Raw genomic sequence first — 56,291 nt, 5'->3', positions numbered from 1 at the left:
TCGTCGATATCAGCCTCTTCGATCACCAGACTTGGAGCGAAACGCACCACGTCAGGACCGGCTTGCAGAATCATCACGCCTTCATGCTCGGCGGCATTGAAGAAGTCCTTGGCCTTGCCCTTCCAGGCGTCGGTCAGTACGCATCCGATCAACAGGCCCATGCCACGCACCTGAGTGAAAACACCATACTTCTCGCCGATCTGCTCGAGACGCGCTCTGAACTTCGCGTGTTTGGCCGTGACGCCGTCGCGGACTTCCTGGGTGTGAACGACGTCCATCACAGCGTTGCCCACCGCACACGCCAAAGCGTTGCCGCCATAGGTCGTGCCGTGAACGCCGACAGCGAAGTGCCTGGCGAGCTTTTCGGTGGTCAGCATGGCCGCCATCGGGAAACCGCCACCAATGCTCTTGGCGCTGGAGAGGATGTCCGGCGTGACGCCGTAATTCATGTAGGCAAACAGACGACCGCTGCGGCCCATGCCACTTTGCACTTCATCGAAAATCAGCAGCGCTTTGTGCTCGTCGCACAATGCGCGGGCACCTTGCAGGTATTCGAGTTCGGCAGGCAGTACGCCGCCTTCACCCTGAATAGGTTCCAGCACCACGGCGCAGGTCTTGTCGGAGATCGCGGCCTTGAGCGCTGCCAGATCGTTGAACGGCACATGGGTGATGCCGGTGATCTTCGGCCCGAAGCCGTCGGAGTACTTAGACTGACCACCTACGGTCACGGTGAACAGCGTGCGACCGTGGAAGCTGTTCAGCGCAGCAATGATTTCGTACTTGTCCGGACCATACAGATCATGGGAAACACGACGCGCCAGCTTGAAAGCGGCTTCGTTGGCTTCAGCACCGGAGTTACAGAAGAACACACGCTCGGCGAACGTGGCATCCACCAGCTTCTTCGCCAGACGCAGGGCCGGCTCGTTGGTGAACACGTTGGAAACATGCCAGAGATTGTTGGCCTGCTCAGTCAAGGCACCCACCAGCGCCGGATGGCAGTGGCCCAGTACGTTGACGGCAATCCCGCCGGAGAGATCCACCAGCTCACGGCCCGCCTGGTCCCAGACTCGGGAACCCGCACCGCGCACAGGGATGAACCCGGCTGGAGCGTAATTGGGGACCATTACCTGGTCGAAATCGGCGCGTTGCACCGCAGCTTGCTCAACGGACATCGGAGTCTCCTGAAGAGGAACGCCTGCCTGAAACTGGCGAGCGATGGGAAGATTGTAAGGACTGGTTTCACTCCGGCCTTGCCGCCAGGCGACAACTTGTTACAGCACAAAACCGGGTTTTTCGGTGACTTTCGGCAATGCGACATTAAGCATCGCAAAGGCGCAGTTTAAACGTTGCGGGCGGATTGTTGCAGATGCAGATGATTTGATTTGGCTAGATACATTCACCCCTGTAGGAGTGAGCTTGCTCGCGATAGCGTTTTGTGAGAATTCATATGGGTGACTAAAAGGACGCTATCGCGGCCTCGCGGTGCTCGTGCGCTCCTACAGGTCCACTGTTTGCCACGCGACAGCGCGGTGTCAGCGGCAAATGATCAGCTCAATCGCCAAAACCAGCAGGACTTACCCCCGCTCTGCAGGCACCGACGATAATTCAAACGGGCTGCTACTGCGGCGCTGGTTGCGGTCTTCACGGGGGGTGGCGCCGAAGAAGTTGCGATAGGCGCTGGAGAAGTGTGGCCCGGAGGAGAAGCCACAGGACAAGCCGATCTGAATAATCGATTTGCTGGTCTGCATCAGCATCTGCCGCGCCTTGTTGAGGCGCAGCTCCAGGTAATACTGGCTTGGCACGCGATTGAGGTATTGCTTGAAAATCCGCTCCAGTTGACGCCGCGAAACACAGACGTGCTGGGCGATTTCGTCAGTGGTCAGTGGTTCTTCGATATTGGCCTCCATCAACAGCACCGCCTGGGTCAGCTTGGGATGGCTGGAGCCGAGACGATTCTGCAACGGAATACGCTGACGCTCGCCGCCTTCACGAATGCGCTCAACCACCAGTTCTTCAGACACGGCCCCCGCCAGTTCAGCACCATGATCACGAGCCAGCACGGCCAGCAAGAGATCCAGCACCGACATACCGCCGCATGCCGTCAAGCGATCACGATCCCAGTCAAACAGATGGCTGGTGGCAATCACCTTGGGGAAACGCTCGGTGAAATCATCCTGCCAGCGCCAGTGCACGGCAGCCCGGTAACCATCCAGCAGTCCCAACTGAGCGAGTGGATAAACCCCCGCTGACAACCCGCCAATCACGCAACCGGAACGCACCAACTGCTTGAGCGCCGAGGCCAGCGTGGAGTTGACTGCCGCAGGCGGTTCATCAGCCAGCAAAAACAGCTTCTGACAACCTTCCAGCCGCCCCGCCCAAGGTTCGCCGGGCAACTGCCAAGCGCCCTCGGCAGGCGCTTCGGCTTGTAGAAACGACAGTTCGTAAAGCACTTCCGGGTGGACGCGCTGGGCGACACGCAAGGCTTCCTCAGCCAGCGCCAGAGTCAGGGCTTTGGTGCTGGGCCAGATAAGAAAACCAATTCGTTGAGCGGTCATGGCGTGCAATCCGAAACGTATCGCGGTAATTAAAACTGTGTACACAGCTTATGGGGCGGGCATCGCAACGCCCAGACTGAATCTCTAACAATCAGCTCATGCTGCTTGCCGCGCAGCATGAACTGTTACGCCTCGAAAGGCATTGTCAAAACGTAGCTTTTCGTTACTTCAAGCTACCTGACAGGAACTGCTGCAAACGTTCGGACTGCGGGTTGACCAGCACTTCACGGGGATCACCGCGCTCTTCGACCACGCCTTTGTGGAGAAAGATCAACTGATTGGACACTTCACGGGCAAAGCCCATTTCGTGCGTCACCACGACCATGGTCCGACCCTCCTGAGCAAGGGCCTGCATGACTTTGAGCACATCGCCCACCAGTTCAGGGTCCAGCGCGGAAGTTGGCTCATCGAACAGCATGACCTCCGGCTCCATCGCCAAGGCACGGGCAATGGCCACGCGCTGCTGTTCACCACCGGACATATGCCCCGGATAGGCGTCTTTACGATGAGCAACGCCTACTTTGGCCAAGTAATGCTCGGCTTTTTCCAGCGCTTCTTTTTTCGACACGCCCAGAACATGCACTGGCGCTTCAATGATGTTTTCCAGCGCGGTCATGTGCGCCCACAAGTTGAAATGCTGGAACACCATGGACAGGCGCGAACGCATGCGTTGCAGCTGTTTCGGGTCCGCAGCGCGCATGCTGCCGTCTTTGTTGGCGACCAGCTGAAGCTCTTCGTTATTGAGCAGAATCTTGCCCGCATGGGGCTGTTCAAGAAGATTGATGCAACGCAGGAAGGTACTTTTGCCCGAACCACTGGAGCCGATGATGCTGATCACATCGCCCGCTTTGGCGGTCAGGGAAACACCCTTGAGCACTTCATGGCTGCCGTAGCGTTTGTGCAGATCCTGGACTTCCAGTTTGTTCATGCTTTCAGTTCTCACAAATGGGTCAGTCATTGAGCAAGCGACCCTGACGTCGGGCAGTACGACCTGCCACCTTGGCCAGCCAGAAACCCGGCTGGGCGTAACGCAACCGCTCGATGGCAAACAACACCCCGGCGGTATTCGAGCAAACGGTGCTGACCCGGTCAGACAGCGGATCAATCACCTCAAACAGCGGATCCCCCACTTCGACCCAGGCTCCCGCTTCGCGCAGGAAACTCACAACACCCGGGTGCGGTGCAAACAACAACTCTGTGCCTTCGAACGGCATGCCTTCGCATTCTTCGTGGGCAGCCTGCGGCCAGTCACCACTGATGAAGCCTTGCTCGGCAAGGAATGCCAGGATGCCCTCGGCATGTGCTTCAGCCTGAGGTTTGCCGGTATCGGCCTGGCCGCCCAACTCAATGGTGGTTGCCAGACACGCCAGAGGGATCTGCGCGTCAGGGAAAATCCGTGACAGACGCAACCACGGCAATGAGCAGGCTTCGTCGAAAGAGCTGCCGCCGGAGTCTTCTGCCAACAAGGCCACTTGCACATTCAAATGCGCCGTCAGCGAGCGCCATTGCGGCCAGTGCTGCGGCAAGGCGTACAGGTGCAATGCAGCGTCAGCATCGCAATGCAGGTCGAGCACCACATCGGCAACGCACGCGTGACTCAGCAGAATCCGCTGCATGCCGCGCAGCTCACTCTCTGCTGGAGGCAGATTTGCCAGCACCGTGGTCATCGCCTTGCGGATCAACTGCACATTGCTGTGCGGATCATCGCCCAACTGCCCCTCAAGCAACTCGGCCACCGGCTCGCTCAGTTCGGAGAAATCGCGATTGAAGTTTTTGCCACTGCCGAACTCGAAGCGCCCTTGATGCGCGCCTTGCAGCAATTGGCCCAAACCAATCGGGTTAGCGACCGGAACCAGTTCGATAACACCCTTGAGTGCGCCCTGCTCCTCCAGCTCAGCCAAACGTTTCTTCAGCTCCCAGGCGGTGCGCATCCCCGGCAACTCATCAGCGTGGAGGCTGGCCTGGATGTAGGCTTTGCGCTCGCCGCTGCCGAAGCGAAACACGCTCAGTTGGCGCTCGGTGCCGAGGGTACTCCACGGCAATACATGATCGGTTCTTTGCATGTCAGGCCTTCCGGGGTGCGAGGTAGCCCAGCCAGCGGCGTTCAGCCAGCTTGAACAGGCGCACCAGGATGAATGTCAGGCACAGGTAGAACACGCCTGCGGTGATAAACGCCTCGAAGGGCAAAAAGCTTTCGGAGTTGACCGCGCGGGCCGCACCGGTGATGTCGACCAGGGTCACGCTGGAGGCGAGACTGGTAGTCTGCAACATCATGATCACTTCGTTGCTGTACTGCGGCAACGCCCGACGCAAGGCCGAGGGCAGCAGGATACGACGATACATTTTGGTCCTGGACATGCCCATGGCACGCGCCGCTTCAATCTCGCCCGCAGGCGTAGCCTTGAGGCTGCCAGCAATGATTTCGGCGGTGTAAGCGCTGGTATTGATCGCAAACGCCAGGCAGGCGCAAAAGGTCGCACTGGATAGCCACGGCCACATGAAGCTCTCGCGCACAACGGCAAATTGCGCGAGCCCGTAGTAGATCAGATAGAGCTGCACGAGCATCGGCGTGCCACGGATCACATAGGTATAGAGCCAGGCAGGCAGGTTCACCCAAGGCTTTTTCGACACCCGCATCAGGCCCAATGGCAACGCCGCCAACAGGCCGAACGCCAGGGCGATGCCGAGCAACTCAAGGGTAGTCAACAGGCCGGAGAAATACAGCGGCAGACTGTCCCAGATGACGTTGTAATCAAAAATCACAGGTCAGCCGCCCTTACTCCAACGGAGTAACGCTTTTCAATAAGACGCAGGGCCAACAGCGAGACGCTGGTAATCAGCAGATAAATCGCGGCCACTGCGAGGAAGAACGTGAAAGGCTGACTGGTAGCGTCGCCTGCCTGCTTGGCCAGAAACATCATGTCCTGCAGACCGACCAGCGAAATCAGCGCAGTCGCCTTGGTCAGTACCAGCCAGTTGTTGGTGAAGCCAGGGATCGCCAGGCGAACCATCTGCGGCACCAGAATTCTGAAAAACACTTTGGAATGGCTCATCCCGTAAGCAAGGCCTGCTTCGGCCTGCCCTTTTGGAATGGCCATGAATGCCCCGCGAAAGGTTTCCGACAGATACGCACCGAAGATGAAACCCAAGGTACCAATACCGGCAGCCAACGGGCTCAGGTCGATGTAATCATCATGACCGAGCATTGGCGCAATGGTGTTCAGCGCACCCTGACCGCCATAGAAAATCAGCAGAATCAGGACCAGATCGGGAATCCCGCGAATCACGGTGGAATACACATCACCCAGCCAGGCCAGCCAGCGCACCGGCGACAAACGCAACGACACACCAATCAGGCCCAGGACGATTGCCAGTGCCATCGACGACAGGGCCAGTTGCAGCGTCAGCCCTGCGCCCTCGAGGATGACAGCCCCGTAGCCATTCAACATGTTATGCGGTCCTCATGGGTGTAAAAAATGGCGCTAGCCGCGAACCCTATAACGGCTTCTGGCTGCGCCATTCAGACGACAGGTTTACTTGCCGTAAACGTCGAAATCGAAGTACTTGTCCTGAATTTTCTTGTATTCGCCGTTAGCGCGAATTGCAGCGATGGCGGCGTTGATACGATCAACGTTGGCCTTGTCGCCTTTGCGAACAGCGATACCGATGCCGTCACCGAAATAGGTCGGATCGGTGAACGCCGGACCGGCAAAAGCATAGCCCTTGCCCGAATCGGTTTTCAGGAAACCATCCTGCAACAGGGTCGCGTCCGCAACGGTGCCGTCCAGACGACCCGCCTTGATGTCCAGGTAGATTTCGTTCTGCGAGCTGTAGGACTTGATCTCGGCGCCCTTCGGCTCAAATACTTTTTTGGCGAAAGTATCGTGGATCGTTCCACGTTGCACGCCGATCTTCTTGCCTTTGAGTTCATCCAGGCTGTCGCTGATGGTCGTGCCTTCCTTCATGACCAGACGCGCCTGAGTGCTGTAGTAGCGATCAGTGAAGTCGACAGACTTCTTGCGGTCTTCGGTGATGGACATGGAAGACAGGATTGCGTCGATCTTGCGTACTTTCAGCGCAGGGATCAGGCCATCGAACTCTTGCTCGACCCACGTGCACTTGACCTTCATCTCAGCACACAGCGCGTTGCCGATATCGTAGTCGAAACCAACGATGCTGCCGTCCGGCGCCTTGGAAGCAAACGGAGGGTACGCCGCTTCGATACCGATTTTCAGAGGCTTTTCGTCTGCGAACACTGGCTGCGCCAGAACGGTCAGCGCCATCGCGCCAAGCAGCATGAGCTTTTTCATTGTCAGGACTCCGTCGGTAAAACACGACAAATGGCAGCGTGAGCGAAAGCCCAGGATGCGAAGAGGACTATTGGAGGTAGACGCCTGGCGGCTGGGACCGGTATCCGGACCTGCAAGCCTGCGGCGAGTGAGCGGCATTTTAACGGGACACACGAAGTCGATATTTCTTCAATGCGACAACTAGTTACAGATGCGCTGAAAATCGCGACATTCACATTGACAACCAAAACCGGTTATGCCAAGGCATCGAAAAGAACAACCAGTGATTACAGCAAAATGCGCGCCCATTATTGGCAAAGCCTTGTAATACGGCAAGGGTGGCATTGCCGCATGTTTAACTGCCAGGCATTTGTGTAGTGAGTTCCTACAGAAATGAGGCGCAATGCCTCATAAGCGAGAGTGGCGTTACCGGAGCAGTGGGATGGGTAACAGATCGATATATATCCTGGTTGGATGAAGCTGAGATTTCGTGGAGCCTGAGGTTTTTGTGCTGCCCTTATCGCGAGCAAGCTCGGCTCTCACATGAAATCGCACTCTCACGTGGGAGCCGAGCTTGCTCGCGATATGAGCGCTGCGGTTTTGATTTGGTAAAAAAGCCCCACCCGGCTCACACCGGATGGGGCTCTTTCAAGCGCTGACTATCAAGCCACGCTCATGGTCTTGTGCGTGTCGATCAAATGCTGCACAACGCTTGGATCTGCGAGGGTCGAAATATCACCCAGCGAATCGTATTCACCGGTGGCGATCTTGCGCAGGATGCGGCGCATGATTTTCCCGGAGCGGGTCTTGGGCAGACCCGGCGCCCACTGGATGACGTCCGGTGAAGCAATCGGGCCGATCTCTTTACGGACCCAGTTACGCAGCTCGATCCGCAGCGCCTCGTCCGGGACTTCGCCACCATTGAGCGTCACATAGACGTAGATGCCCTGCCCTTTCAAATCATGCGGCACACCGACCACTGCGGCTTCGGCGACTTTCGGGTGAGCGACCATCGCGCTTTCGATTTCAGCCGTGCCCATGCGGTGGCCGGAAACGTTAAGCACGTCATCCACGCGACCGGTGATCCAGTAGTAACCATCTTCGTCACGACGCGCACCGTCACCCGTGAAGTACATGCCGCGGAAGGTCTTGAAGTAGGTGTCGACGAACCGGTCGTGATCGCCGTACAGCGAGCGCGATTGCCCAGGCCATGAATCGAGGATCACCAGGTTACCTTCGGCAGCCCCCTCGATCAGGTTGCCAAGGTTATCCACCAAGGCCGGGATCACGCCGAAGAACGGACGCGTTGCCGAGCCCGGCTTGAGGGCAGTGGCACCCGGCAGCGGGCTGATCAGGATGCCGCCCGTCTCGGTCTGCCACCAGGTATCAACAATCGGGCAGTTTTTATTACCGATAGTGTTGTAGTACCAGTTCCAGGCTTCCGGGTTGATCGGCTCGCCCACCGAACCCAGCAGGCGCAGGCTTGAGCCGTCAGCGCCTTCAACCGACTTGGTGCCTTCGGCCATCATTGCGCGAATCGCAGTCGGTGCTGTGTAGAGGATGTTGACCTTGTGTTTGTCGATGATCTTCGACAGGCGAGTGATGTCCGGATAGTTCGGTACGCCTTCGAACAACAGCGTGGTCGCGCCGTTGGCCAGCGGGCCGTAGACGATATAGCTGTGGCCTGTCACCCAGCCGACGTCGGCGGTGCACCAGTAGATTTCACCCGGCTTGTAGTCGAACACACGCTCGTGGGTCAGCGCGGCATACAGCAGATAACCGCCTGTGGTGTGCAGCACGCCTTTCGGCTTGCCGGTCGAGCCAGAGGTGTAAAGAATGAACAGCGACTCTTCAGCACCCATTTCTTTCGGTGCGCAGGTCTCGGAAGCCACTTCCAGCAGCGAGTGGTACCAGATGTCGCGGTGACGGTTCCATTCGATGTCGCCACCGGTGCGTTTGCAGACGATGACTTTCTGTACGCTGGCGGTTTCCGGGTTGGTCAGTGCCCGGTCAACGTTGGCTTTCATGGCAGTTTTTTTGCCGCCGCGCAGACCTTCGTCAGCGGTGATCACCACTTTGGATTTGCAGTCGATGATGCGGCCAGCCAGCGCTTCGGGAGAGAAACCGCCGAACACCACCGAGTGAATCGCACCGATGCGGGCACAGGCCAGCATGGCGACCACGGCCTCGGGGATCATCGGCATATAGATAGTCACCACGTCGCCACGGTGTACATCCTGACCGCGCAAGGCGTTGGCGAACTTGCAGACTTCGGCATGCAGCTCGCGGTAAGTAATATTGCGGCTTTCGGAAGGATCGTCACCTTCCCAGATGATTGCGAGGGTGTCGCCGCGCTCTTCAAGATGGCGATCCAGGCAGTTATAGGCAACGTTCAAAGTGCCATCGGCAAACCATTTGATATCGACACGGTGGTCATCGAAAGAGGTCTGCTTGACCGAGGTAAAAGGTTTGATCCAGTCCAGACGCTGAGCTTGTTCACGCCAGAAGCCATCGGGATTGACCACCGACTGCTGGTACATGGCCTTGTAGGTCGCCTCATCGGTCAGCGTGCTCGCTGCGACTTCTGGGCGGACGGGGTACAGGGAAGCTGCACTCATCTTGGTTACCTCGGTGGATAGTTGTTGTTTTATGCCCCTGTTGTATCCGCCTGTCGGCGCCGGGACCATTCGACGATGGTCTTACCGTTTACCGGTCGCGAGCCGTAGAGGCGATTGAAAATGCACCCATCTTCAAGCCTGCACACGGTCAAAAGGCTCTGGCCCGGACCGCTCAGGGATTGTTGCCAATTCGCTCAACAGTGTTTATCAAAACTGTTTCTATATGAAGTTAGGTGACGAGCATAGAATCGACTTCGCCCAACAAGGCACATGATTAATAACTGACAGCCCCCCACGGCGAGTTAATTATCCTCTGATACAAGCTTCACACATCGCTCTAAAAGGGCGATGTGCCCCCTTTCGAACTCAAGAAGGTAAAGCAGAAATGAAAGTTTCACTGTTGGTTCTGGCACTCTGTGGTTTCAGCACATTTGCAATGGCTGAAGAATCCGGAGCAAAAGTTGCTGCCCAACAAGCTCGCGTCGAGCAATACACCTACGGCAGCCACCCTGACATCGCCAAAGTCATCTCCATCACCGCCATTCCTGATGTCTGCAAGGTAGTGCCAATGCGCATGACCTATGAAGACTCCAAAGGCCAGCAGCATGTGATGGGCTATCAGGTCATGGGTAACGGCTGCAGTAATAGTTGAGTGACATCCGTCAGGCAATTATGGGTAGGAGGCAACTTGTTGGCGAGACGGCGTATCAGGTAAACATTTGCTGATATGCCAATATCTCGCGAACAAGTTCGCTCCTACCGACATTTATCATCCGGTTTGCTGGAACTGCTTAACCCATAGTCCCGCAACTTGTTAGCCACCGTTGTATGGGAAACACCCAAGCGCTTTCCAAGTTGCCGACTGCTGGGATACTCAGAATAAAGGCGCTGCAATACCGCCTTTTCAAAACGTCCGACTATCTCTTCCAACCCACCTTCGATGGAAAACTCTGCCAATGGATCGCGCACCCCGTAATCCGGCAAGCGAATGTGTTCGGCTTTTACCGTCCCGCCCTCGCACAACGAAACAGCCTGGAACAGCACATTTTCCAACTGCCGAACGTTGCCGGGCCATTGGTAATGACTCAGACGCTCCAGAGCGGCAGTTGCAATGTTGGGTAATGGGCAACCGATCTGACGGCTGGCCTGATCCAGAAAATGCTCCACCAGCGGCCCGAGACCATCCAGGCATTCACGCAACGGCGGGATGTGCAGGGTCAGGACGTTGAGGCGATGGTAGAGGTCCTCGCGAAACTCACCTTTCGCGCAAAGCTCAGACAAATCATTCTGGGTTGAACACATGACTCGCACATCGAGAAAAACATCCTCGTCACTGCCAACGCGTCGGAAGCACCCGTCCTGCAGAAACCGCAGCAGCCGGGCCTGCATGCGCAAACTGAGTTCACCCACACTGTCGAGAAACAGCGTGCCGCCAGCTGTCAGCTCCAACAGACCCAGCTTGCCCTCAGCTCGCGCCCCGTCGAACGCGCCGGGGCCATAACCGAACAACTCGGTCTCGGCCATGGCATCAGACAGACCCGAGCAGTTCATCGCCATCAACGGCGACTGCCCACGCGGGCTGGCGAGGTGGCAGGCTCGGGCCAGCAGTTCCTTGCCGGTGCCCGTCTCACCTTCAATCAATAAGGGTGCATCCAGCGGCGCCATGCGTCGGGCTTCACGCACCACCGCGACCATGACTCGGGAGCTTTGGAAAATACTGTCGAAACCGCGCAGTTCTTCCTTGCGCACTTGATAGATCTGCTCACCGACCCGATCAGCACGATGCAGGGTCAATACCGCCCCGGCCATTGCTTCACTGTCGTCATGGAGGGACTGCAAGGGCGCGATGTCCGCAAGAAACGCATCACCACGAATGGTCACTCGCAGGCCATTGATCCGAGACTTGTTACTGCGGATCAGTTCGGGCACATCGAGGTCTTGTGCATAACGTGACAACGCAATACCCGGCACTTCATCCACGCGCACGCCCAGTAACTGAGCGGCGGCCCTGTTAGCCGCAACAATCGAGCCGCCCATGTCGATGGATAACACCGGAAACTCCAGCGCGCCAAGCAATGCGTCCAACTCCATATGCCGCCGCTCACTGGGCATTAGCCCCACACGCTTGACGCCAAATACGCCGGCAATGGCTTCGAAGCGCGGGCGCAAAGACTGGAATTGCAGATTGATCAGGTTCGGGCAGTGCAGATAGATCGCGTCGCCGTGCTCCCCGCCCACCTCGCCCCTGGCGACGTTGACGCCATAAGACGCCAGCAGTTCGAGAATATCGCGAGTCATACCGATGCGGTTCTGGCAGTGCACTTTGATGCGCATGGCGGATGAATCCTGTGGCTGTTGTTATTTTTGTGATGAGCCGAAGTTTCGCGTCAAGAATTCGTGACAGCGCTGAAGCTAAAAACCCCCGGCTGACGACAAGATAATCAGGGTTTCTGCCATCTCGTAAAGATTTCTTTACGAGATGGCAGCTTTATCCACCTACTCGAAGCGAAGCGCTGGCATTCAGAAAGCCTGAAACGCGCTATTCATGACTCTGGGCGTTCGCAACAAACCCAATAAAAAGAACCCCAAGGAGAGCTGCATGAGCCATACGAAATACGTGGCACGCGAACCCGACGCCCATGGGGTCATCGACTACCCCGACGCCGAGCATGAGGTCTGGAACACCTTGATCACTCGCCAGATGAAGGTGATTGAGGGACGCGCCTGTCAGGAATACCTGGACGGCATCGAGCAACTGTCCCTACCCCATGAGCGCATCCCGCAACTGGCGGACATCAACCGCGTTCTGGGCACGGCCACCGGCTGGCAAGTGGCACGAGTTCCGGCACTGATCCCGTTCCAGACTTTTTTCGAGCTGCTGGCAAACAAGCAGTTTCCCGTGGCGACGTTTATTCGCAGCCAGGAAGAACTGGACTACCTGCAAGAGCCGGACATCTTTCACGAAATCTTCGGTCACTGCCCGCTGCTGACCAACCCCTGGTTTGCCGAATTCACTCACACCTATGGCAAGCTCGGCCTCAGCGCCAGCAAAGAACAGCGCGTCTACCTGGCCCGCCTCTACTGGATGACCATTGAATTCGGGCTGGTTGATACGCCGCAAGGGCGCAAAATCTATGGCGGAGGGATTCTCTCCTCGCCTAAAGAAGCGGTCTACAGCCTCTCGACGGCGCCGGAGCATCAAGCGTTCAGTCCAGTGGAGGCGATGCGCACGCCTTACCGGATCGATATTCTGCAACCCTTGTATTTTGTGTTGCCCGACTTGAAGCGGCTGTTCGATCTCGCTCAGGAAGACATCATGGGTATGGTCGAGCAAGCCATGCAGCTAGGGCTGCATGCACCGAAATTCCCACCTAAAAATCCATCCGCTACCCAAGCGGCCTGAACAGGAAACCTATTTATGACCCAACTATCCCAAGCCAGCTGCGAGGCCTGCAGCGCCAACGCTCCGCAGGTCAGCGAGGCCGAACTGCCAGAGTTGTTGATGCAGATTCCGGACTGGAACATCGAGGTCCGCGACGGCGTGATGCAGCTGGAAAAAATCTACCTGTTCAAAAATTTCAAATTCGCCCTGGCGTTTACCAATGCGGTGGGTGAAATAGCCGAAGCAGAGGGGCATCACCCAGGCCTGCTGACCGAATGGGGCAAAGTGACCGTGACTTGGTGGAGCCACTCGATCAAAGGCCTGCACCGCAACGACTTCATCATGGCGGCGCGTACTGATGAGGTGGCGAAAAGCGCTGAGGGGCGTAAATAAAATTTCTCAGGCTGACATCAATACCTGTGGGAACTGGGCTGGGTCTGGGCGGCATTCCGACGATAAACAATAACGCGGTATGTCGTCTGCCTGCATCTCATGCATCGCGGGCAAGCTCTGCTCCCACAAGATTGCATTGCAAATCAAGTCGGCGAGTTGATGACCTGTCGGCCTGAAATACTCGCCATGACGCAGGACAATAAAATCCGGTTTTTGTTTCCGCACATGACCAACGGTCGAGATAAAAGTCTGTTTGTCATTATCTCTGCTGTATCCTGCCCAAGCTTTTTAGAAGCACTGGTTCTGCCCAGCAACTAAAAAACTTGTGCAAGGAGCATTGAAATGCATGAAATTCCTAACTTTCCCCCTGGCCAGAAAGAGCCTGAGCAATCGACACTGGCTCAGCTGGAACTCGGTCAACCGGTCGACATGAAAGCCGGTCTACAGGCCGAACAAGGCCAGCAAGCCTCCAGCGAAGACTGAGGGTGATTTTTCAGACGTATCGGAAACCAGCCTTGCTGTGTTTTCATACGTCTGATTGCCGATGACCACAGGCTGCACATGAAAGACTTCAACGAAGCACAAGCCAATACCCTGATCGGCACTGCCGAACTGATGATCAAAATCTGGGCACAGTTGAGCCCGGAAAAGAAGCAGGCCCTGCTCGACCGTTTCGGTAATCAGGAAAACGCTCTCGCCGCGCTGGTAACGACCCAACTGGTTGCACCTGAACAGCCTAAGTAAGCCTCTGCCCCCTCTTGACCGCATACCCTCGCGGTAAATTTTTTTAACCAGGCCTCCAGTCCAGCGTCCGTTCGCCGCTATCATTGAGCACTTGGTTAGCTTGCTAAGGTTCGACTCGACCTGCAGCCCCGTTTGATTCCCCCGCCGTTACAGTGGACCGCTTACCCATGCCTGATACACCACGCAGTGATTCGCAACGCCCAATGGCAGTCACTCTGCAAGTCGTCTCCATCGTCATGTTCACCTTCATCGGTTACCTGAACGTCGGTATCCCGCTGGCGGTATTGCCGGGGTACGTTCACACCGACCTGGGTTTTGGCGCGGTGACTGCGGGGCTGGTGATCAGCGTGCAATACCTGGCAACCCTGCTCAGCCGCCCGTATGCCGGACGCATCATTGATAATCTCGGGCCCAAGAAAGCGGTGCTGTTTGGCCTGGCCGGTTGCGGATTGAGTGGTGTGTTCATGCTGCTGTCGAGCTGGCTGCAGGCGTGGCCCGTGATCAGCCTGGTCAGCCTGTTCTTCGGTCGACTGGTGCTGGGCAGTGCAGAGAGTCTGGTGGGTTCCGGGTCGATAGGCTGGGGCATTGGCCGCGTTGGCTCGCAGAACACCGCCAAAGTGATTTCCTGGAATGGCATCGCCAGTTACGGCGCGCTGGCCATCGGCGCACCGCTGGGGGTAATGCTGGTCAGCACGCTTGGGCTATGGAGCATGGGCGTGAGCATAATCCTGCTCGCCCTGCTCGGGTTGAAACTGGCCTGGAATAAAGAAGCCGTGCCGATCGTCCATGGCGAGCGCATGCCGTTCATTCATGTGCTCGGTAAAGTCTTCCCGCATGGCATGGGCCTGGCGCTGGGTTCTATCGGTTTCGGCACCATCGCAACGTTCATTACCCTTTATTACAACAGCCATAACTGGCCAAACGCAGTGTTGTGCCTGAGCCTGTTCGGTGCGTCGTTCATCGGGGCGCGGCTGTTGTTCGGCAACATGATCAACCGGATTGGCGGTTTCAAAGTGGCGATCGGCTGCCTGAGCGTCGAAAGTCTCGGCTTGCTGTTGCTGTGGATGGCGCCGTCCCCAGAGCTGGCCTTGGCTGGCGCGGCGTTGACCGGTTTTGGTTTCTCGCTGGTGTTCCCGGCACTGGGCGTCGAAGCGGTGAATCTGGTGCCTGCCTCCAGCCGCGGTGCAGCAGTGGGCGCTTACTCGCTATTCATCGACTTGTCGCTGGGGATCACCGGTCCGGTGGCCGGTGCGGTTGCGGCAGGCTTCGGCTTTGCCTCGATCTTCCTGTTTGCGGCCCTCGCCTCGCTCAGCGGTTTGGCGCTGAGCGTCTGGCTGTACAAGCAGGCCAAAGCGGCGCGCCTACAGAACGCCTGATCAGAAGTCGACTTTGCCGCGACCTGCCTTGATCGAACCGCGCTTGGTCTTGGACTCAAGGCGGCGGGTCTTTGAGCCCAACGTCGGCTTGGTCGGGCGACGCTTCTTCTCGACCTTGGCAGCGTTGACGATCAGCTCGGTCAAACGCTCCAGCGCGTCAGCACGGTTCTGTTCCTGAGTGCGATACTGCTGCGCCTTGAGCACGAGCACGCCTTCACTGGTGATCCGGCTGTCACGCAACGCCAGCAACCGCTCCTTGTAAAAAGGCGGCAGCGATGAAGCGTTGATGTCGAAACGCAGGTGCACCGCACTGGAAACCTTATTGACGTTCTGCCCACCCGCACCCTGGGCACGGATGGCAGTCAATTCGATTTCTGCATCGGGGAGATGCACGTTATTGGAGATTACCAGCATGGTGTTTTCACATTACCTTGGAACAGTGCATACCCTGTGGGAGCAGAACTTGGTCTGCTCCCACAAAAAAAATGCTTCAATCCCGAGTCTATTAAGAGCGCATCCCGCGCCCACTCACCAGCAACCGCGCACAACCGACATACAGCACGATGGTCGCAATCACCATGAATGCCAGGGCAATACTGATACGGATATCAGAAACCCCCAGAATGCCGTAACGGAAGGCGTTGACCATGTGCAGAACCGGGTTGGCCAGCGACACGGTTTGCCAGAACGGTGGCAGCAAGCTGATGGAATAGAACACACCGCCCAGGTACGTCAGCGGAGTCAGTACGAAGGTCGGGATGATCGAGATATCGTCGAAGTTACGTGCAAATACTGCGTTGATAAAGCCCAGCAGCGAGAAGATCGTTGCAGTCAGCAACACCACCACAATGGTCACGCCCAAGTGGTGAACCTGCAGATCAGTGAAGAACATCGACAAGATCGTCACGATAACGCCCACCGCCAGACCACGCAGCACACCGCCCAGCACGTAGCCGATCAATATGGTGTGAGGCGAGACCGGCGAAACCATCAGTTCTTCCACCGAACGCTGGAACTTGGCACCAAAGAAACTCGATACCACGTTGCCGTACGAGTTGGTGATCACCGACATCATGATCAGACCCGGCACGATGTATTGCATGTAGGTGAAGCCGCCCATGTCGCCGATCTGCCGACCGATCAGGTTACCGAAGATCACGAAATACAGGACCATGGTAATCGCTGGCGGCAGCAAGGTTTGCGGCCAGATGCGCATGAACCTGCGCACCTCGCGATAGACAATGGTATTCAAGGCAATAAGGTTGGGGCGTAGCTCGGAACTCGTTTCGTGGCTCATACCGCTACCTTCGCCAGATTTTTTTCCACCAGAGACACGAACAACTCCTCAAGGCGATTGGTTTTGTTGCGCAGGCTCAGCACTTCGATATTCTGCGCGGCCAATTGGCTGAACAGCGCGGTGATGCCAACGGTCTTGTCGACCTGGACTTCCAGGGTATGGCTGTCAATCAGCGTATTTGGATAGCCTGTCAACTGCGGCGCAACCTTGTGTTCATGCTTGAGGTCCAGCAAAAAGGTTTCCACCGTCATCTTGTTGAGCAGTTGCTTCATGCCCGTGTTTTCCACGATCACACCGTGGTCGATGATGCCGATGTTACGGCACAGCTGCTCGGCCTCTTCCAGGTAGTGCGTGGTCAGAATGATGGTAGTGCCCTGCTCGTTCAGCTCAGTGAGGAATGACCACATGGAGCGACGCAGCTCGATATCAACACCTGCAGTCGGCTCGTCGAGGATCAGCAGACGAGGCTGATGGATCAACGCGCGGGCGATCATCAGACGTCGCTTCATACCACCGGACAATGATCGTGAAGGCACATCGCGCTTGTCCCACAATCCCAACTGGGTCAGGTACTGCTCGGCGCGTTCTTTGGCGATCTTCGGTGGGATGCCGTAGTAACCCGCCTGGGTCACGACGATGTCGAAGGCCTTTTCGAACTGATTGAAATTGAATTCCTGAGGCACCACGCCAATGCAGCGCTTGAGCGCCGCGGGCTCGCGGTCCAGGTCATGGCCAAAGATATTCACCGTGCCACTGGTCTTGTTGACCAGGGTCGAGATGATGCCGATGGTGGTGGATTTGCCCGCGCCGTTAGGGCCAAGCAAGGCAAAAAAATCACCTTCAGCGACGTCCAGATCGATACCACTCAGGGCCTGGAAACCGTTGCCGTAGGTTTTGGTTAGCTGCCGGATGGATAGAGCAGAACTCATATCGAAAAAATTACCAGTGAAGAAATAGAGAATAGAGATGAGGGCTGACACACCTGATTACAACTCTGGCCAGCACCGCAATGGTGCTTGGCCGAGCCGCTCAAGTACAGCGTGATCTATTGATAGTGCCTATCAACGGCACGCATCAAGTCAGCGCGGTCATGACCGCTGCCTGATACGCCGGCCGTGCTTTCAACCGTGCGTACCAGCTTTCGAGGTGTGGCATGGCGGGTCGTTCAATCGGCATTTCGAACCAGGCGTAAATAAAGCTGCCCAGCGGGATGTCGCCCATGCCGAACTCAGCTCCGGACAAGTAAGGCTGTTTCTGTAGCGCCTCATCGACAACGATCAACAGCCCCTGCAAGGTTTTGATCGCACCGTTGATCTGCACCCAATCCTGCTGCTCGGCCGGGGTGCGCAGTACGCCCCAGAACACATCGCGAAACGGACCGGCAAAAGTCGACGTGGTCCAGTCCATCCATTTGTCCGCAGCTGCACGTTGCTGCACATCGGTGGGGTACAACGCTGAGCCAGATGCATGACGGGCCGCGAGGTAGCGCACGATGGCGTTGGATTCCCAGAGCACGAAGTCGCCATCTTCGATCATCGGGATTCGGCCGTTTGGGTTCTTTGCCCGATATTCAGCGCCATCCACCAGCCCGAACGCCCCGCCCGCGTCGAGCGCTTCGTATTGCAGGCCCAGCTCTTCGGCGATCCAGAGTGCCTTGCGCACATTGGAAGAGTTTTTCCGGCCCCAGATTTTAAGCATTGGTTTCTCCTTGAAGATGGGCGACAGGATAGGCCATTTGCAGTCAAACGCGGCCTTCATGTGGAACATTCTATGTCGGCCTGCAAGGGTAATGGTCGCGCGCGCTTCTGTGGGAGCAGAGCTTGCTCGCGATGACGACTACGCGGTTTACTTTGGATTGCGTCCAGCCTTATCGCGAGCAAGCGCTGCTGCGACAGATCCCACGACCAATAGTGGCCAGATCACGCAGTGAAACTCCCTCCCCCCGCCAGGGTCACTATCCATGCACTCGCTCGGGTCGTTTCTTGACGAAACATGCCCAGGCTCTTGATAGTGGCTGCTCGCTGCTGTCATCACGGAGGATTACTTATGCTGTTGTTGTGGATTGTGGTTCTGATCGTCGGCATCGCCTGGCTGGCGCACCGTCGCGTTGCGCCTATGCCTGCGCTGGGCGTGGTTGCTGTTTATCTGCTGGCGATGGGCGTCATCAGCCATGCGCCAACCTGGTTGATGGTGGTCTTCTGGATCCTGCTGCTGGCCGTGGCATTGCCGCTAGCGCTGCCGGACCTGCGTCGCAAACATTTCACCGCGCCGATGTTCACCTGGTTCAAGAAAGTGTTGCCGCCCATGTCAGAAACCGAGCGCGATGCCATCGACGCCGGGACAGTCTGGTGGGATGGCGAACTGTTCAGTGGCCGTCCTGATTGGGACTTGCTGCTCAGCTATCCGAAAGTCCAACTGACCGAAGAAGAACAAGCCTTCCTCGACGGCCCGACCGAAGAGCTGTGCGCGATGGTCACCGACTGGGAAATCGGTCAGGCCATGGACCTGCCGCCGCGTGCCTGGGAACACATCAAACAGCACGGTTTCTTTGCCCTGATCATTCCCAAAGAGTTCGGCGGTAAAGGCTTCTCGGCCTACGCCCACTCACAAGTAGCGATGAAACTGGCTACCCGTAGCGGCGACCTCGCTTCGACGGTCATGGTCCCCAACTCCCTCGGCCCTGCCGAATTGTTGCTGCATTACGGCACCGACGAACAACGCAATCACTACCTGCCGCGTCTGGCTCGCGGCGATGACATTCCGTGTTTCGCCCTGACCGGTCCGCTGGCGGGTTCCGACGCAGGCGCGATGCCGGACACCGGCATCATTTGCAAAGGTCAGTGGCAGGGCGAAGAAGTGATAGGCCTGCGCCTGAACTGGGAAAAGCGCTACATCACCCTCGGCCCTGTCGCCACCCTTCTAGGGCTGGCGTTCAAGGCTTATGACCCGGAGCATTTGCTGGGTGAAGAAGTCGATCTGGGCATTAGCCTGGCTCTGATTCCGACAGATACACCGGGTGTGGAAATTGGCCGCCGCCACTTGCCACTAGGCGCGGCATTCATGAACGGCCCCAACTCCGGCAAAGACGTATTCATCCCGCTGGAGTACCTGATCGGTGGTCAGGAAATGCTCGGCAAAGGCTGGATGATGCTGATGAACTGCCTGTCGGTAGGTCGCTCCATCTCCCTGCCTGCCGTCGGCACCGGCGCTGCCAAATTCACCAGTCTGGTCACCGGCCAGTACGCTCAGGTTCGTGAGCAGTTCAACGTTCCCCTGTCCGCCTTCGAAGGTATTCAGGAGTCGCTGGCACGGATCGGCGGCAACGCATGGCTGATGGACAGCGCCCGCATGCTCACTGCGAACGCGGTGGATCTTGGTGAAAAACCTTCAGTGCTGTCGGCGATTCTCAAATATCACCTGACCGAACGGGGCCGCGAGTGCATCACCCACGCCATGGATGTGCATGGCGGTAAAGGCATCATCATGGGCCCAAACAATTACTTGGGCCGCAACTGGCAAGGTGCGCCGATCTTCATCACGGTTGAGGGCGCAAACATCCTGTCGCGCAACCTGATGATCTTCGGTCAGGGTGCGATCCGTTGCCATCCATTCGTGCTCAAGGAAATGGCGCTGGCCGGTCGCTCCGATCACGATCAGGCACTACTCGAGTTCGATAGCCTGCTGCTCAAGCACATCGGTTTTGCGGTGAGTAACGTTGCCAGCACATTCATTCTCAATCTGGGCTTCGGTCACTTCGAAAAAGCTCCGGGCGACAGCCTGAGTCAAGGGTACTACCGGGCGCTGAATCGCCAGGCCGCAGCTTTTGCAACCCTCGCCGACCTGAGCATGATGTTGCTGGGCGGCGAGTTGAAACGTCGCGAGCGTCTCTCGGCGCGACTGGGCGATGTACTGAGCCACCTGTATCTGGCCTCGGCAGCCCTCAAGCGCTACCACGACCTGAACTACCCCGAGCATCTGCAACCGGTGTTCCGCTGGGCGATGGAAGAAGCGCTCGGCGAATCCGAACGTGCGTTGGATGAACTGCTGAGCAACTTCCCGAATCGGGTATTGGGCGTTCTGTTGCGGGTTGTGGTGTTCCCGTTCGGACGTCGCCACAAAGGCCCGTCCGACAAACTGGATGCGCAGGTTGCAGCAGTACTCGGCCGCGCCAAGGGCGATCCAACCCTGGAAGAGTTACTGGCCGGCTGCTACCGCCCGCAATCGCCCGACGATGCCGTTGGCGCGTTGCAACATGCCAGCGACTTACTGAGCGCCGCGCAGCCGCTGCACAAGAAACTGCACGTCGCCTTCAAGGGCGGTCAGTTCAAACCGGTTGCAGGTGAGCATGTGATCGACGCGGCGCTCAATGCCAGTGTGCTGCAACCGGCAGAGGCCGAAACGCTTCGAGCGGCCGAAGCGGCACGACGCAAGGTCATCGATGTGGATGACTTCGACAAGGAAGAACTGACCCTGAGCGAAGGCAAGACTCGCTAAAAAGCTGTGTATTGAAGGAACTGGTCGGTCCAACCCCACAGCAGGCGCGCAGAGCTTTATACTCTCGCGCCTGTTTTTTTGTCTTTGAGGATTGCCCCATGGCCGACGCCAATCTCGACCACCAACTGAACCTGCTGGCACACCTGCGCAGCATCCTGGTCGCACTGGGCGAGGCCGAGCAGGTTCCCGAAGAAAGCCATGCCCTGTTCATGGAGCGCTTCGACGAACTGCTGACCCTGCTGCCGCAAGACCCTATCGAAAGCCAGTATCTGGGCCAGGACATCCTGTGCCAGGTGATCCAGCGCTACCCGCAAATCGCCCATCTGGTGCCTCGCGACCTGCTCTGGTTCTTCGCCGGGGACTGCCTGCACTTCATGCCTGACGAAGAAATCGAGCTGTATCAGTCGCTCGAAGAGCGTCGCTACGAAGCCGAACAGAACGACGAACCGTTTGACTGGAACATGGAAAAGCAACTACTGGCGATGCCGTCTCAGGGCAGCAAGCACTGATCCAAGCCGCGCACTCAGCCGAGCTGACGCCTGAACCGGTCTGACTGGTACTGGGCGTATTGCTGACTGCCGCTGCGTTGCGTCAGTACAGGCGTGCCTCGCCGTTGCTGACGGTCTAGCAACTGGAAGTAAAGCGCCTCGTGATCGGGTTTGAAAATGCTGGAACTGCGCAGCCTTTCCAGCGTGCTGTGCCCGGGACTTGCGGGTCCCTTGATCAGATCGATAGCGTCCATTGGCGGGAGTCCGTCGAGTATTTTATTGAACGCGGCGGTCACCTGCGGATCGCCAGCAAGGACAACCCGAGAGGCTGCAAGCGCATCTTCCTGCTCCGGTGCAAGCACCTTGCGTAAAGACGCCGGGCTGAGGTTCAGTGCTGCAATACCTTCGAAGTAGCCTGCCAGCATGGTTTTGCTGGCCGCGAAGGATGTCGCGGTCCAGCCAGTACTTGGGGGCGCGCAAATATCCGGGATGATATTGGGCTGATCCTGCTCAGGGTTTCCGAGCAGTTTGACCACTTCACGCGAGCGCAAGCCACTGCTTGCTAGCGCATTGAGGTAGGCATTGATGCAGGCAGAGTCTTCATACGCAGCCGCACGCTGCATGCAAGTGTCACCGTCGGAGTCCTTGCCTTGCAGCAGCCGGTATCTTTCCTGCGTATCGAGCAAGTCGCATTGACTGACGCGCTCGATGAAGACCGAGATCATGTCGGGATGGCTGAAAGATGCCGCATCCGCCATTGAGGTCTGGCCACTTGCGGTGGTAGCACCAAGCAGTCTCGCCAGCCTTCCTTTACCAAGCTCCAGGGTTTCCAGTCGATCAAACAGAAGATGGAAGTCGCCTGCTTTTTGATGCTCCAAAGCAACGGCCAGATTATTGTCGTTAGGGTCGCCACGGATAACATCGAACAAATCGGCGTCGTTCAGACGCACAGTGTCTAACAACGCAAGGTAGTCAGCGACGAAGCCAGGGTTCTGGGACGGCAGATGCAGGCAATATCCTAAAGGTTTGCGATTTTTTTCAATGCTGGGCGCAAGCAATTTTTTGGCAGTTGAGCTGGGCACCTTCAGCTTCGCAACGCCGGTTACAAATACCCGCAAACGCAGGCGCTGGTTTTCATGGTTCAAGCCTTTCGGATCGACACCCTGCGCGATATCTCTGAGCCTGCTTGCAGGCGCGCTTAGATAAGGAGCGGCCTTGCTACCGACCAGCCCCTTGCGCTTCATGTAGTCGCACAGCCCCAGAAACGCTCGCAGGGAACTGACTCCCCAAACCGTCTTGAGCAGTGATTTGTCAACTTCCATGGGCAATCTGGAACCCTTACGGAAGTACTTCATGTCGTCTGCAGGATGCCCCACATCCTTGCTGACGGCTTGAATGAACGGATAACGGCCTTTTTCAAAGTAACCACTGTTGTCGGGGAAGGCTTTATCAAAAGTGATATCCGAGACGCTTTGATCCGGATAACGCTCCAGACGGCGGTGGACATTAGTATCGTTGGGGTCGTAAAAAGCCAGGGTAATGCGATCCCCTTTGTTTTGAATGTGTATCGGCAAATCATGGTTATAGGTGCGCAGCATGATTCGCGCTTCAGGAAGTTGTTGGTCGACCACCTGACTAAACATGTCGTCCAGCCAGCGTCCAAATTTGTCGGGAATCAGGAGTGGATTGTTATGCCCGGTAATCAGCTCCAGTTGGTCCGTTCCGGCGTCAGCGCGGGAATGAGGGTTACTGGGGTGATCATAGAACGCCTGCAGGTGTGCCTTGGATTTGGCCGCCCGGTCCAGGAAGTCCTTACCACCGCCCATGTCGGCAGGCTCGTCACCAAACAGGTAGTTGAAAGCGAGATGACGGCACTCCGCCAATGGCTGGGTGACTTCCATATTCAAATCAACAATGGGGCCACGTTTACTGGAGAGATAGATCTCATCCTTGCCCGACTTGATCGGGTCTGGCCTGTTGCGAGGCTGAGGCCTTGATTCGCTGGCCTTCGGACGACGCGTCCTTGAGGAGGTGGCCTCAGGGTGACGTGTATGACTATTACTCTCAGGGCGCGGCCTTACGGCGGGAAGAAGGGGTAGTCTAAAAAAGTTATTTGAAGGCATGGGGATGAAATCCTCTGAAAGGCATTTTCCCTCTGTGGTGATTCCAGCCTGCCCGGTTCCTTGCCCAGGGATGCACTGCTTCAGCTTCGTAGGCGGGAACCGGATGAGCATGCAAACCACTCAGGTAGATACCGTTCTCCTGAGCACACCCTCATGATCAATATTTCTCATCCGTCACTGACATCAGTCGCCCTGAAAGCCGGTAAACCTGACAAGCCTTCGGTGTCAGCCAATCTTCACGTGGCCGATAACATTTCCATGGGCGCGAAGATGCACTTTCCCGGCCCATGGCTGGATAAAAAACGGGCATCGCTTAGCCCTTCGCAACAAAAGATGTTCGACGTGGCCCTAAAGGTTTTGAACGGCGAAGAACGCCCAAAGTCCGTCCGCGCCTCTGAAACCGGTCGCGAGATAGAGCTGGACCGGCCAGCTCATGGGGCAACCACGCTCAGTATCGGGTTGGAAAAACCCATGTCCGAGGTTCTGGACTTTCTCGGCATGAGTGACGGCAAGGGCAGGGCTCTGCTGACTTTAGGCACAAAGATGGCAAATGCTGTGTCCCCTCCCCCTCAGCAGCCGGAAAGCCCCGTAAAGTTCACGCACCAGGACTTCCTGTCGAGCGGGAACCTAGCCGCTACGATTCTAGGAAATCGGCTCGGCAAGACGCCTGTTAATGGTCGACAACACGCTGGCGTTGGTGGCAGCACAGATCAGTCACAACATGCTTCTGGCACAGTGCGGCCGCTGCCACCTCGTGCGTCCGGTGAAGATGCCAATGCCAATATCCGTCAGGACCTGGATACCAAGCGTGCGCGAGCTGAAGCGCTACAACTTTCTGCAACCAAAGGGACTGGCGCGAGCCGTGAAAAGCTTTCGACAGAGCAGCCCAAAACCAGCTCGACTCAAAAGCTCGAATAACTCCCGGGAGTTCAAATGCTTGTGAGATACCTGCTGCTGCATAAGGGTCTGGATTTCGCTTGAGGTCACATTCTTTGGCCCAAAAAGCCTTGTGGAATACGGCTTAAAGATTGCGCTCTGTGGAACCGTTTCAACTGCTCCGCCACACAGTGGTATCAACGGTTGTCACAAAGAAGGCAATGAACATGAATATGCGCGTCCTCCCTGATATGTCCAGCCAGCTCCCTCTCAACGGTCAGGAGGGAACGCATTCAAACGACGTTCCAGGCCAGGGAGTCAAAAGCGCCACAGTGCCGATGAAAAACTACGTGCCCGGTGGTGGTGGCGGCATATCCTTCGGTCAAGGCAACACCACACAGGCACCCCGCCAGCCAACCGCTCAGTTCGCAGCTGGCAAGACTCAAGACGCGCCCTCGGCCCTCATCTCGTTATTCAAGGAAGTACTGGAACGTCTCAGTACAACAGGCGGCGATCAGACCGAGGAAACCGCATTCGGCAAACCTGTCCAGCCGCAAAGCTCAGGTGCGCAGCGCACCGGTAGACCAGACGGCGCCGAAAGAACCTCTGGTGTGACAGCGCCGAAGGTCACTCATGCCGCCGGGGACGCAGATCCCACGGCCATAAAGGGCCAGGATGCGGCGTTTCTGGATAACTCCAAATACTCCAAACCAGAAGATCTGGAGAAATTCGCACCGATGGTGGCCAACTTGCCGCCCGCGCAGCGTGAACAGGCTGCGAAAGAACTCAACCGCCCTATCGCGGCAGCGAAGATGGCAGCCGCAGGCGGGGAAGACGCAAAAATAGCCAAAGACTTCATTGAGGCCAATCCGGTGCTTAAAACCGCAGCGGATGTGGGCAAGCACGGCGGCAAGGCTGACGGAAAAACCACAGATGGCGATTACAAGTCGCTGGCGAAAAATCTCGAGAAAGCCCGGGACGCTGGAGCCAAATCCGTCAATGAGTACATGAAAGCCAATCCCGAGGCTGATCCGCAGTCACTGCAAATGGTGACCAACGCGGCGTTGCTGCGGGCCAACGAGCCTATTACCAAATGTGCTGATCCGAAGAAAGCGCCAGGAGGTGAAGAGAAAGTCGGCAAGTACACCACGGTCAAAGATCTCAACGCTCTGTCTTCAGGCAATCCCGGCTTGTCCAGCCTGCTGACAACCGCAGCGAAAACGTTTGCCCAGCCGGGCTTCTCTGACTTGCTCGATCAGGGCGGACTGGAAGGCAAGGCTCTGGCAAAGAAAAGCGCCGACGGCGATATCAGTACCCGAAACATAGAAGACTGGATCAAGAAGCAGGCCCCCACAAACGGCGGCGAATTTGCGGCCATGATGAGCAGCGCTGCTACGCTCAACGCCACGGCGGGCGTTGACATCAGCGCATTGAACGAAGACGTGTTTGCCAACCCTGACAAATACAGCGGCGACCAGAAAGCGGCAGTCATGGTCAAGCTGCAGAAAACGCTGGAGAGCGTGGAAGCCGGACACAGTCTGCGCAAAACCGAGAAGACCGAAACGGCTTTGAGAGAAAAAATCGCACAGCTGCAAGGCGATAAAGATGTGCAGGCCTTTCTCGATAAATCGATTCCGGAACAGCAGAGGAAATTGATCAGTAACGACCCTGCCCTGAAACAAGCGGTCAATGAGCGCTACCAGAGCCTGACTTCGGGCAACTCGCTGGAAACCGATATGCGGGGCGATATCGATGCGGTGACCAAAGACAAAGACGGCAAGCCGGTCAAGGATCCAGCATCCCCTGACTACAGTGCTTCGGTCGGCAACCTGAGCGCCGAGTTGCAAATGCAGAAAGATCTGCGTGGCGCTAACGCGGAGGTTCCCACCGCCAGTGACGTGGTTGCCGGTCGTCCGGATTTGAGTGCCGAACTGCAACGCTCTTACAAAGAGAATTTTGCCCAGGGCGGCAAAATGAACGAGCAAATGAAATCGAAAGACGCCAAGCCTGAAAAAGTATTGGCCGACGTCGATGGACAAAAAGCCGCCTACGACGCCGTGCTACCGCCGGAAATTACCGCCGCCAGCCAGGACGCCTATACCGAGGCCACGCTGGCTGCCTTGAAGACCACCAAGGCTGGCGTCGAAATGATTACCAACTTCAAGGACGCCACTGCCGGGCTGGGCAATAAAGATCCACAGAGCATCAGCGCTCAGGACTTGAAAGCCGAAGCCGAAAAACGTGCGAAGACTGCACTTGACGGTAAGGGTCTGGCTGGTGGTGCGATGGGCGCGGCAGGTGGTGTGTACGCGATGACGTCCGTTTCCGGATTACTGGCTCAGGGTAAGGATGCCGAAGCCGGTAAGGCAATCTACGACAGTATCCGTGGCGCGGGCACTGCTGCGCGGGTTGGTTATGACCTGGCAACCAAATCCAGCACTGCCGGTGGCGAGATCGCCGGTAAAGTCGCGGGCCGTGCCGTTGGCGCGATTGCTGGCCGTGTTGCAGGCATGGCGGCTGCCAGCGCTGTCGCGAGCGCTGTGCCAGTCGTTGGCTGGATCGCCGATGCGGCCATGGCGATTGGCTTCGGCATCAAAGCCATTATTGATGCCGTGCATAAAAAACAGGACCAGAAAGCTTTCGACCACAATGTCGATCCAACGCTGGATCAGTTCGGTATTCCCAAGGCGCATTAAAACATTTCCATCCAGGGATGTTTGTGTACATATCCGTTAACGCGTTAATGGCATGTATTGGTTGCGCCCTTACGGCGCCTCACTTTTGATAGAGCGCAAAAGTAAGCAAAACGCTCTTGCCCCACCACTCGGTGCCTCGCCTAGGCTCGGCATGCCCGCCCGCAGATCCTGAACCGTGGGCCGCCGCAACGGGCCATCCATGGCCCAATGCGGCTAACCCGGCATCCCTGCCGGGTTGCCCACGCTTCAGAATCTGCGTTCGGCCAGCGTGGTTTAACGGGGCGCCTCAGATCAAAATCAAAAGCGCGGCGGCCTGACAGCCGGCCTGTTTTCTTGGGTTTGCCGACATTCTGTAGGAGCTGCCGAAGGCTGCGAAGCGGTGTGTCAGACGATGTATGCGTTGGCTGTGGTGACGTCTCGCAAACAAGTTCGCTCCTACCGGTCCGAGACGATCCCGTTGTTTTCGCTCTGCTTTTGATCTGCTTTTGATCTTAGGCGCCCCGTTAAACCACGCTGGCCGCTCGCAGATTTGAAACCGTGGGTAACCCGGCAGGACGCCGGGTTAGCCGCATTGGGCCATGGATGGCCCGTTGCGGCGGCCCACGGTTTCAGATCTGCGGGCGGGCATTCCGAGCCTAGGCGAGGGACCGAGTGGTGGGGCAAGAGCGTTTTGCTTACTTTTGCGCTCCATCAAAAGTGAGGCGCCGTAAGGGCGCAACCAATAGAAGCCATTAACGCGGTAAAGGATATGCACAAAAACATCCCTACCGATGAAAAGTTGTACAGATACGCCCATGCGTTCAGCGATCAGCGATCAGCGATCAGCAACCATGCGCTTAAGTCGTTCCTGAATCTTGCTTTTATAAAGCCGCGCCGGTTCGCCACCCGCCGGACGATGGTACATACCGGCAGCGCTAACCCAGTCTCCGGTTTGCTGATAGTACTGACGCAGCAGCAACGCAGCGCTTTGCAAATTATTGATCGGGTGAAGCGCATCGCAAGGTTCGCGAAACCGGGCGCGACCTATGTAACCCCAGTTCTGCTGAGTCAGACCGATATCCACCGCATACACACCCTGCTCAGAGATTGCCTTGAGCACCGCCTGACAGGCCTCCTCGCGAGTTTCGAAACGCAGCGGCTTGCCCTTGACGTTCAGGGTCCAGGGCCATGGGTAATACCCGATGCGCAACTGCGTGTTGCTCTCGGTCTGCGCCACCGCGTAAAGCAACTGCGCCGGGACACCGGCAGCCTCGGCCACCTGCCGGTACGCGGTTGGCGGGCCTGCCCAGGCGGGATCAGCCGCCAACACGCCAAAAAATGCCAGCAGCGCACTTAACTGCCCTCTCCTCCCTCGCCGCGCCCGCGTCATGCCAACATCTGCCGGTTGCCCCGCGAATCGACAGCAACTTCATCGTTATTCAATGCGAAACCGGAAAGTCGAATACTGAGGCTGATATTCATAAAACTTCCTTGAAGGTAGATAGACAAACATCGGGCATCAGTAACGGATGTCCGGCATGTTGCGCTGGTTGAGATGCTGTTGTTGAATTCGCTGACGCAGGCGCTGTTGCTCAACGATGCGACGTTGGGCATTGCGCTGCTCATTGATTTGGTCTTGTTGTCGGCGCTGCTGAAGGTAGCGCTGCTGGTTAAGTTGTTCTTGCTGCTGGCGCTCCTGGAGGTAGCGCTGCTGGGTCCGGCGGTTATCCTGCGCTTGCTGCGCTGCCCGGCATTGCGCAACGATGGTTGCTAGCTGTCCACGCCATTTAGCTGCACCGACGTTGTCCTGATCCGCAATCGCCTGAGCCAGACGCTGGCTTGCAGCCCTGTGAGCCTGATAGCAAGCGCTGGGGGAAGGCCATGCCGCTTGCGCCAGACAAGGCATCAACACCATGACCAGGCACAGCATGATTTTCATGATCACATCTCCACTTGCGTCACCTACATCATCCTGTGTGGTCACAGCACGCGAAAACGTTGCATGTCATCGATCAGTCGATCAGGTCACGCCAGCCAGGGTCGATATCGAGCGCCAGGCCTGCATTGTGAAGGGTGTCCAGCAATTGATAGAGGGCGCTACGATCGGCGATCGGACACTGCGCGGGATAGTCGCCAACTGGATGCGGCAGGAAAAGCATGGCCGGGAAGTCATCCACCGCCAGGCCGCCCGGACGAGGCCTGATGTCTTGCTCGAGCGGCGCGATCCCGGCAGCATCGTCATCCAGCGCGGCGAGGATCATTTCAATGCGACCGGCCAGCTCGGCGCACGCAGGGTCATCGGGCTCGGGGCTGTCACCCAGGCTGCGCCTGTAGGCAGCGTTCCAGAGCTGGGTTTCCGCATAGCTGGGGCCACCGCAATCGAGCAGCGGTGCCAGCAGTAATAGCTCGTAATCACCCGCGGCACCGATCGGTTCAGCCCGTCTGGCACCCAGCGTCAAAGGCATGCTGCCTTGCCAAAGGCTCCACTGGTCCGGAGTTTCGCGCCGTGCCAGGAGCGAAAGAATGTGATTACCGATACCCAGGGTCTGCAAACTCTGTATCCCGTTGCGTTCCCCGCCCATGGCCAATACCTCACCCTCGTTAAGCATCTGGCGCATGCGAGTGTCGCTGAGCAGGGCAGCACTGACTACAAGGCTTGGGCTCTGGGGCAAGGCATTGGGCAATGGCGAGAGGTCTGGCTGACTGAAGCCCGTCGAGCTGTCGAGCTCCCACACGGGCTGTCCGTCAACCAACAATTGGATCGATCCCGATGCTCTGGCCCGTACACCGAAAACAACACGCCGACGCTCGGAAAATCGCTGGAACGCGTGTGCATGGGCGCTTGGCATGCCAGACCACGCGGCATTGCCGGCTCTCTGCAAGCACTGGTCAAGGTGATCTTGAGCCGCCCGTAATGGCACAGGCCCTACGCCGGGCTGTATTGGCCGCGGACCTCCAATCTTGAAGTTCGACATGCTCACCTCTCACGCGCGAAAACCTTCTGGCAGATTATCACGCAGCTGCGTACGGGCTCTGGACAGTCGGGAGCGGATTGTACCGATCGGCACACCCAAGACATCGGCAGCATCCTGGTAGCTGCCCTCTGTCTCGACAGTGACTTCCAGCGTGTGACGCATGACGGCTGGCAGCACGGCGATGGCTTGAACGGTGCGTTCCAGGTCTCGATAACTCTCTATGTGACCGCAAATATCCAGACTTGGCTCAGCATGCGCGAGTTGCTCTTCAAATTCGATATGCATGGGCCGACGGTAGAGCTTGCGAAAATGATTACGGATCAGGTTCAGAGCGATACCACATAGCCAGGTCTCGGGTTTGCATTGCTGCAAAAAGCGGCTTTCGGCATTCAAGGCTTCAACGAACGTTTGCTGAAGAATGTCTTCAGCGTCCTCCTGATTAATGACGCGCTTATGTATGAAGTTTTGCAGTTTCTGGAGTTGTTGTTGGGTCAACTGGGCGAAGCAGGAGGTGCCGGTCCGCGTGGGCAGTAAGCTCTGGTTCATCGCGTTCATACAGAATTATTCCCTTAGATCCTCGTCGTGAGCGCTTCACGGCGATACTAAGACTCCTATAGCGAAACCTGTGCCAGCCTTTAAAAACAACTCAACCTATTGTTTTTAAATACATTTATCGGAATCACGGAATGTTTTGTACGCAAGCTTTTGCAAGTACTCAGGAAAACCTTCGCAACATCTTGCAAATCTTCTAGATCACACGCTGACCTGTTCATCGCGTGGAACCGGATAGCGCCTGCGACCACACAGAGAAGTGTTCTCCAGACGCGTATACGGCTCATGTCCCTCGACCGCATCACTACCCAGCCGCACGCCACTGTGCATACCGCGACGCCGCAACCCGCTGCTTCCCCTGTCGCGAAAGCAGGGGCGGCGAGCGTCCATCAACACAGCGAGTCTGCGCGCCTGATGCAGCAGATGAGCGCAGCACTCGCCTCTATGAGCAAACCATTGAGCCAGCGCGAAGTGGTTTGCGGGCAGCACGCCAGCAGTCAGCCGATGAGCCTGCAACAGTTGCTTCAGGGAATGAGCAACCATGCGCCGACGCAGTTGAACACCCGGTTGAACAAAATGCGCCAGCAGCTACGGCAGCAGAAATCGGTCAAGGAAATGGTCAAGGACCAAGGCGACAATCCGCTTCGCACGCACCTGTTGCTCAGCGAAGTCGCTCACCAGGCCAAGGAACAAGGCAACGACGCAGAGGCCGAACAGGCCCAGGCGCAACTTGACGCGCTGGATGCCGAGCACGGCGAGGAGATAAAAACCGGGTTGAGTGTCACCCCGGCGCTGACCCACGCGGTGAAAGACCCGGATCTGCGCGACAACTTGCGCACCATCTACTACCAGCACCTGATCAAGAACCCATCTTTGGGCAACTTCCTGGAAGCGGTGCTGCATCTGTGTGGCGAGAAACACTTCATCAAGGGGCTGCGGGCCCTGCAGCAAGCCCTCGCCGACGATATCGCCAACCTCGCGCAATTGCCTCAGGAGGGCAAATTGCGCTCGTTGATGGAAAGCCTTGGGCGCACCACTCAGCTCAACAATCTGGTACATGGCTGCTCGGACCTGGCCAGCCGCATGGCGGCCAAAAATCCGGCCATGACCTTGAGCGGCCTGCTGTTGATGCGTCAGCTGATGCAACTGGCCAACCAGTCAATGAACGTACGCGACACCCAGCAACTCTCGGAAAAAGTCGGCGGCCCGTCGCCGACGCTGCAACTGACCTTTCTCAATGGCCTGCGTCATTTGCTTGCCGACCTGCCCAACAGTCTATGGCGCGACGACAAGAGTCGGCAGACCTCCCTGCGCAACGTCTTGCTGATCATGGACGAACTCGGGCAAAGCGAGCGCAAGGCCCTGCCAGACCGGAGTAGCCGTTTATGAATGCCGTACTCAATGGCTTGACCCGGGTGGCCATCGCCGCCTCCAAACGTTCGGAAGTTGCCGGGGCGATCATCGTCATCGGTATCGTTTTCATGTTCATTACGCCCTTGCCTACCGGGCTGGTGGACGTGCTGATCGCGGTGAATATTTGCGTGTCCTGCATACTCATCATGCTGGCAATGCAGTTACCCAGGCCGCTCGCGTTTTCGACTTTCCCCGCAGTGCTGTTGCTGACCACGATGTTTCGCCTGGCGTTGTCGATCGCCACTACCCGGCTGATCCTGCTTGAACAGGATGCCGGGCACATCGTCGAAGCCTTCGGCAACTTCGTCGTCGGCGGCAACCTCGCGGTGGGCATGGTGATCTTCCTGATCCTGACCGTCGTAAACTTCCTGGTCATCACCAAGGGCTCCGAGCGCGTTGCAGAAGTGGGTGCGCGTTTCACTCTCGACGCGATGCCTGGCAAGCAGATGTCCATCGACAGCGACCTGCGCGCCGGACTCATCAGCGTCGATCAGGCCCGTCAGCGTCGAGCGGATCTGGGCAAGGAAAGCCAGCTGTTCGGGGCCATGGATGGCGCGATGAAGTTCGTCAACGGCGACGCCATCGCCGGCCTGATCATCGTCGCGATCAACCTTATTGGCGGCATCTCGATTGGCGTGGTCCAGCATGGTATGAGCGCTGGCGACGCCATGCACCTTTACTCGGTTCTGACCATTGGCGACGGCCTGATCGCGCAAATTCCGGCGCTGCTGATCTCGGTCACCGCGGGCATGATCATCACTCGCGTACCCAATGAGGAAAGCGACGAAAGCTCCAACATCGGCGGCGACATCGCCAAACAGTTGGGCGCGCAACCGAAATCACTGGTCATTGCGGCAGTGGCCATGCTCGGTTTCGCGGCACTGCCGGGCATGCCGACCATGGTGTTCGTGATCATTTCCATCCTTATCGGCACGCTGGGCGTGTGCCTGATGCGCAGCCGCAGCCCCAAGACCCAGGCCGTCGCTGCCTACGTGCCACCAGAACAGAATGGTGACCGGGACATTCGCGAGTTCTTCCCGTGCCGCACTTTCCTGCTGCAGTTCAATCCAGGCCAGGACCAGCCGGAAATCATGGCATTGATCAGCCAGGTACGTCAGCGCCGCAACCAACTTGTGGCGCAGTTCGGCATCACCCTGCCCTCTTTCGACATCGAGTACGCCGGCCATTTGCCTGCAGACGAATTCCGCTTCCTGGTTTACGAGGTGCCCGTGATCCAGGCCACGTTCACTCAGGATTTCCTGGCCGTAGAGCGACAGCTTCTGGCTGCGGAACCGATCAACGCTCATCCTGGCAATGTCGCACGCGAAGAGGCCGACCTGCTGTGGATACCGGCCGATGATCCCACGCTGCAAGAGCCAGGATTGCACCCCAGTAACTCAACCCAACTGATCGTTGAGCGCATGTTCCGCGCCATGCAAGCCTGTGGCCCGCAATTCATCGGGCTGCAGGAAAGCAAGGCGATCCTCAGTTGGCTGGAGCGCGATCAGCCGGAACTCGCTCAAGAGATGCAGCGGGTCCTTCCTCTCGCACGCTTTTCGGCAGTGCTACAACGCCTTGCCAGCGAATGCGTGCCGCTGCGCGCGATCCGCCTGATTGCTGAAGCACTGATTGAGCACGGCCAGCACGAGCGTGAAATCGGCGCCCTGACCGACTACGTGCGCATCGCACTCAAGTCGCTGATCTTCCACCAGTACTGCGGCCCGGAAGGCTTGCAGGTCTGGCTGCTGTCGCCGGAAAGCGAGCATTTGATGCGTGACAGCCAGCGCCAGACTCAAAACGAAACTTTTTTCGCCCTGCCCGCCGAAGCCAGCCAGCAGTTGGTCGATCAATTGCGCCAGGCCTTCCCGCGTCGTTCGAAGGCAATGGCGGTTTTACTGGTCGCACAGGATCTGCGCAGCCCGTTGCGCACCTTATTGCAGGATGAATTCCATGAAATTCCCGTGCTGTCTTTCGCTGAGCTCAACAGCACGGCGCAGGTCAAGGTGCTCGGCCGCCTGGACCTGGACGATCAACTGCAAACCATCGCCGACGAAAACGCGGCATGAGTCTGCCTACCCGTTCGAGGAGTGAGTGATGTACGAACTGCGCGTATTGAACGGCTTGCACCGCGGTGCGGCCTTGCCACTGATTGGCGACCACTGGCTGGTCGGGAGTGATGAACAACACGACCTGCTGCTGCAAGACCCCGGCATTGCCCGACGCCACTGCCGTTTGACCTGCGACGGTGAAACCTGGCGCCTGGAGGCCGAAGACGGCTCGCTGTTCGACGAGCAGGGCCAGCCCTGTGACAGCCTGAATGCGCTGGCCGCCGAACAGACATTCCGGTTGGGCACTGTGCAATTGAGCATCATGCCCAGTTCAGCGCAGTGGCCAGCGGTGGTCGAACCACCGCCAGCCGGTGAGCACGCCCGGACTGACTTCCGCGACTCGACTGTCGAGCCACAAGAAACGGTAGAGCCTTCACGGCCGACCAAACGCCCGGCGCTGCACAAGCGCCTGGCCATTGCCGGGATCGTGGTTACCCTGGCGGGCAGTGCCTGGGCATTGACCACACCGGGGCCCGTGAGCCCTTCGCTTCCGGCCACGCAGCCCCGCGAGCCTGCAGCCCTGAGCGCGAAAGACACTGCCGACAAGCTGCAGATCATGCTGCGCGAGCGAGAACTGCGCGATACGGTCAGCGTGAGCACCAGCGCCGAAGGCATCGTGCTCAAAGGGTCGTTAACGCCTGAGCAGATGGCGCTTTACAAACGCATGCTGGAACGCTTCGGCCAGCAGCAGAAAAGCGAAGTGGCAGTGCTCGATCAGGTCAAGCCGTTCGGTCGCAAACTGCCCTTCGAGATTGTTCAGATCGCCAGTGGCAAACGCGCCCACGTGGTGCTGGCTGACAACCGCCGGTTGTTTCTGGGCGACGAAGTGGATGGCCTGCGCCTGACCAAAATCGACAAGGACCACGTGGAGTTCGATGGCGACGAGCACTATGAGGTGAAATGGTGAGCGCTGCGCTGGCCGAAACCATCCAGCTGGCAGAGTGGGCCGACGCCTATAGGGCACGCCTCAACACGCTCTCGCCCGTGGTGATCAGCGGACGGGTCAGCGCAGTCAACGGCATCCTGCTCGAATGCCAGATCCCGGCGGTACGCATAGGCGACCTGTGCCGCGTTTACAAAACCGGTGGCGAAGCGATGTTGGCGGAGATCGTCGGCTTCACCGAAGACTGCACGCTGCTCAGTGCCCTCGGTACACCAGAAGGCATCGAGCAAGGCGCGCGGATCGAACCGCTGGGCGTCGTCCATTCGGTGAGTGTCGATGACAGCCTGCTTGGCAGCGTGCTGGACGGTTTTGGACGACGTCTGGACGGTCAGGGCGACGGTGCGTTCGCCCTGCCCGGCGACCATCGCCCGACCCAGCCGGTAATTTGTGACGCCATTCCCCCCACACAGCGGCCCCGTATCGTCGATGCCATGCCCACCGGGCTGAGGGCCATCGACGCGGCCATTACGCTGGGTGAAGGTCAGCGCGTCGGGCTGTTCGCCGGTGCTGGCTGCGGCAAGACCACACTGCTCGCAGAGCTGGCGCGCAACATGCCGTGCGACGTGATCGTATTTGGTCTGATCGGCGAGCGCGGTCGCGAGCTGCGCGAGTTTCTCGATCACGAACTGGACGACGAACTGCGTGCCCGTTCGGTTCTGGTCTGTGCCACCTCGGACCGTTCGAGCATGGAGCGCGCCCGCGCAGCCTTCACCACCACCGCCATTGCCGAAGCCTACCGGCAACAGGGCAAGCGCGTGCTACTGCTCATCGACTCGCTGACCCGCTTTGCCCGTGCCCAACGCGAGATCGGCATTGCTGCGGGCGAACCCTTGGGACGCGGCGGCCTGCCGCCTTCGGTCTATACCCTGCTGCCGCGTCTGGTGGAGCGCGCCGGGCGTAGCGAGCAAGGCTCAATCACCGCGATCTATACCGTGCTGATCGAGCAGGACTCAATGAACGACCCGGTGGCTGACGAAGTCCGCTCGCTGATCGACGGGCACATCGTAATGTCGCGCAAGCTCGCCGAGCGCGGCCATTATCCCGCCATTGACGTGCAGGCCAGCCTCAGCCGTATCACCACCAGCGTGACCGACAAGCAACATCAGCGCGGCAATATCACCCTGCGCCGTTTACTGGCGGCCTATCAACAAGTGGAAATGCTCCTGCGTCTGGGCGAATACACCCCCGGCAACGATGCAATGACGGACTGCGCCGTGCAGCTGCACGAGCAAATCAACGAGTTTTTGCAACAGGACCTGCGTGAACCGCTGGATCTGCAAGACACCCTTGAACAACTTTATGCGTTGACATCCCATGCGCCGTAGACCGGCTGTTGAAGAAGCCGCACCGGATGCCGATCCGCAGCGCGATGCGCTGGTCGAGGTGGTGACCTTGATCACGCCGCTGCGCGAGTTACGCAAGCACAGCCTGGAGCGTCGCGTCCGTGAAGCCCGGCAACAGGCCGAGCAAATGCAGGCAGCGATTGAACAGGCCGATCAAGACTGCGCCGAAGACCTGCGCCAGCAAAAGCAGGCGCGCAAGGCGCTGGCGTTGCAGTGTGAGGGGCAAGTCATGAGCCTCAACGCTATCCAGCAGTGGCACCAGCAAGAGCAACAACTCATGGACCGACAAACCGAACTGCGCGTTTACGCCCAACGCCTGAATCTGGAACTTGACGCCCAGCACGTGCGTGTCAGCGAGGCCCAGGCTCAATTGCGCGCCAGCCAGCGCGCCCTGGAAAAGCTGGCCTGCCTGCGCGAAACCCTGGCTCTGCCACAGGAGAGGACATGAATCTCAGCAGCCCTGCACACGCTCTTTTCGATCATCACACGCCTGCCAAGCCGGAACGGCACGAGCCCCAGCGCGATACACCTCGCGACAGACCGCAAACACAAGGTGCCGCTGCGCGCCCGCAAGGCCGTAGCCCCAACGAACTTGATCGGCCTCGAGAAGCGCCGGGCCGAGACAGCGGCAAAACCCGGCACGGCGAATCAGAACGCATGGCCGACGGGCTGTTTTTCCAGCAACTGCTGGCGCCTTTGGGCGGCATGGGCGGCCAGGGGCAAGGCGGCTCACGCGGCCAGTCGTCTGCTGGCCAGGCTGATGGTATGGGTAGCGCAGGTTTCGCCGCCTGGAACCAGTTGGTTGATGACCTGACCATGCGTCTGCCCGCTGGCACCGGTCAGGCACTGCAAGCCACCCTGTTCATGCCTAACCTGGGCCGCATCGGCCTGAATGCGCGTAACCGCCCACCACGCGGTTGGGACATAGATCTGGACTGCGCGGAAGCGCATGCCGCCGAGCATTTACGCCAGAACCACCCGCGCTGCCAGGACGATCTGAGCCGCGCGCTGTGTCAGCCCGTCAACCTCAGCGTGCGTCACCGGGGGTGCGCATGAATGCCCAGGCGCTGCCGCTGCGGCGCGTCAGCCATATTCAGGCTCGCCTGTCCCGAAAGCTGGCCAGCGAGCCGTGGATGGCATTCAACATGGAGGGCCAAGCAGGCCGACTGACGCTCAAGGCCAGCCGCCGTGCACCTGAAACCGCTGCACTGCATTACTTCGACAGCGCGTTAGGGCCGCTTGGGCTCGTTGATGCTCAGCCGGTGCTCACTGCATGGTCGAGCTGCCCTGTTTTTTTGAGTGCAGACGCCGATGACGGCTGGCTATGGCCGTTATACAACGCCGGGCTGTCGGCAGAGCTGGCCGCTGTCTTGGGTACGCTGAAACCACTGCCAGCCTCTGAACCAGCACAAGCCGATTGGGTGTACTGCGAGATGACCCTGCAATTGAGTCAGGGCCGCGTCGACAGTGTGCTCGCGGTCTCTGCACCTGCGCTTGCTGATTGGCTCGACCAGCCCACATGGAACGTAAATCCACCACGGGACCACTCAGGGTTAACGCTGGCTTTCGCGCTGCGCCTGGGCAGTCTGAATCTGCCCCGGCAAACGCTCGAAACCTTGCGACCCGGTGACGTGCTGTGCCCCACCGAGGCCGACTTCGACACCGCAGGCTTGGGTGTGTTGACCCTTGGGCAGCGCCGTCTCCAGGTCCGTGTTTGTGAACATCCTGAACGGTTGCAACTGGAAGTTTTGGAAATCGAGGAGACGACGGTGGCAGACCGTGATGAGCTGGACGAACCGATTGCCGAGTACACCGACCCTTGGGCGGACGAAGACGGTTATGCCGATGAGGTCGATGCCGAAAGCGCCTTCGCTGAAGAGGCTGATCCTGATGCGGATCAGTACTACACCGAACCTGCCGGGCAGATTGACGGTGAAAACGATTACGCCGATCAGCCCCTTCAGTCGCCAGCAAACCCTACCGAAGCCTTCGCCGACCTGGCGATGCCGCTGACCCTGCGTTGCGGCCAGATACGTCTGACCCTGGGCGATCTCGCCGCCCTGGCACCCGGCGCAATCCTTGAAGTTCCCGGCGTAACGCCGGGGCTGGCCGGTCTCTATTACGGTGAGCGAAGATTGGCCCAAGGCGAACTGGTGGATGTCGAAGGCCGCCTCGGTTTGCAGATCACCCAGCTGGATGAGCGCGGATGACGCTCAATGACACTAACCCGATCATGCTGGCGCTGTTTCTCGGCGCGCTGTCCCTGCTGCCTTTCCTGTTAGTGGTGTGCACTTCATTTTTAAAAATCGCTTCGGTGCTGCTCATTACCCGCAATGCCATTGGCGTGCAGCAAGTGCCGCCGAACATGGCGCTGTATGGCATTGCGCTCGCTGCCACGCTGTTTGTCATGGCGCCGGTGTTTTCCGAAATGACTACTATTGCTCAAGAGCATCCGCTGCAACTGAATGACACCAAAGGCCTGGGTAAGAGCGCACAGGCGCTGCTCGCCCCGCTTCAGGCATTCATGAGCCACAACGTAGAGCCCGACGTGCTGACTCACCTGCATGAAAACGCCCTGCGCATGTGGCCCAAGGCGATGGCCGATGCCGCCAGCCGCGAAGATCTGCTGCTGTTGATCCCGGCCTTCGTACTGTCAGAGCTGCAGGCGGCGTTCGAGATCGGCTTTCTGATTTACATCCCGTTCATCGTCATTGACCTGATCGTCTCCAACCTGCTGCTGGCGCTGGGCATGCAAATGGTTTCGCCGATGACCATTTCCTTGCCTCTGAAAATTCTGCTCTTCGTGCTGGTCAGCGGCTGGACGCGCTTGCTCGACAGCCTCTTCTACTCCTACATGTGAGGTCGCGATGGAAGCCTTGAACCTGTTCAAACAGGGCATGATCCTGGTGGTGCTGTTGACCGCACCGCCGCTGATCGTGGCGGTCGCGGTCGGTGTGCTGACCTCGCTGGTGCAGGCACTGATGCAAGTCCAGGATCAAACCCTGCCGTTCGGCCTCAAGTTGCTCGCGGTAGGTGTGACCCTAGCGATGACCGGCCGCTGGATCGGCGTCGAGCTGATCCAACTGACCAACCTGGCGTTCAACATGATTGCCCAGACCGGTAAGGGCTGAGCATGTTCGACGCCCAGTTCGCCTACGAGCTGCTCAACGGCATCGCCTTGTCCATGGCGCGCCTTTACCCTTGCATGTTTCTGGTCCCCGCGTTTCTGTTCAAACACCTCAAAGGCCTGCCACGCTATGCCGTACTGACGGCGCTCGCGCTGATCCCCGCCCCAGGCATCGGCCAGGAGCTGAGTCAGCTGGGCAAATCATGGTCGGACATCTTCTTTCTGATATTCAAGGAAATGCTGCTCGGCACCTTGATGGGTTTGGTGCTGTACCTGCCGTTCTTTTTATTCAGTGCGGTGGGTGTATTGCTCGACAACCAGCGTGGCGCGCTGACAGGCGGCCAGCTCAACCCGGCACTGGGTGCCGACGTCACGCCGTTATCCCAGCTGTTCGAAGAAACCATGATCATGCTGTTGATGATCATTGGCGGGTTGCCTCTGCTGATGCAGGTGATCTGGGACAGCTATCAGATCTGGCCCGCAACGAGCTGGTGGCCGGCGTTGCAAGCCCAAGGCTTCGATGTCTATCTGGGAATCTTGCAGGATACCTTCACCCATTTATTGCTGTATTCCGCCCCGTTTATTGCCTTGTTGCTGATGGTCGAAGCAGCGATGGCATTGATCGGTATCTATAGCCCCCAACTGAACGTATTTATCCTCGCGATGCCGGCCAAGTGTGTGATCGGCCTGGCGTTTCTGGTGATTTACTTGCCGACCCTGATGGACCTGGGCACCGAGCGCCTTGAACTGCTCAAGGACGTGCGGCATACCCTGCTGTTGATCGTTCCCGGCCCCCGCGAACCGGCACCATGAGCGAGAAGAACCAGGACGCAACGCCCAAGCAGATTCGAGACGCACGCAAGCGCGGGCAAGTGGCTCAGAGTCAGGATCTGCCCAAGCTGCTGATCCTTGTGGTGGTCAGCGAGATCACCTTGGGCATGGCCGACGTCAGCATGGAAAAGCTGCAGGCGCTGATCAACCTGTCCATGACGCGCATGAATCAGCCCTTCCTGCGCACCGTGGGCGAAGTGGTCACTCATGGCGTCTGGCTGGTGGCCGCTTTTGCTGCATTGAGCGTCGGCGTCGCCATGCTTATGCGCCTGGTCGGGAGCTGGATGCAATTCGGCTTCCTGTTCGCCCCCGAGGCGCTGAAGCCGACCATGGAAAAGCTCAATCCGTTCAGCCACCTCAAGCAGATGTTCACCATGCGCAGCCTGGTCACGTCGTTGTCCGGCGTGGTCAAGGCCGCGATCATTGCAACCGTCATGTGGTTTATCGTCGAGCCCGCGCTGGGCACGCTGGTCAGTCTGGTGCACACCGATCTGGTGACCTTCTGGCACGCCCTGTCGACATTGTTCCATCGAATTTTGCGGGTGACTTGCGGGCTGTTGCTGGTACTCGCCGTGGCGGACTTTGCCATTCAAAAGTATTTCCACGCCAAGCAACTGCGCATGAGCATGGAAGACATCAAGCAGGAATACAAAAACTCCGAGGGCAACCCGGAGGTCAAGGGTCACCGCCGCCAACTCGCCCACGAACTGCTCAATCAAGCCCCCAAAGCACCGCCCAAGCCGGTCAAGGATGCCGACGTTTTAATCGTCAACCCGACCCATTACGCGGTCGCCCTGTATTACAAACCTGGCGAAACGGCGCTGCCCCGGATCCACTGCAAACATCTGGATGCCGGCGCTCTGGCGCTGATCGACGAAGCAAAGCGTGAACGCATTCCGGTGGTCCAGTGCGTGTGGCTCGCCCGTGTTCTGTACCGCGTGCCCGAAGGTCGCTTCATCCCGCGCGACACACTGCAGGCGGTGGCGCAGATATACGGCGTGATCAAACAACTGGACGACGAAGCCAAGCGTGAAGTCATTCAGGCGAACGATATCGACATGCTCTGACCCCAAATGCCGTCACCAGCGTTTGGGAACCGTTTCAGCGCTATGGACCACACACCAGTAACAGCCCTGAGACGAGCATTCACGGAATGATTAACTCATTACTATCGCGCCTGCATGGCCAATCCCAGAACGTCCAGCAGCCCCCTGCCGCGCCACCGCTGCACAGTCAGGGCAAAGCCCCGAAACTCAATCAGCTTCGTGATCGCCCCTCCCACGTTGGCGTCACGAACTCGCTGATCAAGGCGGGCAGCAAAGTCACCGGGATGTTTCGTGCCCGCCAGCGAGACGTCGGCAAGCATGAGCAACGCGAGTGGCACGACAACCTGATGCGCGTGCCGCGCGACGGCCAGACCTCCGACCTGCAGATGGTTAACTCCAGTTCCGCACACGCAATAACGCAAAAGCTCAACGCCGAAGGCAGCTACAAAAACATTCGCGCGCTTAATCAGCATGAGACTGGCATCGGCGTGAAGGGCTACCAGATGCAGGATCAGGACGGTCACTATCATCAGTTGCAACAAACCGATGCAGTGATCAGTGCATTGAAGTCGTCGATGCCCCAGGGAGTCAGTACGCTGGTTGCGGCGGGCAAAGGCCACCAGGCAGAAAGCAGCGGCATTTTCACCGACAAGCACAATGTCCAGCACACCTTGCACAATCGCACCCTGTACAGCTTCGACCGAACAGCACAGCGCTGGGCCCGGGCGCAGCCCTTGCAGGACAACATCTCGCGGCTGTCGCTGGATCAGCGCGGCGAGATGATCAAGTATCGCCACAAAGACGACATACGCGACCACAGCGCGATCAAGAGCCATGAGGTCCAGTTAAAGCGCGACGGCAAGATTCACCTCACCGAAGGTTCTGATCGTAAGAAAGGTGTCGAGCTCAGCCTGCTCAAGCACGATGGCACACCCATCGATGTCCAGCGCGTCGGTTTGCTCAAGCCCAGTCACACCCATGGCAGCCCGACGCTGTTTGTGCTGGATAAGGAAGGCGGGCTGCATCACAAGCTGCTCAACGATGACTGGAAGTCAAAACCCAGCATGGCGATGCAGGCGGTGAGACCTAACCTGAATCAGGCGATCGGCGACGTGGCTGCCGACAAGGCGGCGATCGAGGGCTTCATCGCGGACGCGGGTACGCTCAAGGCGGTGATACGTGACGGCGTAGGCTTGCGCCACAGTGCGCCGCTCATTCAGCCGATGACTATCCCGAATAAAGATGAGCCCACTCAATGCAGAATGGGCCCCGGCTGGCGGCTGAGCGAGCAGCTGCATCTGGTCAACCAGAACGGCCTCCCGGAACGAATCGGCGTCGACGACACACAAGTACGCCTGCACGGCGGTGCTGCGTTGGGCCTGAATAAAACCGGCGATCTGTGTGGCTGGAACGAAACCACTCAGAGCTGGGACAAGCTCCATGTCCACGGTGTCAGTCAACTGGTGCGCGGCCTCGACGAAAAACCGTATGTGATTCAGGACGGCAAACCCAAAGCCGTGGAAGCCAGCTTCGCGCAACCCAAGCTGAAGCTGGGCAACGGTGACCCGGTGGCCTTGGGACGCTCTACCGCGGCGGAGGTAGGACGAACATTGAGCGAAGACAAGGTCAGCCATTGCGCGGTGCTCGACGACAAGAATTTCGCCCTGCTCACTCAACCCGCCTCAGGTGCCCCGGCGAAGCTCAAAGCCAGCATCGACGGATTGGATATCGACATTCCCTTCCCGCGTGATGCGCAAGGCAAAGAACTGGCTGTCACCAGCGTGGCGCTTGATCAGTCTCGTCACCTGTACGTGACGGCGGGCGGCAACCTGTACCGGCTGCCCCACGATCAGTGGACCCAGAGCCATCACGGCGAGACCGCAGCTTGGAAGCCGGCCGGCCTGCAAACCAAGGCACCTTCGACGCCTGCCGCGGCTGCGGTTGCTGCTCCTGCACCGGCTCCAGTTTCGGCGACGGCGACGGCCATTGCCATGGCGACCACCACGGCGACAGCTTCTGCTACACCGGGTGATCCGGGTACGCCGCCGACGTCAAGGATAGGAAATCCAATTTCGCCAGGCATCACCGACCCGTCCAGAAAAGACGGCGCAGACGTGCTTTTGGATCAGGTCAAAACAGCTCTCTCGCCCGGTATGTCCCTGAGTGCTGCAGATCTGTCACGCGCGACTGTAAGTATCGGAAAAGTCGAGATGGGGCCAAACAAACGCCCCGTGATCGAAGCCACGCTGTCGCCTCCAGGTACGACAGATGCCAACGGCCAGACGGTTCAGCCAGAGCCGACCACCCACTCGCTGGAGCTGTCCTATGACCGCCTTGGCGCAATGGTACTGCGCCCAGCCACGGCACAGGCCAATCCTGCGGCCAACAGCCAGATGGAAAGCATGCAGGCGCGCAATCACAAGACCGCCAAAATCGGCAACGCCAACGGCTCGGCGACCACCACCATGTTTGGCTCAACCACCGACAATGTGCGTACCGGTGGCGCTAAGAATATCTTCAAGACCGCCGCCGAAGGGTTTCGCAAGATGGGCGATTCCTATCAACACCATTTCCATCCTCTGGAAACCCCCAAGGCGAATGCCAAAGAACTCAAGCAAGCATTCAATTCAGGCGAGAACATCAAGCAGAAGCTGCAGGCCGCGGGCAACCATGCCTTGACCTCTGGCGCGCGCGACCGTGCGGGCATGAACCCGATCTATCAAGAGTCGCTGCGGCTGTATAAGAGTTTCAGCAAAGCGAGACCCGGGGGCCCGGTGCTGGAGACAGGGATAGCACGACTGAAAAGCGATGCTGTGCCACAAACCCAAGCCGATCAGGAACAGGCGCAACTGCATAAAAACCTCAAGGCCCTGCACGAGGACATCGAGGACAGCAGCTACCAGGCCATCGTCCGTCTGGGCCAGATTCATGGTCTGCTCGATGAGCGCGGTAACGCCTTGAAACCGCCGGTGCCCAATGCCCGAGCCAGCGGCGCAGTCAGCGTCATGGGCGATGCCCTGCGCACCAGCGGACTTGGTCCCACCAGCAAGGCGCGGACCAAACTCGATGAGTTGACGAACCTGGGCCTGACGCTGCCAACCCGCCAACAAGAACCGAATCTGGACAACACGGGCCGCAACAAGAGTCCGAGCAGCCTGCTGGAAGATCGCGTGCTGCTGGATGCACAGACATTGCATCAAATGGGCGACTTGCTGGGACGACTGGGACCGGTGCCAAAGGACGGCATCATCACCAGCGCCAAGGCAAACGCCAGGCCCGGCAGCAGCACGACTCTGGATCAGTTGCAGGGCCTGCGCATGGCCTATGAAAACAGCGATATCAAACTGTTCAGCGACAACGGCATCGTCAGCCATCGCGAGCTGGAAAAACTGCATCAGGCCCGCGATACCGTCGCCCGTGAACTCACCGGTCGGCACGGCCTGAATTACAACACCACACGCTCGTTCTCTGACGATTTGCGCGCCATCGGTGATCATTTCGGCAACCTGCAGGTTGGCGATGCGACCTCACTGCTGCGCAGCAAGGGGGCGACCCTGACAACACCTGCGATGTTCGTCCCGTTGACCCCGGATGGCGGTGGTATCTATTTCAACTTTGGCGCGGGGCGTGAACACGGGATCAGCCTGGAAACCGAGGGAGGTGAAAGTGCAACAACGCTGGGCCTGAAAAACAGCCACAGCACCAATCAGTTCCTGAATGTCGGTTACTACCACGCCCCCTCGGCGGTTAGCGCACGCTTGTTCAGCTCCGATCCCAAGGGCAACCCGAGCAGTGGCAGCGAACTGTACAGTGCCGACGCCAGTTTCAAACTGACTCAAAGCCACGCGATAGCGGGCTGGTTAAGCGCCAGCAACGCCAGCATGGCCAACATCATGGAAAACCTGCTCGACCCGAGCGCTTCCCTGGCCGACCTGTATCGTCTGGGCCAGGACAAGGGGGGCTCGGTAGAAGCCAGCAAGGTCAATCAGCAGACGCTGGGCGCCGGTATTGGCGTCGACCTCGGACGGCTGAATCTGGGCGGTACGCTGCTGCGCAACGAAAGCGGCGGCGTGTGGAACGCCTTTCTGCGCGCAACTGCCGGGATCAACGCTGAAGCCACACTGCTGAGCAACTCCAAGACCACCGTCACCACCCACAAGGGCGAAGGCGCAGATGCTGTGGCGACGAAACGCGCCTTTGATGTGCTGCCCGCCGCCAGCGCAGGCGCCTATGCCCGAGTCGGGCTGGCCACCAACGGCGTCGTGCGGCCTGACCCGACCGCTAACAACATGGGCGTCAACAATAACGTCGCACTCGGTCAGACCGTGTTGCCTGATGCCCTCAGCGTCAGCTTCGCGCTGGACCGGGCCAAAAACGACAAATTCACCCTCAACTTCAAACCCGGCAAAGCAGTGACCACGCCTCAGTTGCACGACGTGGAAAAGTCCTTGGGCAAGGTCCTCAAAGACAAAGAGATTGCCAAGGCACTGGCAGAGCGAAAAGCCCTGCTGGCCGAGCTGGAACGCTGCGCACCCGCACCAACACAGGCCTCGGCGACCCTGCCCTCAAGACCTCTGGGAGACCGCGCGTTGCCGCCCCCCGTGCCACCTCGGCCAGCGCGAGAGCGCGTGGCTAACTTGAGCACGCTGTTACCGCGTCTGAATAACAGCATGCCCAAAAATAATGAGGTCGACGCGTTGCAGAAGGCCATCGCCAGCCTGCCTGCAGCGCCGACCCAAGAGCAGCGTAACAAAGTACTCAGCGACGCTCGCCCCCTGATTGTCGCAATGAAAGCCGATATCAAGGCGACGGAGAATTCCAAACTGCTGGAAAAAGCCAGTAAAGCCATTGAAGCAGGCGAGAAAGTCTCAGATCCGGATGCCCATCTGGCGGCACTAAAGGCCGTGGTCGACCAACTCGACAATCTGCCTCACGACAACGAGACGCTGCAAGAGCTGCGTTACAGCGTTCAGCAACTGGTCAAGAACAACAATTTGTCCAAGACCGGCGGACGCTTGCTGGCCTCTGGCGAGCATAAGTACACCAGCACAGGATTACAGCTGAACAAGGGTGGCCTGGTCGGTGACTCCGCGCCTTGGCGTGACAGAACCTCCACCCAGAATGGCAACGCGATCGCCGCCTTCATCAACAAGAGCCCGGTGCTTCAGGAAATGGCCCGCCGTGCAGAACACACAGGGCCTACGTCCATGGAAGTGACTCTGGAACTCAAGCCCAAGGTACTGGAGCGCCTGGAAAACAGCCTGAACGCGCAGGACCCGGACATTCAGAAAAAACTCGAAGATGCTTTGAGCAATGACGACAACGTGCGGATCAAGCGCTTCACCTTACTGCGCAGCGCGACTCAGACCGACGCCAAGGCGACGCCTAGCCTGCTGTTCAGCGCCAAAAGCAGTGCATCGGTCACCGACTCGGTGGTACTGGCCTCGCTGGACCTCAAGTACAGCCAGGAAGAAGAACACAGGCCAATCAGCATGACGCCAGGCGGTCTCTTGGTGAGACCGCTGGTGGACAAGCAGGTGCGTGACGACATGAGTGCCAAGGGCTATGCCATCAAAGGCTCACGCAACAAGAAGGATCTGCACAGCGAAGAAGACGCCGGCCGGGCCAAGCCAGGTGAAACCACCGTAGAGCGCGCCAGCAACAGTGCCAATACCGGCAGCGGGCCACGCAGTACAGGTGCTCTGTGATGGTCACAGGCGCCACGCAGGAAGTTATCCCTCGTTTCACCTCAACCCTGTTTTACCAACCCTGAAAGGAAAGCATCATGATCCCAGCAGTCATCGCCACCGCAGCACGCGCAGCCGCTCCAATGGCTAAAGATCTCGGTAAAGACCTGGGGGCAAATCTTGCCCAGGGCGCTGGTCAGCAACTGGCCAGCAGTGGTCTCGAAGCCGCAAAAAACCTGATCACCGGCGGGCCCAGCGGCGAACCGGTGTCCTACGCCAGCGCTAACGAGAACAAACCAGCGACTTACTAAGCCTCTCCTCTCCAGGCCGAACGTTGCTGCGATATGCGGCGCGTTCGGCGCTGCTCTGATCACCCCTATCTGTGCGCTAATCCATTGCTGCGATAACGGCTGCTTTGGGGTTGCGCTTTTACAGCGCGTCACTTTTGATAGATCCGGAAGCCGGCCCAGACAAAAGTAACCAAAACGCTCTTGCCCCATCCCTCGGCACCTCGCTGGTGCTCGGTGTACCCGCCCGCAGATCCTGAAGCGTGGGCCGCCGCAACGGGCCATCCATGGCCCAATGCGGCTAACCCGGCGTCCTGCCGGGTTGCCCACGCTTCAGAATCTGCGTTCGGCCAGCGTGATTTAACGGGGCGCCTCAGATCAAAATCAAAAGCGCTGCGGCCTGACAGCAGACCTGATTTGTGAATTTACCGATTTTCTGTAGGAGCTGCCGAAGGCTGCGATGCGGTGTGTTAGACGATTTATTCGTTGATTGTGGTGGCGTCTCGCGAACAAGTTCGCTCCTACCGGTCCGAGAAGATCCCGCTGTTTTCGCTCTGCTTTTGATCTGCTCTGATTTTGATTTTGATCTTGGGCGCCCCGTTAAACCACGACGGCCGGAATTCGATATTGCTGCGTGGGGCAAACCGGCAGGGATGCCGGTTTAGCCGCCTCAGGCCATGGATGGCCGGTGGCGGCGGCCCCACGCAACAATGTCGGATTACGGGCATGCCGAGCGACAGCGAGGCACCAAGTGGTGGGGCAAGAGCGTTTGCTTACTTTTGCGCTGTTCAAAAGTGAGGCGCCGTAAGGGCGCAACCAATAGAAGCCATTAACGCGGTAACGGATATGTACACAAACATCCCTATGAATCGAAGCGATACAGCCGCGTTACCGCACCAGCGTACGACGCAAAGTAGCCAGCCGGTCAACAAAGCCCATGATCCACTGACTGAAGCTCAATTCATTGAGCACGCTGAGATCCTGCTGAGCACACAGACGGACCGTGTTCTGCGCATCCAGCGCCAACCAGCAACCGCCCAACTGGTCAGGCTTGAAATTGAGCTGCAGCAAACGCTCGTGGATGCCACGTTGCGTCTGATCAAGATCAATTCGGGCATGGACGAACGCCACATCGCCCGGTGCCGGGACTTCAATGTTGGCCAGCTCCTGCCCCTGCTCATCGGCCAGCGCACAGAGGCCATCCTTGAATACCAATTCACTGCCAGCCTGCGCGGCCAGCGCCGCAAGCAAGCGGTCTGCGTGAGGTGTGGTCATGAGTTCTACTCCCTATAAATGAAGATCGGCGTTACGGGACATGGCGCATATCAATGGCGCGCCAAGCCTTCGCCCAAGTGCTCCAGCCCCATGAGCTGCAACTGATGAGCGCTGATTTCATCCAGCGCGGCAGTGTCCAGTTCGCCCGGCAAACAGTGCCAGACCACGAAATCGCGGCGCGAATCCAGGAACAGAAAGTAATCGTTGTAGCGCTCCGGATCATCGAAACGACGCTCCAGCGCATCGCCCAGTTGCGAAGGCCCCAGGCTATGCCAGTCAACCTGCAGGGCAAGGCCCCAGTCCAGACATTCGCGCCGCGTGCAAAAGGCTACGCCAGCGGCGATTTCCCAAATGGCAGGGCGTCCTGCCACCACGTCGGCGTAAAATTGCGCCTTGTCAGTATTACGAGCGGACATAGGGTTAATCCTCCAAGGGCACTCGAGTGAAATCGGCCTGTTCATCCCCCAGGCCGAGACCATCGCGCATATCCGACGGCCACCAGATAACGACCTCCCGGTCATTGGAAACAGGCCGATCACACGCTTCTTTGGCACACCCTCGGTGACCAAAGGACGAGCAACCGGCCAACAACATTACGGTGACAGCGAGCAAGACAGCTTTCATGGCTGGCTGACCTCCACAGTAGTGAGCAATGAGCGACGTTGCGGCGCGCCGCTGTTGACCTTGGGTGGACGCAAGGCGATGAACACTTCGGCCTCGCCACCCGGCGGCACCCATGCACTTGGCCAGACGCTCACGCCAACCACGTAACGACCACCACAGCTGGCCTCGTCAACACGTTGCGGCTCGTCGCCAGTGTTGCGCACCAGCGCGACAGCGACGCCAAACCCGGCATCACCGGCATACCATTGCGCACGCCGTGGATCGAGTTGCAGGTCGGGATTGCCATCGCACAATGTCTCGGGCCGCAACGGTATGGCGGCGGCGGTAAAGCCCGCAGGCAACGTGCCCTGAATCATCTCGCTCAAGGCCTTGGAGACCACCGTGCGGTTTGGTCGCTCGGCACCTTCGCGGCGCTGTTTGATCTTGTCCAGACGCTCCTGCACGTGATTGGGGTTGGCGTAGTCGACGTAGCGCATCGGGTTCACCTGGTCGCCGATAAGCCGCGGCGTCAGGATGAACAAGCGTTCGCGGTTTGACTCACTGCGCTCGCTGGCCGTGAACAGCAGTTTGCCGATAAGCGGGATCGCGCTCAGATAAGGCACCTTCTTGCGCCGCTCGTTGTTTTCATAGACATGGAAACCGCCGACAACCAGCGACGCTTTCTCGGCAATGACCGCCTGGGTGCTGACGTTGCCACGGCGCACCGAAGGCTGCTCGGCGCGGATATTGGATTCCTGAATCTGCCCGTCCTCGATGTCCACGACCATTTGAATCATCTGATCCTTGGCGCCGGAAGCCGTGATCGAGCGCGGAATGACCTGCAGGCTGGTGCCCGCCGTCAGTGGCTGGAAATTGGCAACCCGCTCACCGATAGCCTCGAGAATTTCGGTCTGGCTGAAGTCGATCACCGCTGGCTGGTTTTCCAGGGTCAGCACCGAGGGATTGCCGATGATCGTGGCCGAGCCTTTACCTTCCAGTGCGCGCAGGCCGAGGAAGAATTTGTCCCGATCCTGAACATACATCGTCGAGCTGCGACCGTTCTCGGCAATGCTCGCGCCGCCACTGAAGTTACCGGCGCTCAAGCCCCAGTTGCTGGACAGTTCATCCATAGAGTTGCGGTCAACGTCGACAATGATCGCGTCGATCTCAATCACGTTACGTGGCTTGTCCAGCTCCTCGACCAGATCCTTGTAGATCGAACGTCGCTCGGGATCGTCGTAGATCAGCACGGCGTTGTTACGCACGTCCGCCTCAACCCGAATGTGATTACGCGAGCGCGTGGAGCGTCGCTCGTCTTCGGTGGGAGCCACATAATTCTTGCCGCTGAAATTACTGGCGACAGAGTCGTCGAACAACTGCGGAAAATTACTCGCGTCAGCGCCGAACCCCGTGCTCATGCCGCCCATGCCTGCCAGGGGAAGCGTGCCGGTGCGCAGGGAGTCAGAGGTCAACCCGCCGCCCATTGAGGAGCGACGCTCCAGCAGGTTTCGCAACAGCGTGGCGACGCCATCGACTTTCAGGCTTTCGCCTCGGTATCTGATCGGCCGGTCCGCGGCATTCGCATAGCGCAACGGCAGGTAGATGACTTCCTGCTTTTCATCACGGCTTTGCTGCTTCTTGCTGAAGTCTTCAATCAACTCAACATAACGACGCGGGCCCCGCACCAGCACCACACCTTGCTCGGGCAAAGCGCCCCAGCCAAAACGTGGATCGAGCAAGCCGACATCGGTCAATGCCTGACTGAGGTCGTCGACTGACTTGTCATCCACTTCGAGACGCTTGGATTGCTGTTGATCAAGCGGACTGACGTACAGGCTGTTGTTGTAAACGAACCACTGAAATTGATGCTCCAGCGCGAGACGATCAAGAAACGCTTCCGGGCTTTCGCTGCGCATCCGCCCATTGACGGTGCCACTTATACCTTCCATCTCCAGCTTGACGCCGAAACTCTCGGCGAAGTCCTTGAGGACCTGACCCAACGGCGCATTCTTGGCGTCGTAGGCATAAGGGGTGTCGCGCCACTGTTCCGGTACGACGGCAAATGTGGGCGAAGCCCAGAGCATCGCGGCCATCAACGGCAGGCAGGTCCAGGCAGTTTTACCCATTCATCAGTCCTCTGTGCAAAAGTCCCAGACCCAGCGACGCGGGCATGGCGGGTCGGCCCGCCGTTTTGCGCGGGGCCTGTTCGGCGAGCACCAGCGCCCAGGCGGCTTGCTGGTTGGCCAGGTTTTCAACGGTGGCGACCAACATCGTGGTATCGACATCAGCGGGTAACCAACGCACCAGGCAGGCACGTTGTTTTTGACGGTCATAAGCCAGGGCGATCGGGTCCTCGCCCATCAGGCTGGCTTCGACCAGGCGCAACAGGGGAGCAAGCTGATCATTGTGCGTGCCCATGCGCCCAGGCAGCGCTACACGACAGAAAAACCCGCCGTCGTGGTTTTGCACCTGGATGCTGACGCCGTCCACCCAGCATTCGAAAAGCCCGCCCGCCTCGCGGCGGCAGGCTTCTAGCTGGGTGTACAGCTCACTGGAAGCCATCGAGCACCGACTTGGTCATGCCGTGCTTCGCGCTCAGGGCTTGAGTCAGCGCGAAATTGGCCGAGGTGGTGTTCATGGTTTCCTCGAAAATAGCCTGCATGTTCTCGACACTAGGGTCGTCGGCGGCGGCCTCGCTCGCGTATTCGTAGTTACGGCTGGCTCGGTCGTAGTTGTTGTCCAGTCGTCTTTCCAGGGCATTGGTTGACATGGCGTGCTCTCTCGAAATGGGATGACTATCGATGAGTGGTCACGCCGGACAGAACGGTTCCGTCACTGATGATATTGATCACGCGAGGTCAAGAATGCGCTCGCGCAGCCGTTCCCAGTCGAGGCTGAAGTCGCCGCTTTCAGTGCTCAGCCAGAGCGTACCGGGAGCGAGGCCGGTGTCGCGTTCGAGCTGCCAGTGAGTGTGCGGTTGTTGCTGCAGCCAGATATCGACCGACTCATGAAGATCCACCGCGCAACGCAATGTGGCGCGCACCGGACGGGTCTGACTCTGGGCAATCTGGCGCACCAGTGCCAGGGCGCGCTCTTCGTCAGACAGCGTGCCCAACAGACTGGTCAGCGTCTGGCTCAACAGGCTCCGGGCCTGCTCGACCAACGCCTCACGCTGGGCCTGTCGTTCAGCCTCCCAATCTTCCAGCATTGCATTGGCGCGATCCCAGAATTGCGCTTGAGCATCGGCCAGCAGTTGCTCACCCTGAGCCCGTGCATCGGCGAGCAAAACCTCGGCTTGTAGATGAGCACGCGCAAGGTGTTCACTGGCGAGCACCACATCGCTGAAATATTCCCGGCGCAGCAATGGCTCGGCAACGCCCGGCTGCTCAGCATCAAAGCTGAGCGTGCGACGAATGAACATCAGGCTCCTCCAGAACACGTTGCAAGGCAGCGCGCCAAAGCATATCCAGACGCTTGGGCTCGGCGCAGGGTGATGCCGTTACGGTGGCTGCGGCAGCTCGCGGCCACAGCAGCTTTAACCTTTGCCATTGCGCTTCGCCGCGCCATTGAGCCAGTAGTTGCAAAGGGTCAACAGGCTCGTCAGGCAACCAACTGCCCGGTCGTAGCGCTTTGGCCACGCTGCGGCACCAGGGTCGCAAGTTTTCATCCGGCAGCAGTCGGGTTGCCCGTGCCGTGCAGAGATGCTCGACGACAGCGAGCAAAGACTCCCGATGCTCGTCGGCCTGCAGCAAGCTGACGATCATCGGGTCCGGAAGCGTCGGGCTACAGACCTGAACACCAAACGCAACGGCCAGGCGATCAGGATAAACCTCTGACAACCAGGCAAACTGGGCATCGCTCAAACGCTGCTCGGTCATCACTTCGGACCAACTGGGGTCAGCCCATTGCCAGGGTCGCGCCCACCATTGCAGCCACTGCTGCGCCAACGCCGGACTCATGCCCCGCGCTCGTCAAACCGGCCAACAGCGTTACCTGGCGCTCTGGACGCCGAACGCATGCCCAGCAGCTCCAGCAACTTGTGGCGTAAAGCCGGGCGCAACCACAGAATCAAGCCCGCGAACAAAACGAAAATGCCCAACCCGCCGGCCAGCATCATGCCTTTGAGCGCGTCGACTTCCTGCTCGGGCACCAGAAACGGCCCGTAATGAACCAGAACCTGCTCCTCCTGATAGGCACGTGCGTTGACAAACACCACCGACAGTTTCTCGGTGTTGTCCACCGCCGCCGCCATGCCGGGGATACTGCTGGCAACCATGCGCCGAATTCGCGGCAGCACAGTATCCGGATCAAGGCTCGCAGCATGCTTGATGAACACCGCCGCCGACGCTGGCTGCACCGGTTCGCCAGGCGCCACCCGCTCAGGTAGAACCACATGAACGCGGGCAACAATGACGCCATCAATCTGCGACAGCGTCGACTCCAGTTCCTGTGACAATGCATAGATATACCGCGCGCGCTCTTCAAGAGGCGTGGAGATCACCCCTTCCTTCTTGAAGATTTCGCCCAGATTGGTGCGCATGCGCCGTGGCAGACCCGCAGCCTCCAGCACCCGCACCGCTCGATTGATGTCTGAGGCGGACAGCAGAACGCTGACCCCTTCTTTGTTACTGCGCTTGCTGGCATCAATGTTCTTGCTCGACAGCTCGGCGATCACATCATTGGCGTCGTTTTCGGAAAGCTTGCCGTGCAGTTCGATCTGATCACCGCAAGCCCCCAGCATCAGCGCCAGCCCGATCAGGCTCAGGTATTGCAGAAAATGCCTCATCAGCCCACCCGTCACTGCATGTTGGTGAGTTTGTCCAAGGCTTGCGAACCCTTGCTGATCATTTTCACCGACAGCGAAGTTTGCAGAGAGTAATCGCTCAGCGCCCGGGTCGCTTCCATGAACTTCTTGGGGTCCGAATGCAGCGACGCTTCGCGCAGCGCCTTGCCAGCATCTCTGGACATATCCTCCAGGGAAAGCGCCTTGCGCGTCAGCGGATCCATTACCTGTTCCGAAAAAGCGCCCGCGCCCTGAGTCGGCTCTGGCCTTTGCATGGCCGCCCTGAACCAGTCGGCATCGCCTTGCGTCGGGTTATCCAGCTCCGCTTCAGGCTTGAGCGCCGTGGCGGAGGCCGAGCTGTTTTCCAGTTTCCCAATCGTCATGTCGACCTCCTTCACGGTTATCAGCTGAACAGCTTGTTCATGATCGAACCCGCTGCATTCTGGGCATCCTGTTGCAGCGCCTGATCCTGGGCAGTCGGCCCGGCACCCTGGGTGGCATTACCGCCCTGCCCCTGCAACAGTTTGAACAGATCATCGAGGCCCATGGTCACCGTTGCATTACCACCGCCGAAACCACCGCTGCCGCCCACACCACCAGCACCGCCACCGAATCCACCACCGCTGTCGCTGCCCTGACCCGGAGAAATGGGGATTCCGCTGTTAGCGAGCATGCCTGAAGCAGGTGCCGTTCCGCTGCCGGCAGCCTGGCCAAGCATGTCGATCGCCTCCTTGAATTTGGACGCTTCAGCGCCGTCAAGGAACGTGTCAGCCTTGCCGTCCTTGCCGGTTTCGTTGAGCTCGTCCGACCAGGACTTGGTCTTGTTGTCGGCATTGTCAGGTGTCCCGAATTTCTCCGGGTGCTGATCCATGAAGTTGGCGACATCTTGCAACAGGGCTTTGTCGCCACTGTCGAACGTTGCACCACCCGAACCATCCTTCGCAGGCTCCAACAGGCTCCCGAGCTTCTGCTCTGCCAGTCCGCCGAGCACTGACGAAAGTGCATCTCCACCGCCAGCTCCACCGCCGCCACTCACACCGCCGCTGCCGCCGCCATTGCCGCCACCGAAACCGTTGCCAGCCCCGGCACTGCCGGTGCTCCCGCCCAGCAATTGACTCAGGAGCTTCATAAGATCATCAGGCTTCATGTCGCTTATGGAACCGCTGGCAGGTTTCTGATCAGACATACCGCTGAATGGCTGCGTTGAGCCCTGACCGCCCGCTGCCTCGCTTTGCGAGCCCAGCTTCTCCAGCAGTTGGGTGAGCAGTTTTACCAGTGGGTTTTCGCTGTTGACCTGCCCTTTGCCATCGGTCATTGACTTGACCAGAGTGTCCAGGGCAGCGTCCATACTCTGCGGGCGTTGACTGCCGCCCGCTGCATTGGGGGAATTACGCGTTTGCTGCTCATTGCTGAAACTGGTCGGGCGGCTGTTCTCAAGACTTACTGAAATAGTCATGCCTATACGTCCTCTTTGTAATCAGACATCCAGAGTGCGGGCGGGGCCATGTCGCACCTCCACAGAGGGAACACAGCCACCGCCTGAATGATCAGTAATTGATCCCCTTGGCGGTAGAAGCGACGTTACTGAGGTGCTTGAGGTCGCTGTCCTGGCTCATCGCTTCCACAGTGTTCTTGGCGTCGGTTTCAATTTTCTTGATGCCCGCGTTGGTGACTTTGGAGTCCGCAGCCCCGGTGGCGTCAGTCATGCGCCCGGCGTTCTCCGCAGAGTTGCTTTCGTAGCCACCGTCGGTTCCGGCAGTAGCAGCTTTGAAGTTGCTGCTAAAGCTGTTGCCCAGGTTGTTCATACTGTTGAATAAGCCTTCCATAATCTTGCACCTCAGCCGAATCATTGATGTAGGAACTCAGGCCCGACGCGGTTCAAGCGTCAGTCCTGTTCAATGAGTGGGCATGAGTCTCAAAGCAGTTCCACGTTAAGCTCAGGACTTTGCGTCACGCTGGCTAAGGCTGATCTGCGGACATAGGCATCCACCGCCTATCGCCAGTCAGA

The 56,291-nt window shown here is 58.5% G+C and carries 53 protein-coding genes (1 of these 53 cut by a window edge); 23 read left to right on the top strand and 30 right to left on the bottom strand.

Going from position 1 to position 56,291, the window contains the following annotated elements; genetic code table 11:
• From ABRP31_RS07540 to acs, 8 genes are all read right to left on the bottom strand, one after another.
• On the bottom strand, positions 1-1,172 hold the 5' portion of the coding sequence (locus tag ABRP31_RS07540; RefSeq protein ID WP_349971811.1) for an aspartate aminotransferase family protein. 49 nt of this gene lie to the left of the window's left edge; only the first 1,172 of its 1,221 coding nucleotides appear in the window; the start codon lies at positions 1,170-1,172; its stop codon lies off the left edge, out of view.
• Positions 1,173-1,574: 402 nt separating this feature from the next.
• Positions 1,575-2,555, bottom strand: a complete 981-nt coding sequence (argR, locus tag ABRP31_RS07535; protein WP_087273887.1) for a transcriptional regulator ArgR — start codon at positions 2,553-2,555, stop codon at positions 1,575-1,577.
• Between the two features lie 163 nt (positions 2,556-2,718).
• A complete protein-coding gene (locus ABRP31_RS07530; protein ID WP_349971861.1) occupies positions 2,719-3,483 on the bottom strand; it encodes an ATP-binding cassette domain-containing protein in 765 nt (254 codons plus the stop codon).
• 22 nt (positions 3,484-3,505) lie between these two features.
• Positions 3,506-4,618 (bottom strand): succinylglutamate desuccinylase/aspartoacylase family protein, encoded by a 1,113-nt coding sequence (locus tag ABRP31_RS07525; RefSeq protein ID WP_349971810.1) that lies wholly within the window; start codon positions 4,616-4,618, stop codon positions 3,506-3,508.
• A gap of 1 nt (position 4,619) precedes the next feature.
• On the bottom strand, positions 4,620-5,318 hold the full coding sequence (locus ABRP31_RS07520) for an ABC transporter permease (RefSeq protein WP_349971809.1): 699 nt from the start codon (positions 5,316-5,318) through the stop codon (positions 4,620-4,622).
• Positions 5,315-6,004: an ABC transporter permease gene (locus tag ABRP31_RS07515; RefSeq protein WP_087273880.1), complete on the bottom strand. Its 690-nt coding sequence runs from the start codon at positions 6,002-6,004 to the stop codon at positions 5,315-5,317. The genes ABRP31_RS07520 and ABRP31_RS07515 overlap by 4 nt, the downstream gene beginning before the upstream one ends.
• Positions 6,005-6,088: 84 nt before the next feature.
• The gene (locus ABRP31_RS07510) at positions 6,089-6,865 is read right to left on the bottom strand and encodes an ABC transporter substrate-binding protein (protein ID WP_087273878.1); all 777 of its coding nucleotides are present in this window, start codon (positions 6,863-6,865) and stop codon (positions 6,089-6,091) included.
• 641 nt (positions 6,866-7,506) lie between these two features.
• Positions 7,507-9,462, bottom strand: coding sequence for an acetate--CoA ligase (gene acs / locus ABRP31_RS07505; RefSeq protein ID WP_087273876.1), 1,956 nt, complete (start codon positions 9,460-9,462; stop codon positions 7,507-7,509).
• Between the two features lie 385 nt (positions 9,463-9,847).
• On the opposite strand from acs, the gene ABRP31_RS07500 reads away from it, so the two are divergent.
• Positions 9,848-10,114, top strand: coding sequence for a DUF2790 domain-containing protein (locus ABRP31_RS07500; RefSeq protein ID WP_087273874.1), 267 nt, complete (start codon positions 9,848-9,850; stop codon positions 10,112-10,114).
• 104 nt (positions 10,115-10,218) lie between these two features.
• Here the strand turns inward: ABRP31_RS07500 and ABRP31_RS07495 are convergent, their stop codons facing one another.
• On the bottom strand, positions 10,219-11,796 hold the full coding sequence (locus ABRP31_RS07495; RefSeq protein WP_349971808.1) for a sigma-54-dependent transcriptional regulator: 1,578 nt from the start codon (positions 11,794-11,796) through the stop codon (positions 10,219-10,221).
• Positions 11,797-12,061: 265 nt separating this feature from the next.
• Between ABRP31_RS07495 and phhA the strand changes: the two genes are divergently transcribed.
• The 5 genes from phhA (at position 12,062) to ABRP31_RS07470 (ending at position 15,357) form a co-directional block, all read left to right on the top strand.
• The gene (gene phhA / locus ABRP31_RS07490) at positions 12,062-12,865 is read left to right on the top strand and encodes a phenylalanine 4-monooxygenase (protein WP_349971807.1); all 804 of its coding nucleotides are present in this window, start codon (positions 12,062-12,064) and stop codon (positions 12,863-12,865) included.
• Positions 12,866-12,880: 15 nt separating this feature from the next.
• The gene (locus ABRP31_RS07485; RefSeq protein WP_087273868.1) at positions 12,881-13,237 is read left to right on the top strand and encodes a 4a-hydroxytetrahydrobiopterin dehydratase; all 357 of its coding nucleotides are present in this window, start codon (positions 12,881-12,883) and stop codon (positions 13,235-13,237) included.
• Between the two features lie 342 nt (positions 13,238-13,579).
• A complete protein-coding gene (locus tag ABRP31_RS07480) occupies positions 13,580-13,720 on the top strand; it encodes a hypothetical protein (protein ID WP_167384395.1) in 141 nt (46 codons plus the stop codon).
• Between the two features lie 78 nt (positions 13,721-13,798).
• A complete protein-coding gene (locus ABRP31_RS07475; protein WP_087273866.1) occupies positions 13,799-13,981 on the top strand; it encodes a hypothetical protein in 183 nt (60 codons plus the stop codon).
• A 167-nt stretch (positions 13,982-14,148) separates the two neighbouring features.
• Complete coding sequence (locus tag ABRP31_RS07470) at positions 14,149-15,357, top strand: MFS transporter (protein ID WP_349971806.1); 1,209 nt, start codon at positions 14,149-14,151, stop codon at positions 15,355-15,357.
• Here ABRP31_RS07470 and arfB read toward each other — a convergent pair whose 3' ends face one another.
• The 4 genes from arfB to ABRP31_RS07450 form a co-directional block, all read right to left on the bottom strand.
• Positions 15,358-15,771, bottom strand: coding sequence for an alternative ribosome rescue aminoacyl-tRNA hydrolase ArfB (gene arfB, locus ABRP31_RS07465; protein ID WP_027898123.1), 414 nt, complete (start codon positions 15,769-15,771; stop codon positions 15,358-15,360).
• A gap of 91 nt (positions 15,772-15,862) precedes the next feature.
• Positions 15,863-16,654 carry an ABC transporter permease gene (locus ABRP31_RS07460; RefSeq protein WP_087273863.1) on the bottom strand — a complete coding sequence of 264 codons (792 nt, stop codon included), beginning with the start codon at positions 16,652-16,654 and terminating at the stop codon, positions 15,863-15,865.
• Positions 16,651-17,583: an ABC transporter ATP-binding protein gene (locus ABRP31_RS07455; protein ID WP_349971805.1), complete on the bottom strand. Its 933-nt coding sequence runs from the start codon at positions 17,581-17,583 to the stop codon at positions 16,651-16,653. Before ABRP31_RS07455 ends, ABRP31_RS07460 begins: the two co-directional genes overlap by 4 nt.
• Before the next feature lie 145 nt (positions 17,584-17,728).
• Positions 17,729-18,352, bottom strand: coding sequence for a glutathione S-transferase (locus ABRP31_RS07450; RefSeq protein ID WP_349971804.1), 624 nt, complete (start codon positions 18,350-18,352; stop codon positions 17,729-17,731).
• Between the two features lie 348 nt (positions 18,353-18,700).
• Here ABRP31_RS07450 and ABRP31_RS07445 point away from each other — a divergent pair, with 348 nt between their 5' ends.
• Both ABRP31_RS07445 and ABRP31_RS07440 read left to right on the top strand, forming a co-directional pair.
• The gene (locus ABRP31_RS07445) at positions 18,701-21,148 is read left to right on the top strand and encodes an acyl-CoA dehydrogenase (RefSeq protein WP_349971803.1); all 2,448 of its coding nucleotides are present in this window, start codon (positions 18,701-18,703) and stop codon (positions 21,146-21,148) included.
• A 98-nt stretch (positions 21,149-21,246) separates the two neighbouring features.
• A complete protein-coding gene (locus tag ABRP31_RS07440) occupies positions 21,247-21,657 on the top strand; it encodes a PA2817 family protein (protein WP_095094636.1) in 411 nt (136 codons plus the stop codon).
• Positions 21,658-21,671: 14 nt separating this feature from the next.
• Here the strand turns inward: ABRP31_RS07440 and ABRP31_RS07435 are convergent, their stop codons facing one another.
• Positions 21,672-23,870: a ShET2/EspL2 family type III secretion system effector toxin gene (locus ABRP31_RS07435; protein ID WP_372489426.1), complete on the bottom strand. Its 2,199-nt coding sequence runs from the start codon at positions 23,868-23,870 to the stop codon at positions 21,672-21,674.
• Positions 23,871-23,912: 42 nt separating this feature from the next.
• On the opposite strand from ABRP31_RS07435, the gene ABRP31_RS07430 reads away from it, so the two are divergent.
• Together ABRP31_RS07430 and ABRP31_RS07425 are read left to right on the top strand one after the other, a co-directional pair.
• The gene (locus tag ABRP31_RS07430; protein ID WP_349971801.1) at positions 23,913-24,677 is read left to right on the top strand and encodes a hypothetical protein; all 765 of its coding nucleotides are present in this window, start codon (positions 23,913-23,915) and stop codon (positions 24,675-24,677) included.
• Positions 24,678-24,862: 185 nt separating this feature from the next.
• Entirely contained in the window at positions 24,863-27,331 is a 2,469-nt protein-coding gene (locus tag ABRP31_RS07425) for a type III effector HrpK domain-containing protein (protein WP_349971800.1), read from the top strand.
• Between the two features lie 814 nt (positions 27,332-28,145).
• Here the strand turns inward: ABRP31_RS07425 and ABRP31_RS07420 are convergent.
• From ABRP31_RS07420 to ABRP31_RS07405, 4 genes are all read right to left on the bottom strand, one after another.
• On the bottom strand, positions 28,146-28,700 hold the full coding sequence (locus tag ABRP31_RS07420; protein ID WP_349971799.1) for a Soluble lytic murein transglycosylase: 555 nt from the start codon (positions 28,698-28,700) through the stop codon (positions 28,146-28,148).
• Between the two features lie 129 nt (positions 28,701-28,829).
• Positions 28,830-29,249 (bottom strand): hypothetical protein, encoded by a 420-nt coding sequence (locus ABRP31_RS07415; RefSeq protein ID WP_144443298.1) that lies wholly within the window; start codon positions 29,247-29,249, stop codon positions 28,830-28,832.
• Positions 29,250-29,322: 73 nt separating this feature from the next.
• A complete protein-coding gene (locus ABRP31_RS07410; protein ID WP_349971798.1) occupies positions 29,323-30,066 on the bottom strand; it encodes a hypothetical protein in 744 nt (247 codons plus the stop codon).
• Between the two features lie 228 nt (positions 30,067-30,294).
• Positions 30,295-30,840, bottom strand: a complete 546-nt coding sequence (locus ABRP31_RS07405; protein WP_087273846.1) for an RNA polymerase sigma factor — start codon at positions 30,838-30,840, stop codon at positions 30,295-30,297.
• Between the two features lie 282 nt (positions 30,841-31,122).
• Here ABRP31_RS07405 and ABRP31_RS07400 point away from each other — a divergent pair, with 282 nt between their 5' ends.
• The 13 genes from ABRP31_RS07400 (at position 31,123) to ABRP31_RS07340 (ending at position 47,646) form a co-directional block, all read left to right on the top strand.
• Positions 31,123-32,226 (top strand): TyeA family type III secretion system gatekeeper subunit, encoded by a 1,104-nt coding sequence (locus tag ABRP31_RS07400; protein ID WP_349971797.1) that lies wholly within the window; start codon positions 31,123-31,125, stop codon positions 32,224-32,226.
• Positions 32,223-34,316, top strand: a complete 2,094-nt coding sequence (gene sctV / locus ABRP31_RS07395) for a type III secretion system export apparatus subunit SctV (protein WP_349971796.1) — start codon at positions 32,223-32,225, stop codon at positions 34,314-34,316. Before ABRP31_RS07400 ends, sctV begins: the two co-directional genes overlap by 4 nt.
• 28 nt (positions 34,317-34,344) lie before the next feature.
• On the top strand, positions 34,345-35,265 hold the full coding sequence (locus ABRP31_RS07390; protein ID WP_349971795.1) for an FHA domain-containing protein: 921 nt from the start codon (positions 34,345-34,347) through the stop codon (positions 35,263-35,265).
• Positions 35,259-36,626: a FliI/YscN family ATPase gene (locus tag ABRP31_RS07385; RefSeq protein ID WP_349971794.1), complete on the top strand. Its 1,368-nt coding sequence runs from the start codon at positions 35,259-35,261 to the stop codon at positions 36,624-36,626. The genes ABRP31_RS07390 and ABRP31_RS07385 overlap by 7 nt, the downstream gene beginning before the upstream one ends.
• Positions 36,616-37,092, top strand: coding sequence for a hypothetical protein (locus tag ABRP31_RS07380; protein WP_087273837.1), 477 nt, complete (start codon positions 36,616-36,618; stop codon positions 37,090-37,092). The genes ABRP31_RS07385 and ABRP31_RS07380 overlap by 11 nt, the downstream gene beginning before the upstream one ends.
• Entirely contained in the window at positions 37,089-37,700 is a 612-nt protein-coding gene (locus ABRP31_RS07375; protein WP_349971793.1) for a type III secretion system HrpP C-terminal domain-containing protein, read from the top strand. Before ABRP31_RS07380 ends, ABRP31_RS07375 begins: the two co-directional genes overlap by 4 nt.
• Positions 37,697-38,854: a type III secretion system cytoplasmic ring protein SctQ gene (sctQ, locus tag ABRP31_RS07370; protein WP_349971792.1), complete on the top strand. Its 1,158-nt coding sequence runs from the start codon at positions 37,697-37,699 to the stop codon at positions 38,852-38,854. The genes ABRP31_RS07375 and sctQ overlap by 4 nt, the downstream gene beginning before the upstream one ends.
• Positions 38,851-39,504 (top strand): type III secretion system export apparatus subunit SctR, encoded by a 654-nt coding sequence (sctR, locus tag ABRP31_RS07365; protein ID WP_087273832.1) that lies wholly within the window; start codon positions 38,851-38,853, stop codon positions 39,502-39,504. Before sctQ ends, sctR begins: the two co-directional genes overlap by 4 nt.
• Positions 39,505-39,511: 7 nt before the next feature.
• Entirely contained in the window at positions 39,512-39,775 is a 264-nt protein-coding gene (gene sctS / locus ABRP31_RS07360; protein WP_027902897.1) for a type III secretion system export apparatus subunit SctS, read from the top strand.
• Between the two features lie 2 nt (positions 39,776-39,777).
• On the top strand, positions 39,778-40,584 hold the full coding sequence (gene sctT, locus ABRP31_RS07355; protein WP_349971791.1) for a type III secretion system export apparatus subunit SctT: 807 nt from the start codon (positions 39,778-39,780) through the stop codon (positions 40,582-40,584).
• Positions 40,581-41,669 (top strand): type III secretion system export apparatus subunit SctU, encoded by a 1,089-nt coding sequence (gene sctU / locus ABRP31_RS07350; RefSeq protein WP_349971790.1) that lies wholly within the window; start codon positions 40,581-40,583, stop codon positions 41,667-41,669. Before sctT ends, sctU begins: the two co-directional genes overlap by 4 nt.
• A gap of 86 nt (positions 41,670-41,755) precedes the next feature.
• Positions 41,756-47,356, top strand: coding sequence for an AvrE-family type 3 secretion system effector (locus ABRP31_RS07345; protein ID WP_349971789.1), 5,601 nt, complete (start codon positions 41,756-41,758; stop codon positions 47,354-47,356).
• 77 nt (positions 47,357-47,433) lie between these two features.
• Complete coding sequence (locus tag ABRP31_RS07340; protein WP_349971788.1) at positions 47,434-47,646, top strand: hypothetical protein; 213 nt, start codon at positions 47,434-47,436, stop codon at positions 47,644-47,646.
• A gap of 864 nt (positions 47,647-48,510) precedes the next feature.
• Here the strand turns inward: ABRP31_RS07340 and ABRP31_RS07335 are convergent.
• The 12 genes from ABRP31_RS07335 to ABRP31_RS07280 form a co-directional block, all read right to left on the bottom strand.
• Entirely contained in the window at positions 48,511-48,897 is a 387-nt protein-coding gene (locus tag ABRP31_RS07335; protein WP_349971787.1) for a CesT family type III secretion system chaperone, read from the bottom strand.
• A gap of 50 nt (positions 48,898-48,947) precedes the next feature.
• Positions 48,948-49,313, bottom strand: a complete 366-nt coding sequence (locus ABRP31_RS07330) for a type III secretion protein HrpV (RefSeq protein ID WP_349971786.1) — start codon at positions 49,311-49,313, stop codon at positions 48,948-48,950.
• Positions 49,314-49,317: 4 nt separating this feature from the next.
• Entirely contained in the window at positions 49,318-49,521 is a 204-nt protein-coding gene (gene hrpT / locus ABRP31_RS07325; protein WP_087274741.1) for an HrpT family type III secretion system protein, read from the bottom strand.
• The gene (gene sctC, locus ABRP31_RS07320; protein ID WP_349971785.1) at positions 49,518-51,626 is read right to left on the bottom strand and encodes a type III secretion system outer membrane ring subunit SctC; all 2,109 of its coding nucleotides are present in this window, start codon (positions 51,624-51,626) and stop codon (positions 49,518-49,520) included. The genes hrpT and sctC overlap by 4 nt, the downstream gene beginning before the upstream one ends.
• Positions 51,619-52,062 (bottom strand): hypothetical protein, encoded by a 444-nt coding sequence (locus tag ABRP31_RS07315; RefSeq protein WP_087274739.1) that lies wholly within the window; start codon positions 52,060-52,062, stop codon positions 51,619-51,621. Before ABRP31_RS07315 ends, sctC begins: the two co-directional genes overlap by 8 nt.
• On the bottom strand, positions 52,049-52,270 hold the full coding sequence (locus tag ABRP31_RS07310; protein WP_049827156.1) for a hypothetical protein: 222 nt from the start codon (positions 52,268-52,270) through the stop codon (positions 52,049-52,051). Before ABRP31_RS07310 ends, ABRP31_RS07315 begins: the two co-directional genes overlap by 14 nt.
• Positions 52,271-52,348: 78 nt before the next feature.
• Complete coding sequence (sctL, locus tag ABRP31_RS07305) at positions 52,349-52,921, bottom strand: type III secretion system stator protein SctL (RefSeq protein ID WP_349971783.1); 573 nt, start codon at positions 52,919-52,921, stop codon at positions 52,349-52,351.
• Complete coding sequence (locus tag ABRP31_RS07300; RefSeq protein WP_349971782.1) at positions 52,893-53,459, bottom strand: hypothetical protein; 567 nt, start codon at positions 53,457-53,459, stop codon at positions 52,893-52,895. The genes sctL and ABRP31_RS07300 overlap by 29 nt, the downstream gene beginning before the upstream one ends.
• Positions 53,456-54,286: a type III secretion system inner membrane ring lipoprotein SctJ gene (sctJ, locus tag ABRP31_RS07295; protein WP_349971780.1), complete on the bottom strand. Its 831-nt coding sequence runs from the start codon at positions 54,284-54,286 to the stop codon at positions 53,456-53,458. The genes ABRP31_RS07300 and sctJ overlap by 4 nt, the downstream gene beginning before the upstream one ends.
• Positions 54,287-54,297: 11 nt before the next feature.
• The gene (gene sctI / locus ABRP31_RS07290) at positions 54,298-54,666 is read right to left on the bottom strand and encodes a type III secretion system inner rod subunit SctI (RefSeq protein WP_087274731.1); all 369 of its coding nucleotides are present in this window, start codon (positions 54,664-54,666) and stop codon (positions 54,298-54,300) included.
• Positions 54,667-54,686: 20 nt separating this feature from the next.
• Positions 54,687-55,739 (bottom strand): hypothetical protein, encoded by a 1,053-nt coding sequence (locus ABRP31_RS07285; protein WP_349971778.1) that lies wholly within the window; start codon positions 55,737-55,739, stop codon positions 54,687-54,689.
• 91 nt (positions 55,740-55,830) lie between these two features.
• Complete coding sequence (locus ABRP31_RS07280; protein WP_349971776.1) at positions 55,831-56,109, bottom strand: hypothetical protein; 279 nt, start codon at positions 56,107-56,109, stop codon at positions 55,831-55,833.
• Positions 56,110-56,291: the final 182 nt, after the last annotated feature.

Source organism: Pseudomonas caspiana, assembly GCF_040224095.2.
Lineage (GTDB): Bacteria > Pseudomonadota > Gammaproteobacteria > Pseudomonadales > Pseudomonadaceae > Aquipseudomonas > Aquipseudomonas caspiana.
This window is presented reverse-complemented; position numbering and strand designations above follow the sequence as displayed.

What these genes read in the sequence shown, in the direction of transcription:
- argR (WP_087273887.1), bottom strand. Translation starts at nt 2,555, where the DNA reads ATGACCGCTCAACGAATTGGTTTTCTTATCTGGCCCAGCACCAAAGCC.
- ABRP31_RS07530 (WP_349971861.1), bottom strand. Translation starts at nt 3,483, where the DNA reads ATGAACAAACTGGAAGTCCAGGATCTGCACAAACGCTACGGCAGCCAT.
- ABRP31_RS07525 (WP_349971810.1), bottom strand. Translation starts at nt 4,618, where the DNA reads ATGCAAAGAACCGATCATGTATTGCCGTGGAGTACCCTCGGCACCGAG.
- ABRP31_RS07515 (WP_087273880.1), bottom strand. Translation starts at nt 6,004, where the DNA reads ATGTTGAATGGCTACGGGGCTGTCATCCTCGAGGGCGCAGGGCTGACG.
- ABRP31_RS07510 (WP_087273878.1), bottom strand. Translation starts at nt 6,865, where the DNA reads ATGAAAAAGCTCATGCTGCTTGGCGCGATGGCGCTGACCGTTCTGGCG.
- acs (WP_087273876.1), bottom strand. Translation starts at nt 9,462, where the DNA reads ATGAGTGCAGCTTCCCTGTACCCCGTCCGCCCAGAAGTCGCAGCGAGC.
- ABRP31_RS07500 (WP_087273874.1), top strand. Translation starts at nt 9,848, where the DNA reads ATGAAAGTTTCACTGTTGGTTCTGGCACTCTGTGGTTTCAGCACATTT.
- ABRP31_RS07495 (WP_349971808.1), bottom strand. Translation starts at nt 11,796, where the DNA reads ATGCGCATCAAAGTGCACTGCCAGAACCGCATCGGTATGACTCGCGAT.
- phhA (WP_349971807.1), top strand. Translation starts at nt 12,062, where the DNA reads ATGAGCCATACGAAATACGTGGCACGCGAACCCGACGCCCATGGGGTC.
- ABRP31_RS07485 (WP_087273868.1), top strand. Translation starts at nt 12,881, where the DNA reads ATGACCCAACTATCCCAAGCCAGCTGCGAGGCCTGCAGCGCCAACGCT.
- ABRP31_RS07480 (WP_167384395.1), top strand. Translation starts at nt 13,580, where the DNA reads ATGCATGAAATTCCTAACTTTCCCCCTGGCCAGAAAGAGCCTGAGCAA.
- ABRP31_RS07475 (WP_087273866.1), top strand. Translation starts at nt 13,799, where the DNA reads ATGAAAGACTTCAACGAAGCACAAGCCAATACCCTGATCGGCACTGCC.
- ABRP31_RS07470 (WP_349971806.1), top strand. Translation starts at nt 14,149, where the DNA reads ATGCCTGATACACCACGCAGTGATTCGCAACGCCCAATGGCAGTCACT.
- arfB (WP_027898123.1), bottom strand. Translation starts at nt 15,771, where the DNA reads ATGCTGGTAATCTCCAATAACGTGCATCTCCCCGATGCAGAAATCGAA.
- ABRP31_RS07460 (WP_087273863.1), bottom strand. Translation starts at nt 16,654, where the DNA reads ATGAGCCACGAAACGAGTTCCGAGCTACGCCCCAACCTTATTGCCTTG.
- ABRP31_RS07455 (WP_349971805.1), bottom strand. Translation starts at nt 17,583, where the DNA reads ATGAGTTCTGCTCTATCCATCCGGCAGCTAACCAAAACCTACGGCAAC.
- ABRP31_RS07450 (WP_349971804.1), bottom strand. Translation starts at nt 18,352, where the DNA reads ATGCTTAAAATCTGGGGCCGGAAAAACTCTTCCAATGTGCGCAAGGCA.
- ABRP31_RS07445 (WP_349971803.1), top strand. Translation starts at nt 18,701, where the DNA reads ATGCTGTTGTTGTGGATTGTGGTTCTGATCGTCGGCATCGCCTGGCTG.
- ABRP31_RS07440 (WP_095094636.1), top strand. Translation starts at nt 21,247, where the DNA reads ATGGCCGACGCCAATCTCGACCACCAACTGAACCTGCTGGCACACCTG.
- ABRP31_RS07435 (WP_372489426.1), bottom strand. Translation starts at nt 23,870, where the DNA reads ATGCTCATCCGGTTCCCGCCTACGAAGCTGAAGCAGTGCATCCCTGGG.
- ABRP31_RS07430 (WP_349971801.1), top strand. Translation starts at nt 23,913, where the DNA reads ATGATCAATATTTCTCATCCGTCACTGACATCAGTCGCCCTGAAAGCC.
- ABRP31_RS07425 (WP_349971800.1), top strand. Translation starts at nt 24,863, where the DNA reads ATGAATATGCGCGTCCTCCCTGATATGTCCAGCCAGCTCCCTCTCAAC.
- ABRP31_RS07420 (WP_349971799.1), bottom strand. Translation starts at nt 28,700, where the DNA reads ATGACGCGGGCGCGGCGAGGGAGGAGAGGGCAGTTAAGTGCGCTGCTG.
- ABRP31_RS07415 (WP_144443298.1), bottom strand. Translation starts at nt 29,249, where the DNA reads ATGAAAATCATGCTGTGCCTGGTCATGGTGTTGATGCCTTGTCTGGCG.
- ABRP31_RS07405 (WP_087273846.1), bottom strand. Translation starts at nt 30,840, where the DNA reads ATGAACGCGATGAACCAGAGCTTACTGCCCACGCGGACCGGCACCTCC.
- ABRP31_RS07400 (WP_349971797.1), top strand. Translation starts at nt 31,123, where the DNA reads ATGTCCCTCGACCGCATCACTACCCAGCCGCACGCCACTGTGCATACC.
- sctV (WP_349971796.1), top strand. Translation starts at nt 32,223, where the DNA reads ATGAATGCCGTACTCAATGGCTTGACCCGGGTGGCCATCGCCGCCTCC.
- ABRP31_RS07390 (WP_349971795.1), top strand. Translation starts at nt 34,345, where the DNA reads ATGTACGAACTGCGCGTATTGAACGGCTTGCACCGCGGTGCGGCCTTG.
- ABRP31_RS07385 (WP_349971794.1), top strand. Translation starts at nt 35,259, where the DNA reads ATGGTGAGCGCTGCGCTGGCCGAAACCATCCAGCTGGCAGAGTGGGCC.
- ABRP31_RS07380 (WP_087273837.1), top strand. Translation starts at nt 36,616, where the DNA reads ATGCGCCGTAGACCGGCTGTTGAAGAAGCCGCACCGGATGCCGATCCG.
- ABRP31_RS07375 (WP_349971793.1), top strand. Translation starts at nt 37,089, where the DNA reads ATGAATCTCAGCAGCCCTGCACACGCTCTTTTCGATCATCACACGCCT.
- sctQ (WP_349971792.1), top strand. Translation starts at nt 37,697, where the DNA reads ATGAATGCCCAGGCGCTGCCGCTGCGGCGCGTCAGCCATATTCAGGCT.
- sctR (WP_087273832.1), top strand. Translation starts at nt 38,851, where the DNA reads ATGACGCTCAATGACACTAACCCGATCATGCTGGCGCTGTTTCTCGGC.
- sctS (WP_027902897.1), top strand. Translation starts at nt 39,512, where the DNA reads ATGGAAGCCTTGAACCTGTTCAAACAGGGCATGATCCTGGTGGTGCTG.
- sctT (WP_349971791.1), top strand. Translation starts at nt 39,778, where the DNA reads ATGTTCGACGCCCAGTTCGCCTACGAGCTGCTCAACGGCATCGCCTTG.
- sctU (WP_349971790.1), top strand. Translation starts at nt 40,581, where the DNA reads ATGAGCGAGAAGAACCAGGACGCAACGCCCAAGCAGATTCGAGACGCA.
- ABRP31_RS07345 (WP_349971789.1), top strand. Translation starts at nt 41,756, where the DNA reads ATGATTAACTCATTACTATCGCGCCTGCATGGCCAATCCCAGAACGTC.
- ABRP31_RS07340 (WP_349971788.1), top strand. Translation starts at nt 47,434, where the DNA reads ATGATCCCAGCAGTCATCGCCACCGCAGCACGCGCAGCCGCTCCAATG.
- ABRP31_RS07335 (WP_349971787.1), bottom strand. Translation starts at nt 48,897, where the DNA reads ATGACCACACCTCACGCAGACCGCTTGCTTGCGGCGCTGGCCGCGCAG.
- ABRP31_RS07330 (WP_349971786.1), bottom strand. Translation starts at nt 49,313, where the DNA reads ATGTCCGCTCGTAATACTGACAAGGCGCAATTTTACGCCGACGTGGTG.
- hrpT (WP_087274741.1), bottom strand. Translation starts at nt 49,521, where the DNA reads ATGAAAGCTGTCTTGCTCGCTGTCACCGTAATGTTGTTGGCCGGTTGC.
- sctC (WP_349971785.1), bottom strand. Translation starts at nt 51,626, where the DNA reads ATGGGTAAAACTGCCTGGACCTGCCTGCCGTTGATGGCCGCGATGCTC.
- ABRP31_RS07315 (WP_087274739.1), bottom strand. Translation starts at nt 52,062, where the DNA reads ATGGCTTCCAGTGAGCTGTACACCCAGCTAGAAGCCTGCCGCCGCGAG.
- ABRP31_RS07310 (WP_049827156.1), bottom strand. Translation starts at nt 52,270, where the DNA reads ATGTCAACCAATGCCCTGGAAAGACGACTGGACAACAACTACGACCGA.
- sctL (WP_349971783.1), bottom strand. Translation starts at nt 52,921, where the DNA reads ATGTTCATTCGTCGCACGCTCAGCTTTGATGCTGAGCAGCCGGGCGTT.
- ABRP31_RS07300 (WP_349971782.1), bottom strand. Translation starts at nt 53,459, where the DNA reads ATGAGTCCGGCGTTGGCGCAGCAGTGGCTGCAATGGTGGGCGCGACCC.
- sctJ (WP_349971780.1), bottom strand. Translation starts at nt 54,286, where the DNA reads ATGAGGCATTTTCTGCAATACCTGAGCCTGATCGGGCTGGCGCTGATG.
- sctI (WP_087274731.1), bottom strand. Translation starts at nt 54,666, where the DNA reads ATGACGATTGGGAAACTGGAAAACAGCTCGGCCTCCGCCACGGCGCTC.
- ABRP31_RS07285 (WP_349971778.1), bottom strand. Translation starts at nt 55,739, where the DNA reads ATGACTATTTCAGTAAGTCTTGAGAACAGCCGCCCGACCAGTTTCAGC.
- ABRP31_RS07280 (WP_349971776.1), bottom strand. Translation starts at nt 56,109, where the DNA reads ATGGAAGGCTTATTCAACAGTATGAACAACCTGGGCAACAGCTTTAGC.